This is a genomic window from Thermoactinomyces sp. CICC 23799 (assembly GCF_016055145.1).
GTDB lineage: Bacteria > Bacillota > Bacilli > Thermoactinomycetales > Thermoactinomycetaceae > Thermoactinomyces > Thermoactinomyces intermedius.
Window position 1 is genome coordinate 113067 of sequence record NZ_JAECVV010000004.1, and the last position, 57671, is coordinate 170737.

54 protein-coding genes and 1 other annotated feature (1 of these 55 only partly in view) are annotated in these 57671 nt (G+C 50.1%); of the genes, 49 read left to right on the forward strand and 5 right to left on the reverse strand.

Annotated features, from left to right (window positions below; genetic code table 11):
• Window positions 1-70 precede the first annotated feature (70 nt).
• The 11 genes from spoIIGA to ileS all read left to right on the forward strand — a co-directional run bounded on the left by spoIIGA (window position 71) and on the right by ileS (window position 10180).
• The gene (spoIIGA, locus tag I8U21_RS06695) at window positions 71-979 is read left to right on the forward strand and encodes a sigma-E processing peptidase SpoIIGA (protein WP_181730822.1); all 909 of its coding nucleotides are present in this window, start codon (window positions 71-73) and stop codon (window positions 977-979) included.
• A 17-nt stretch (window positions 980-996) separates the two neighbouring features.
• Window positions 997-1719: an RNA polymerase sporulation sigma factor SigE gene (sigE, locus tag I8U21_RS06700; RefSeq protein ID WP_037994951.1), complete on the forward strand. Its 723-nt coding sequence runs from the start codon at window positions 997-999 to the stop codon at window positions 1717-1719.
• Window positions 1720-1793: 74 nt separating this feature from the next.
• Window positions 1794-2570, forward strand: coding sequence for an RNA polymerase sporulation sigma factor SigG (gene sigG / locus I8U21_RS06705; RefSeq protein WP_181730821.1), 777 nt, complete (start codon window positions 1794-1796; stop codon window positions 2568-2570).
• Window positions 2571-2720: 150 nt separating this feature from the next.
• Window positions 2721-3017, forward strand: coding sequence for a YlmC/YmxH family sporulation protein (locus I8U21_RS06710; protein WP_181730820.1), 297 nt, complete (start codon window positions 2721-2723; stop codon window positions 3015-3017).
• A gap of 53 nt (window positions 3018-3070) precedes the next feature.
• Window positions 3071-3904, forward strand: a complete 834-nt coding sequence (pgeF, locus tag I8U21_RS06715) for a peptidoglycan editing factor PgeF (RefSeq protein ID WP_181730819.1) — start codon at window positions 3071-3073, stop codon at window positions 3902-3904.
• On the forward strand, window positions 3901-4602 hold the full coding sequence (locus tag I8U21_RS06720; protein ID WP_181730818.1) for a YggS family pyridoxal phosphate-dependent enzyme: 702 nt from the start codon (window positions 3901-3903) through the stop codon (window positions 4600-4602). The genes pgeF and I8U21_RS06720 overlap by 4 nt, the downstream gene beginning before the upstream one ends.
• Before the next feature lie 26 nt (window positions 4603-4628).
• A complete protein-coding gene (locus I8U21_RS06725; protein WP_181730817.1) occupies window positions 4629-5039 on the forward strand; it encodes a cell division protein SepF in 411 nt (136 codons plus the stop codon).
• Window positions 5040-5049: 10 nt separating this feature from the next.
• Window positions 5050-5310, forward strand: a complete 261-nt coding sequence (locus tag I8U21_RS06730; RefSeq protein WP_181730816.1) for a YggT family protein — start codon at window positions 5050-5052, stop codon at window positions 5308-5310.
• A gap of 7 nt (window positions 5311-5317) precedes the next feature.
• A complete protein-coding gene (locus tag I8U21_RS06735; RefSeq protein WP_181730815.1) occupies window positions 5318-6097 on the forward strand; it encodes a YlmH family RNA-binding protein in 780 nt (259 codons plus the stop codon).
• 93 nt (window positions 6098-6190) lie between these two features.
• A complete protein-coding gene (locus tag I8U21_RS06740; RefSeq protein ID WP_181730814.1) occupies window positions 6191-7078 on the forward strand; it encodes a DivIVA domain-containing protein in 888 nt (295 codons plus the stop codon).
• 45 nt (window positions 7079-7123) lie between these two features.
• Window positions 7124-7353, forward strand: a binding site (T-box leader).
• A 19-nt stretch (window positions 7354-7372) separates the two neighbouring features.
• Entirely contained in the window at window positions 7373-10180 is a 2808-nt protein-coding gene (gene ileS / locus I8U21_RS06745; protein WP_304650712.1) for an isoleucine--tRNA ligase, read from the forward strand.
• Between the two features lie 74 nt (window positions 10181-10254).
• Here the strand turns inward: ileS and I8U21_RS06750 are convergent, their stop codons facing one another.
• Window positions 10255-11607 carry an amino acid permease gene (locus I8U21_RS06750; RefSeq protein WP_198053557.1) on the reverse strand — a complete coding sequence of 451 codons (1353 nt, stop codon included), beginning with the start codon at window positions 11605-11607 and terminating at the stop codon, window positions 10255-10257.
• Window positions 11608-11789: 182 nt separating this feature from the next.
• On the opposite strand from I8U21_RS06750, the gene I8U21_RS06755 reads away from it, so the two are divergent.
• The 11 genes from I8U21_RS06755 to pyrE all read left to right on the forward strand — a co-directional run bounded on the left by I8U21_RS06755 (window position 11790) and on the right by pyrE (window position 24106).
• Window positions 11790-12485: a TraR/DksA C4-type zinc finger protein gene (locus I8U21_RS06755; protein WP_198053558.1), complete on the forward strand. Its 696-nt coding sequence runs from the start codon at window positions 11790-11792 to the stop codon at window positions 12483-12485.
• Between the two features lie 79 nt (window positions 12486-12564).
• Window positions 12565-13053, forward strand: coding sequence for a signal peptidase II (gene lspA / locus I8U21_RS06760; RefSeq protein WP_181730811.1), 489 nt, complete (start codon window positions 12565-12567; stop codon window positions 13051-13053).
• Entirely contained in the window at window positions 13050-13985 is a 936-nt protein-coding gene (locus tag I8U21_RS06765; protein ID WP_232337558.1) for an RluA family pseudouridine synthase, read from the forward strand. Before lspA ends, I8U21_RS06765 begins: the two co-directional genes overlap by 4 nt.
• 202 nt (window positions 13986-14187) lie before the next feature.
• Entirely contained in the window at window positions 14188-14733 is a 546-nt protein-coding gene (gene pyrR, locus I8U21_RS06770) for a bifunctional pyr operon transcriptional regulator/uracil phosphoribosyltransferase PyrR (RefSeq protein ID WP_198053559.1), read from the forward strand.
• A gap of 138 nt (window positions 14734-14871) precedes the next feature.
• Entirely contained in the window at window positions 14872-16236 is a 1365-nt protein-coding gene (uraA, locus tag I8U21_RS06775; protein WP_181730809.1) for a uracil permease, read from the forward strand.
• An 18-nt stretch (window positions 16237-16254) separates the two neighbouring features.
• Window positions 16255-17184 carry an aspartate carbamoyltransferase catalytic subunit gene (locus I8U21_RS06780; protein WP_232337560.1) on the forward strand — a complete coding sequence of 310 codons (930 nt, stop codon included), beginning with the start codon at window positions 16255-16257 and terminating at the stop codon, window positions 17182-17184.
• A complete protein-coding gene (locus I8U21_RS06785; protein ID WP_181730808.1) occupies window positions 17181-18473 on the forward strand; it encodes a dihydroorotase in 1293 nt (430 codons plus the stop codon). The genes I8U21_RS06780 and I8U21_RS06785 overlap by 4 nt, the downstream gene beginning before the upstream one ends.
• A gap of 19 nt (window positions 18474-18492) precedes the next feature.
• Window positions 18493-19584 carry a glutamine-hydrolyzing carbamoyl-phosphate synthase small subunit gene (gene carA, locus I8U21_RS06790; RefSeq protein ID WP_198053560.1) on the forward strand — a complete coding sequence of 364 codons (1092 nt, stop codon included), beginning with the start codon at window positions 18493-18495 and terminating at the stop codon, window positions 19582-19584.
• Complete coding sequence (gene carB, locus I8U21_RS06795; protein WP_181730806.1) at window positions 19577-22789, forward strand: carbamoyl-phosphate synthase large subunit; 3213 nt, start codon at window positions 19577-19579, stop codon at window positions 22787-22789. Before carA ends, carB begins: the two co-directional genes overlap by 8 nt.
• Before the next feature lie 13 nt (window positions 22790-22802).
• Window positions 22803-23516 (forward strand): orotidine-5'-phosphate decarboxylase, encoded by a 714-nt coding sequence (gene pyrF / locus I8U21_RS06800; protein ID WP_198053561.1) that lies wholly within the window; start codon window positions 22803-22805, stop codon window positions 23514-23516.
• Between the two features lie 17 nt (window positions 23517-23533).
• Window positions 23534-24106 carry an orotate phosphoribosyltransferase gene (gene pyrE, locus I8U21_RS06805; RefSeq protein ID WP_198053562.1) on the forward strand — a complete coding sequence of 191 codons (573 nt, stop codon included), beginning with the start codon at window positions 23534-23536 and terminating at the stop codon, window positions 24104-24106.
• A gap of 91 nt (window positions 24107-24197) precedes the next feature.
• Here pyrE and I8U21_RS06810 read toward each other — a convergent pair whose 3' ends face one another.
• A complete protein-coding gene (locus I8U21_RS06810; RefSeq protein ID WP_181730803.1) occupies window positions 24198-25919 on the reverse strand; it encodes an Rqc2 family fibronectin-binding protein in 1722 nt (573 codons plus the stop codon).
• A gap of 155 nt (window positions 25920-26074) precedes the next feature.
• Between I8U21_RS06810 and I8U21_RS06815 the strand changes: the two genes are divergently transcribed.
• Both I8U21_RS06815 and dapF read left to right on the forward strand, forming a co-directional pair.
• A complete protein-coding gene (locus I8U21_RS06815) occupies window positions 26075-28825 on the forward strand; it encodes a calcium-translocating P-type ATPase, SERCA-type (RefSeq protein ID WP_232337561.1) in 2751 nt (916 codons plus the stop codon).
• Between the two features lie 24 nt (window positions 28826-28849).
• Window positions 28850-29689: a diaminopimelate epimerase gene (gene dapF / locus I8U21_RS06820; protein ID WP_181730801.1), complete on the forward strand. Its 840-nt coding sequence runs from the start codon at window positions 28850-28852 to the stop codon at window positions 29687-29689.
• On the opposite strand, the gene I8U21_RS06825 is transcribed toward dapF, so the two are convergent.
• The gene (locus I8U21_RS06825) at window positions 29690-30439 is read right to left on the reverse strand and encodes a DUF3153 domain-containing protein (protein ID WP_181730800.1); all 750 of its coding nucleotides are present in this window, start codon (window positions 30437-30439) and stop codon (window positions 29690-29692) included.
• 218 nt (window positions 30440-30657) lie between these two features.
• On the opposite strand from I8U21_RS06825, the gene I8U21_RS06830 reads away from it, so the two are divergent.
• The 3 genes from I8U21_RS06830 to bcaP all read left to right on the forward strand — a co-directional run bounded on the left by I8U21_RS06830 (window position 30658) and on the right by bcaP (window position 35134).
• On the forward strand, window positions 30658-32013 hold the full coding sequence (locus I8U21_RS06830; RefSeq protein ID WP_198053564.1) for a glucose-6-phosphate isomerase: 1356 nt from the start codon (window positions 30658-30660) through the stop codon (window positions 32011-32013).
• A 253-nt stretch (window positions 32014-32266) separates the two neighbouring features.
• A complete protein-coding gene (locus tag I8U21_RS06835; protein WP_181730798.1) occupies window positions 32267-33337 on the forward strand; it encodes a M42 family metallopeptidase in 1071 nt (356 codons plus the stop codon).
• 399 nt (window positions 33338-33736) lie between these two features.
• Complete coding sequence (gene bcaP / locus I8U21_RS06840) at window positions 33737-35134, forward strand: branched-chain amino acid transporter BcaP (protein ID WP_370527038.1); 1398 nt, start codon at window positions 33737-33739, stop codon at window positions 35132-35134.
• A 51-nt stretch (window positions 35135-35185) separates the two neighbouring features.
• Here bcaP and I8U21_RS06845 read toward each other — a convergent pair whose 3' ends face one another.
• Window positions 35186-36826: a putative polysaccharide biosynthesis protein gene (locus tag I8U21_RS06845; protein ID WP_181730796.1), complete on the reverse strand. Its 1641-nt coding sequence runs from the start codon at window positions 36824-36826 to the stop codon at window positions 35186-35188.
• Between the two features lie 186 nt (window positions 36827-37012).
• Here I8U21_RS06845 and I8U21_RS06850 point away from each other — a divergent pair, with 186 nt between their 5' ends.
• The 20 genes from I8U21_RS06850 to spoVM all read left to right on the forward strand — a co-directional run bounded on the left by I8U21_RS06850 (window position 37013) and on the right by spoVM (window position 56571).
• Window positions 37013-37906, forward strand: coding sequence for a YicC/YloC family endoribonuclease (locus tag I8U21_RS06850; RefSeq protein WP_181730795.1), 894 nt, complete (start codon window positions 37013-37015; stop codon window positions 37904-37906).
• Window positions 37907-38020: 114 nt separating this feature from the next.
• Window positions 38021-38287, forward strand: a complete 267-nt coding sequence (gene remA / locus I8U21_RS06855; protein WP_037994904.1) for an extracellular matrix/biofilm regulator RemA — start codon at window positions 38021-38023, stop codon at window positions 38285-38287.
• Window positions 38288-38300: 13 nt separating this feature from the next.
• The gene (gmk, locus tag I8U21_RS06860; RefSeq protein ID WP_181730794.1) at window positions 38301-38909 is read left to right on the forward strand and encodes a guanylate kinase; all 609 of its coding nucleotides are present in this window, start codon (window positions 38301-38303) and stop codon (window positions 38907-38909) included.
• 18 nt (window positions 38910-38927) lie between these two features.
• Window positions 38928-39122 (forward strand): DNA-directed RNA polymerase subunit omega, encoded by a 195-nt coding sequence (rpoZ, locus tag I8U21_RS06865; protein WP_037994899.1) that lies wholly within the window; start codon window positions 38928-38930, stop codon window positions 39120-39122.
• Between the two features lie 198 nt (window positions 39123-39320).
• Complete coding sequence (gene coaBC, locus I8U21_RS06870; protein ID WP_181731204.1) at window positions 39321-40526, forward strand: bifunctional phosphopantothenoylcysteine decarboxylase/phosphopantothenate--cysteine ligase CoaBC; 1206 nt, start codon at window positions 39321-39323, stop codon at window positions 40524-40526.
• Window positions 40516-42963, forward strand: a complete 2448-nt coding sequence (gene priA, locus I8U21_RS06875; RefSeq protein ID WP_198053639.1) for a primosomal protein N' — start codon at window positions 40516-40518, stop codon at window positions 42961-42963. Before coaBC ends, priA begins: the two co-directional genes overlap by 11 nt.
• 26 nt (window positions 42964-42989) lie before the next feature.
• Window positions 42990-43460 carry a peptide deformylase gene (gene def / locus I8U21_RS06880; protein WP_198053566.1) on the forward strand — a complete coding sequence of 157 codons (471 nt, stop codon included), beginning with the start codon at window positions 42990-42992 and terminating at the stop codon, window positions 43458-43460.
• 20 nt (window positions 43461-43480) lie between these two features.
• Window positions 43481-44404: a methionyl-tRNA formyltransferase gene (gene fmt, locus I8U21_RS06885; protein ID WP_198053640.1), complete on the forward strand. Its 924-nt coding sequence runs from the start codon at window positions 43481-43483 to the stop codon at window positions 44402-44404.
• Window positions 44397-45764: a 16S rRNA (cytosine(967)-C(5))-methyltransferase RsmB gene (gene rsmB, locus I8U21_RS06890; RefSeq protein ID WP_181730791.1), complete on the forward strand. Its 1368-nt coding sequence runs from the start codon at window positions 44397-44399 to the stop codon at window positions 45762-45764. Before fmt ends, rsmB begins: the two co-directional genes overlap by 8 nt.
• 125 nt (window positions 45765-45889) lie before the next feature.
• Window positions 45890-47470: a spore germination protein gene (locus I8U21_RS06895; RefSeq protein WP_198053567.1), complete on the forward strand. Its 1581-nt coding sequence runs from the start codon at window positions 45890-45892 to the stop codon at window positions 47468-47470.
• Window positions 47460-48605 (forward strand): GerAB/ArcD/ProY family transporter, encoded by a 1146-nt coding sequence (locus I8U21_RS06900; protein ID WP_198053568.1) that lies wholly within the window; start codon window positions 47460-47462, stop codon window positions 48603-48605. The genes I8U21_RS06895 and I8U21_RS06900 overlap by 11 nt, the downstream gene beginning before the upstream one ends.
• Window positions 48595-49743, forward strand: a complete 1149-nt coding sequence (locus tag I8U21_RS06905) for a Ger(x)C family spore germination protein (RefSeq protein ID WP_121874227.1) — start codon at window positions 48595-48597, stop codon at window positions 49741-49743. Before I8U21_RS06900 ends, I8U21_RS06905 begins: the two co-directional genes overlap by 11 nt.
• A gap of 161 nt (window positions 49744-49904) precedes the next feature.
• Complete coding sequence (gene rlmN / locus I8U21_RS06910) at window positions 49905-50945, forward strand: dual-specificity RNA methyltransferase RlmN (protein WP_121874228.1); 1041 nt, start codon at window positions 49905-49907, stop codon at window positions 50943-50945.
• Window positions 50946-51061: 116 nt separating this feature from the next.
• Window positions 51062-51814 (forward strand): Stp1/IreP family PP2C-type Ser/Thr phosphatase, encoded by a 753-nt coding sequence (locus I8U21_RS06915; RefSeq protein WP_121874256.1) that lies wholly within the window; start codon window positions 51062-51064, stop codon window positions 51812-51814.
• A gap of 33 nt (window positions 51815-51847) precedes the next feature.
• Entirely contained in the window at window positions 51848-53500 is a 1653-nt protein-coding gene (gene pknB, locus I8U21_RS06920) for a Stk1 family PASTA domain-containing Ser/Thr kinase (RefSeq protein WP_232333862.1), read from the forward strand.
• A gap of 20 nt (window positions 53501-53520) precedes the next feature.
• Window positions 53521-54414: a ribosome small subunit-dependent GTPase A gene (rsgA, locus tag I8U21_RS06925; RefSeq protein ID WP_181730787.1), complete on the forward strand. Its 894-nt coding sequence runs from the start codon at window positions 53521-53523 to the stop codon at window positions 54412-54414.
• Window positions 54414-55073, forward strand: a complete 660-nt coding sequence (gene rpe / locus I8U21_RS06930; RefSeq protein ID WP_181730786.1) for a ribulose-phosphate 3-epimerase — start codon at window positions 54414-54416, stop codon at window positions 55071-55073. Before rsgA ends, rpe begins: the two co-directional genes overlap by 1 nt.
• Window positions 55074-55090: 17 nt before the next feature.
• Complete coding sequence (gene thiT, locus I8U21_RS06935) at window positions 55091-55639, forward strand: energy-coupled thiamine transporter ThiT (protein ID WP_181730785.1); 549 nt, start codon at window positions 55091-55093, stop codon at window positions 55637-55639.
• Entirely contained in the window at window positions 55640-56302 is a 663-nt protein-coding gene (locus tag I8U21_RS06940) for a thiamine diphosphokinase (protein WP_198053569.1), read from the forward strand.
• Between the two features lie 182 nt (window positions 56303-56484).
• Window positions 56485-56571, forward strand: a complete 87-nt coding sequence (spoVM, locus tag I8U21_RS06945) for a stage V sporulation protein SpoVM (protein WP_181731202.1) — start codon at window positions 56485-56487, stop codon at window positions 56569-56571.
• A 49-nt stretch (window positions 56572-56620) separates the two neighbouring features.
• On the opposite strand, the gene rpmB is transcribed toward spoVM, so the two are convergent.
• Window positions 56621-56809: a 50S ribosomal protein L28 gene (gene rpmB / locus I8U21_RS06950; protein ID WP_181730783.1), complete on the reverse strand. Its 189-nt coding sequence runs from the start codon at window positions 56807-56809 to the stop codon at window positions 56621-56623.
• A 215-nt stretch (window positions 56810-57024) separates the two neighbouring features.
• On the opposite strand from rpmB, the gene I8U21_RS06955 reads away from it, so the two are divergent.
• Window positions 57025-57390: an Asp23/Gls24 family envelope stress response protein gene (locus tag I8U21_RS06955; RefSeq protein WP_181730782.1), complete on the forward strand. Its 366-nt coding sequence runs from the start codon at window positions 57025-57027 to the stop codon at window positions 57388-57390.
• An 11-nt stretch (window positions 57391-57401) separates the two neighbouring features.
• Window positions 57402-57671: the 5' end (the start) of a DAK2 domain-containing protein gene (locus I8U21_RS06960; RefSeq protein ID WP_198053570.1), read on the forward strand. The gene runs 1413 nt beyond the window's last position; 270 of the gene's 1683 nt are visible here — the first part of the coding sequence; the start codon lies at window positions 57402-57404; the stop codon falls past the right edge of the window.

The following is a 57671-nucleotide window of genomic DNA, read 5'->3' on the forward strand; positions in this document are numbered from 1 at the left end:
GCAAGTTTAGACAGACTTTGAAATATAGATTAAGATATACTATTCTCACCTCAATTTGGAGAGAGAGCTTATGACAGTGTATGCGGACGTGGTTTTCTTTCTCAACAGCGCAATTGATTTTTTGCTCCTCTGGCTCACTTCCGGGATCCGGAAGCAAAAGGCCGTCTGGTGGCGGTTATTGCTTTCGGCCCTGCTGGGCGGATTTTACTCAATGTTGCATCTGTGGCCGCAATTTTCCATCGCCTACTTTTTGCCGGTGAAAATCATTGTCTCCTTTTTTATGGTTTGGATTGCTTTCGGTTGGAAGGATCCGCTCGCTTTTTTCAGGAATTTGGGAATGTTTTATCTCATTTGCTTTATTACGGGCGGAGCAATGATTGCTTTTCACTATGTCATGACCGGTGACAGCCAGGTGGCCGGAGGCATTTTTTACACGGAATCCCAACATGGATGGGGATCCCCGGTCTCATGGGGGCTGATCATTTTCGGATTTCCGGTTGTGTGGTTGTACACCCGCTTGTCATTGCGTTCGCTGGATGAGCGGCAAATGTTTCACCAATTCACAGCCGATGTGAAAATCCGCTTGAAGGATCAGGAATTGCGTTGCGTGGGACTGGTGGACACCGGAAATCAATTGCGGGATCCGATCACCCGCGCGCCGGTGATCATGGTGGAATTGGAGCAGTTAAAAACGCTGCTTCCGGAACCCTTATGGAAAATGGCCAAAGAGCCGGGGTTTGAAAAAGACTGGGAAGAGCTGCCGGCGGATTGGATGAATCGCATCCGCCTGATTCCTTACCGGGCGGCCGGAAAAAAGAATAACCTCCTGCTGGCCGTCAAACCCGATTATGTCATCATTTCGCAAGGAGAAAATGAGAATAAAATCAAGAAAATTCTCATAGGTATAGATGTCGGAAGTCTTTCATCCGACGGAACTTACCAGGCGATTATTCATCCATCCTGTGTATCAGCCGTTTAAAAGAGGAGGTAAAAGGGATGTTTGCCAGATGGAAAATGGCGTTTCAATTATTCTGGTATCGTATTTTAATTCATTTCGGGCTGAAAGGAGAAGAAATCTACTATATCGGAGGCAGTGAAGCCCTTCCGCCGCCGCTGAGCAAAGAAGAAGAAGCCCATTTGTTGGAACGGCTTCCAAGCGGGGATTCGGCTGTCCGGGCCATCCTGATCGAAAGAAACCTGCGCTTGGTTGTGTACATCGCAAGGAAGTTTGAAAATACCGGGATCCATATCGAGGATCTGGTTTCAATCGGAACCATCGGTTTGATTAAAGCGGTAAACACCTTTGATCCGGAGAAAAAAATCAAATTGGCCACCTATGCTTCCCGTTGTATTGAAAATGAAATTTTGATGTTTTTGCGCCGCAACAACAAAGTCCGGTCGGAAGTTTCGTTCGACGAGCCCTTAAACACGGATTGGGATGGAAATGAGTTGCTGCTGTCTGATGTGTTGGGGACGGATAATGACATCATTTGCCGCGACATTGAAGAAGAAGTGGATAAAAAAATATTGCGGACGGCTTTGTCGCATCTTTCGGACCGGGAACGGAAAATTATGATTTTGCGTTTTGGTCTGGATGGCGGTGAAGAGAAAACACAGAAGGATGTCGCAGATCTGTTGGGAATTTCGCAGTCCTATATTTCCCGTCTCGAAAAAAGGATTATTAAGAGATTGCGTAAAGAATTCAATAAAATGGTTTAATTTCATTTTCATTATAAATTCTCCTTCGCAGGACATACTGTAATTTAGTTCCATCCTGAGGAGGAGAATTTTTCATGGCACGAAACAAAGTGGAAATCTGCGGTGTGGATACATCAAAACTCCCGGTCCTGAAAAACCAAGAGATGCGTGTATTGTTCCAGAAATATCAAGCCGGAGATCTCAAAGCGAGGGAAAAATTGGTCAATGGGAACTTACGCTTGGTGCTGAGTGTGATTCAACGTTTCAATAACCGTGGAGAATGCGTGGATGATTTATTCCAAGTGGGATGTATCGGATTAATGAAAGCCATTGATAATTTTGATCTCAGCCAAAATGTCAAATTCTCAACCTATGCCGTGCCGATGATCATCGGAGAAATCCGGCGGTATTTGCGGGATAACAATCCGATTCGTGTATCCCGGTCGTTGCGGGATATTGCATACAAAGCACTGCAGGTTCGCGATCAATTGACCAACCGGCATTCCAGGGAACCGACGATCTACGAAATATCGGAAGCATTAAATGTCCCGAAAGAAGATGTTGTGTTTGCACTTGATGCGATTCAAGACCCGGTTTCGTTGTTTGAACCGGTTTATCAGGATGGCGGTGATCCGATTTTTGTCATGGATCAATTAAGTGATGACAAATCCAAAGATGTGCAGTGGATTGAAGAGATTGCACTGAAAGAGGCACTGAACCGGTTAAACGGAAGAGAAAAAATGATTTTGTCCATGCGCTTTTTCGAAGGAAAAACACAAATGGAAGTGGCGGATGAAATCGGCATTTCCCAAGCCCAGGTTTCTCGCTTGGAGAAAGCAGCAATACAACAAATGAATAAATTTATTAATTAAAATATAAACCGGAGCTTGCCAACGGGTGGAAATGGCAAGCTTTTTTTAACGGGAAAAGTTCTGCTTAAAAAAGGGATGTCCTCATTACATTTTCCGGCCTGTTTACATATATATAATAAAAAATCATGGCAAACGGAGGGCATCTTTCCCATGAAAATATCCGAGTTGCAGGAAAAAGATGTTGTGAATATTGCTGACGGGCGCAAGTTGGGACAAATTTATGATTTGGAGCTGGATATGCAAAAAGGCGTGATCCAGGCCATTGTGGTTCCCGGGGAAACGAGATGGTTCGGGTTGGTTTCCGGGGGGCATGAGTGGGTGATTCCATGGCGTCACATTGTAAAAATCGGCTCGGATGTGATTTTGGTCCGGTTGGACAACGGCCGGTCCTCCCCGATGGCACCCCCTTCCCACGCCATGTTACCGGACGGTGACGAGTACCGTTAATCAGTTTGTTCCGTTGTGAAGATATGGTAATATGATTGAAAGGGAGGGTGTATATGGAGCCATTTCGTTATCAACAGAAAAATGGTGTGCCTTATTTTACGGTGGAGGAATGGGAGCGCATGTTCCCTCATCTGACCGTGGGTTTTAGCGCCAAAGATCACAAAGAAGATAAATTCTGTCGAAATTACGCACTACATGTCGGGGATCAACCGGAACAAGTCCTATCCAACCGGAAAGAACTGTCTGATGCGCTTCAGATGCCTTTTTCCGCTTGGACTTGCGGGGAACAGGTTCATGGTGTCCATATCGAAACGGTGGGGGAGAAACACCGGGGATATGGAAAAGATTCGCGGAAAACCGCCTTCCAAGACACCGACGGGATGGTGACAAACGAAACCGGAATCTTATTGGCGGCCTACTTTGCCGATTGTGTTCCGCTTTATTTTTATGCCCCCGATGTCGACTGGATCGGGATTGCGCATGCCGGTTGGAAAGGAACGGTCGGGGGAATCGGTTCAAAAATGGTCGGACGTTTCACATCGCTTGGAGCAGATCCCGGAAAAATCCGTGTCGTGATTGGCCCGTCGATCGGCTCCTGTTGTTATGAAGTGGATGAACGGGTGTACCGGCCGCTGGAAAACATATTATCGGATGAAAAAGCTCTAAATGAAGTCGCCGTAAGCCGGGAACCGGGTCGCTGGCAGCTGGATTTGAAAAAAGCCAATGCCAAAATTTTGGAAAAAGCCGGCGTCCATCCGCGACATATTCTTTTGTCACGGTTTTGTACAAGCTGTGACCAAGATTATTTTTATTCCCATCGTCGCGATCAGGGAGAAACCGGACGAATGGTTGCATACATCGGAAAGAAGGAAAGGGGATCGGAATGAACGAATTTGCTAACCGGTGGGAAAAAGTGAAACAACGAATCGGGCAGGCGTGTCAGCGTTCCGGCCGGGATCCGAAGGAGGTTCATGTGCTTGCGGTCACTAAATATTTAGATACGGAAGCGACCAAAAGCATTTTGGACCTGGGGTTGGAGCATGTCGGCGAAAACCGGGTGCAAAACGCCCTTCCCAAATGGGAGAAGTTAAAAGACCGGGGAACATGGCATTTTATCGGCCATTTGCAACGGCGGAAAGCCAAAGACGTGGTTGGCAGATTTTCCTATATCCACTCACTGGACCGGTTTTCCCTCGCGGAAGAAATCAACAAACGGGTATTGCAAAGCGGATATCCGCCGCAGCGTTGTTTTTTGCAAGTCAATGTCTCGGGAGAAGAATCAAAATATGGAATTTCTCCGCAAGAATTAGAAGAATTTGCCCTTGAAGTGGCGAATTTAAAAACCATTGACATCACCGGCCTGATGACCATGGCACCCATAGCGGACAACCCCGAAGAAGTGAGGCCTGTCTTTCGTGAATTAAAACGATTGCAAGGAAAATTACAACGGTTAAACCATCCCCGTTTGCAAGTACCTCATTTATCCATGGGCATGTCCCAAGATTTTGAAATTGCCATTGAAGAAGGAGCGACTTGGGTGCGGTTGGGCTCTGTTTTGATTGGGGGTGAAAAACGGGGTGGCTAGCCTTTGTGTCAGGAGGCGATTTCCCAATGACATTCATGGACCGGATTATGGGCTTTTTCGGCGTGACCGATGAGGATTTATACCAAGAAACGGAAGAAGAGCAAGGAACTTCCAGCCCGAAGGGGCGAAGCAATGTGGTTTCGCTGCATACACAAAAAAACATTCGTATGGTATTATTTGAACCGCGCGCATATGAAGAGTCGCCGGAAATTGCGGATCACTTGAAAAGCCACCGCCCTGTGGTGGTCAACCTGCAAATGGTCCGCCGCGAGCAAGGGGTGCGGATCATCGACTTTTTAAGCGGTACCGTCTATGCTTTGGGGGGAAACATTCAAAAACTGGGTGAAAATATCTTTATTTGCACACCGGCGAATGTGGATATCCAAGGATCGATCACAGATATCTTCAAAGAGGAAGAGGCAAAAAATTTGAGGTGAAGTGGAAAAAATGATTTACTCCATCGTGAGCCAGTTTTTCAATATCTATTCGATTGTGCTCATCATTTATGTCCTGTCTTCGTGGTTTCCCAATTTCAGGGACACCCCGGTGGGCATTTTTCTCGCGAAAGTTTCCGAACCTTATTTGAGCGTGTTTCGCCGCTTCATTCCACCGATCGGCGGGATGATTGACATCTCCCCCATCGTAGCGCTTTTTGTTTTGCATTTCGTTGAATTAGGCGTATATACAATTATCGATTGGGTGCTATAATTCTGTGATGTCAAAAGAAAATATTTTTATGCATTTTCGTCCGGAAGAACGCCCGTTTGTGGAACGTTCTTTGGACTATGTGCATCGCGCATCCGACAGAAATCAATTGGTTGTCACTCCTTTTTTGGATCCGAGGGAGCAGTTTATTCTGACGTCGGTTGTCAAAAGGGAGCCGGATCTTCTTTTCTGTCTGGATGGCGGGTATCCGGAAGCAGAGCGAAAGCGCGCTTTGATTGTTCCCGATTATTACGGGGAAAATCCGGAATGGACGGATTTGGTTTTTTACAGACTTGAAACAAAAGATTCAAAAGAACTGAAACACCGTGATGTTTTGGGAGCTTTGACGGGTTTGGGAATCAAACGGAACATGCTGGGGGACATCCTGCCACACGGGAAAGGATGCGATATTATCGTTGCCGGCGAGATGGCGGAATATATTTTTCTGGGTATTGGACAAGTCGGACGCCATCGTGTTAGTATAAGGAAGATTAATCGCGCGGAACTGACTCTTCCCGAAAGAAACGGAAAGATCCGGACGGCTTCTGTGGCCTCGATGCGTGTCGATGCAGTAATATCAGAAGGTTATCGGGTCTCTAGAACAAAGGCTGCGTCCATGGTGAAAAGCGGTAAGTGCAAAGTGAATTGGAAATTAGTGGATCAACCGGATTATCCGGTGGCACCGGGCGACTTGATTTCACTAAGAGGATTTGGACGTTTGGCTGTAGAAAGTATTGAGGGACATAGCAAAAAAGGAAGAATATGGATAAAACTGAGTACTTATCATTGATGGGAGCCCGGATGATTTTTGCAGGCTTCCGGAAGGACGTTTTTTCATTTTGCAGAATAAGAATGAGTGCAATTTTTTCAGGAGGTGCGAAAGATGCCATTAACACCTTTAGATATACACAATAAAGAGTTTAAAAGATCTTTCCGTGGATATGATGTTGATGAAGTGAACGATTTTCTTGACCAGATTATTAAAGATTTTGAACTGCTCACACGGGAAAAACTGGAACTGGAACAACAAGTGGAAGAGTTGCAGGCAGAGATTGAACGTTTGATGGAAGACGAATCCATGTTCCAAACCGGACCGCAGCAAATGCAACAGCAGCAACAACAAACCGTACAACCGCCGGCACCCGCGCCGCAACCGATGCAACGTTATCCGGAACCTGTTCAGCATCCGTCGCCTCAAGCATTGAGCTCGATGGAACAAAGCATTCACAAATCGATCCGTGTGGCTCAGGAAGTGGCCGAGGAAGTCCGCTTAAACGCCAAGAAAGAAGCCGAATTGATTGTTCAGGAAGCAGAGAAAAATGCCGACCGGATCATCAACGAAGCATTGCAAAAGGCACGTGCCATCCACAGCGAGCTGCTTGATCTGAAACAAAAAGCAACCGTCTACCGTGCACGTTTCCGCACGCTGGTGCAATCGCATCTGGACATTCTGGAAAACTCCGATTGGGAATCCCTGGAAGAGTTGGAGTCCGGATTGGAAGAACAAGGAAAGAAACTTGAACAATATGCCGAACAGGATCAATCCCGGGAGATGTTGATGGATCAAAACACCCAAGAGTATAAAGACTTCAACACCCAGGAGTTTCAGGATTTCAACACGCAGGAATTCCAAGATTTCAATGGCATGAACAATGTGGAAGATAATTCCGTCATGGACGAAGTCGCCGCTTCTTCCTATTATGAAGAAGAAGAACCACGCCGCGAGTTGCGCAGAACATCCAGAAAACTGAAGAAAAAAGCAATGTTTTAATGGACATGCCGATGTTCTGGGAGATCAGTAAAAAGAGAATCAGGGCTAATGGTAAAGAAAGGGAAGAGTAGATAGGTAAACTCGTGTTTGCAGCGAATTAGGGATGGTGTAAGCCTAATCCGAGTTTCTATCGAAAATCACCCTGGAACTGTCACCTGAAATTGGAGTAAGGTCGACCGCGTCATCCACGTTAAGGATGGTTGAGAGGTTTTGTCTCCAATTCAAGGATACGAAGCCAGTAGGGTGGTACCGCGGGAAACCTTCTCGTCCCTAGAGGATGCAGAAGGTTTTTTTATGTTTTTAGAAAAGGATAAAGGAGTGATTACACACATGCCGGACTACCGTCAAACATTAAATCTGCCGAAAACCAATTTTCCAATGCGCGGGAATTTGCCCAACCGCGAACCGGAAATGCAAAAATGGTGGGATGAGATCGACATTTATCAGCAAGTGCTGGAAAAAAGAAAAGGAGCCGATTCCTTTATTCTTCATGACGGGCCTCCTTATGCCAACGGGGATTTGCACATTGGGCATGCCCTGAACAAAATTCTCAAAGATTTCATCATCCGGTATAAATCGCTGAAAGGATATTATGCTCCTTACATTCCCGGTTGGGATACCCACGGTTTGCCGATTGAGCATGCCATCGTCAGCAAGAAAAAAGTGGACCGGAAAAACGTGGATCCGGTCAAATTCCGGGAAATGTGCAAAGAGTATGCTTTATCCTTTGTCAATAAACAAAAAGAACAATTCAAACGCCTGGGGGTCCGGGGGGACTGGGACAACCCTTATATAACGTTGAAACCGGAATATGAAGCTGAACAGATCCGCGTGTTCGGGGAAATGTTGAAAAAGGGTTATATTTATCGCGGGCAAAAAGCCATTTACTGGTCCCCGTCTTCCGAAACGGCACTGGCCGAAGCGGAAATTGAATACCGTGATAAACGCTCGCCGTCCATTTATGTTTTGTTTCCGGTGAAACAGGGCAATGCTGTGCTTTCGGCAGACAATACCTATGTGGTGATCTGGACCACCACACCTTGGACGATTCCCGCCAACCTGGCCGTTGCCCTGCATGAGGATTTTGAATACAACCTGGTTGAGGCGAACGGACGCAAAATGGTGATGGCCAAAGCTTTGTCGGCGAAAGTGATGGAAGAGGCCGGCATTTCCGATTACCGGGTGCTGTCAGCGTTCAAAGGAAAACAACTGGAAGGCGTCATTTGCCGGCATCCGCTGTATGACCGGGAAAGCCCCGTCATTTTTGGTGATCATGTCACTTTGGATGCAGGAACCGGTTGTGTTCACACGGCTCCGGGACATGGGGAAGAAGACTTTTATGTTGGACAGAAATACAACTTGGGCGTGCTTTGCCCGGTGGATGAGAAAGGGCGCATGACGGAGCAGGCTCCCGGTTTTGAAGGATTGTTCTATGACGATGCCAACAAAAAAGTGACAGAAAAGCTGGAGGAAGCCGGCTACTTGTTAAATTTGGGCTTTATCACCCACCAATATCCTCATGACTGGCGGACCAAAAAACCGGTCATTTTCCGGGCGACGGAACAATGGTTTGCGTCGATTGACGGATTCCGTGAAAAAATGCTGGAAGAGATCCGGAAAGTCAAATGGACACCGTCCTGGGGAGAGATCCGCCTTCACAACATGATTGCCGACCGTGGTGATTGGTGTATCTCGCGGCAGCGGATTTGGGGCGTTCCTTTGCCGATCTTTTATTGCACGAAATGCGGCCATCCCCATGTAACCGATGAAACCATTGATTTTGTTGCCAATCTGTTTAAAGAACGAGGTTCTTCAGTTTGGTATGAAAAACCGGTTGAAGAATTGATGCCGCCCGGTTCCACCTGCTCCGAATGCGGCCATGACAAGTTCCGCAAAGAAACCGATACGATGGATGTGTGGTTTGATTCCGGCAGCAGCCACCGTGCGGTGTTGGAAGGACGGGAAAACTTGCAATGGCCGGCGGACATGTATTTGGAAGGATCGGACCAATATCGCGGCTGGTTTAACTCTTCCCTGTCCACCGCCGTGGCAACCAAAGGACAAGCTCCTTATAAAGAGGTGCTGAGCCACGGATTTACCTTGGACGGAGAAGGGCGGAAGATGTCCAAGTCCTTGGGGAACGTGATTGCCCCGGCCAAAGTGATCCAACAATATGGTGCGGATATTTTGCGCTTGTGGGTGGCTTCTTCAGATTATCGGGCAGATGTGCGAATTTCGGATGCCATCTTGAAACAAACGGCCGAAGCTTACCGGAAAATCCGGAACACTTTCCGCTTTTTGCTGGGCAACTTAAACGGATTTGATCCCGGTTCGGACCGCTTGGCTCTGAATGAACTGACCGAATTGGACCGTTATGCGCTTATCAAGCTGAATCGTCTGGTCGAGCGGGTGAGCAAGTCTTATGATGACTATGATTTCCACCAGGTTTACTATGACATCCACCATTTCTGCACGGTGTTTTTAAGCCAGTTCTACCTGGATGTGTTAAAAGACCGGCTCTATGTATTGCCCACGGATTCGGAAGTGCGCCGTTCGGCACAAACCGTGTTGTATGAAGTCTTGCTGACGCTGGTGAAAATCACCAACCCCTTCCTGCCGCATACGACGGAGGAAGTCTGGAAATATATTCCGGGCGATCATGAAATCAGTGTGCAACTTTGTGATTTCCCGGTTGCAAGGGAAGATTGGTATGATGAAGCTCTGGAGAAAAAATGGGATGAATTGTTGACCATCCGCGATGTGGTCTTAAAAGCGCTGGAAGAAGCGCGGGCCGAAAAATTAATCGGAAACTCGCTGGGAGCGGCTGTCGAAATCACGCCGAATCCGGAAGCCGGGGAGTTGCTCAAGTCCACGGATCATTTGGATCAACTGTTTATTGTCTCCGGTGTTGTCCTGAACGAAGCTTCTTCTGACGTGACGGCGGAGGAGAAGGTGAAAGTGACGGTTCGTACGGCAGAAGGAGAAAAATGCGAACGCTGCTGGGTGATTTCCCCGACCGTGGGCCAAGATGCCGACCATCCGCATCTGTGCTCGCGTTGTGCCACCATTGTGAAAAAATTGGGTGTCGATTTGAGCGAATAAAACAGATAACGCAACAAATCCAAAGCCCCCTTCTCAACGAAGAGAAGGGGGCTTTGGATTTGTCATGCACAAAATCAAGAAGAAGAATCGGGCAACGGCTGATCCGCAAGGCCTGATTTGAACCGGGCTGCGCAAAACAGAACGATCATCATGGACAGGAAGACCAAGCTGTTAATGATGTTATCCGGATTCAGCAACAGTGTGATGAAAATAACCGACAAAACAGCCAGGGTGAATCCCGTCAAATACGGGTATAAAGGAATTTGGAAAAAAGGTTTTTCCTTGTATTGTTTCCGCAGTTTCAACTGAGAAAGGCAAATGATGATCCAGAGCATGATGGTGGTGTAACCCGGAATTCCCATCAGGTATTGAAACACGCTTTCTTCAGCCACCATGGCGACAACTGACCCCAGAAGCAAGCTGCCGGCGCATAGAATGAGGCTGTAAATGGGCACACCGTTTTTGTTCAACCGGCTGAAAATCGCAGGTGCCTCTTTTTGTTTCGAAAGCGAATACAGCACCCGGGAGCTGGAGTAAATTCCGGTGTTGGCTGCGGAGGTTACGGCAATCAGCAGGATAAAATTCATGATGTGCGCCACGCCTTTTAATTCCAAAGCGGAAAAGACAGTGACAAACGGGCTTCCCGCCTCGCCGACCTGATTCCAGGGCACCAGTCCCATAATAATAAACAAGGGCAGTACATAGAACAGGCAAATCCGGATTATGATATCTTTAATCACTTTGGGCAAGGATTTTTCCGGATCTTTCATTTCAGTGATGGTGAGCCCGATCATTTCGGTTCCGCCATAGGAGAAGATCACAATCAAGAGGGAGGAAATTACGCCTTTCCATCCGAGAGGCAAGAAACCGCCGTGTGCCGTCAGATGGGTGAGATACGGCGGATTTTCCGTCGGAATCCATCCAAACATCAATCCGGAACCCAAAATGACAAAAGCCATCAGTGTAAACACTTTGATGCCGGTCAACCAAAATTCCACTTCTCCGAACAGACCGACACTCAACAGGTTTAAACCGACCAGCACCAAAGCGACCAAAAAGCTGAGCAGCCAGACCGGAAGACCGGTAAACCAGTAATGCAAAAAGGTTCCGGCGGCCACGATTTCCACGGCCATCACCAAAATCCACATGATGAAATAAATCCAACCGACCACAAATGAAACCTGGTATCCCAATGCTTTATAAATGAGTCCCCTTATATCCAATCCTTTGTTGGCAAGCGCCATTTCCGCAAGCGATCCCATTACAATAAACAACAAAACTCCGGCGATCAAATAAGCGATCAGAACCCCGGGACCGGCGGATTGAATCGTTTCTGCACTGCCCTGAAAAATCCCCGCTCCGATTGCGCCTCCCAGGGCAATCATTTGAACGTGGCGAGGGCGTAATTTTCTTTGCAATTGGCTCATTCGTTGTCTTCACCCCTCACTTTATTACCCAAAAGCATAACAGCATAAAAGTGAAAAAGAAAGGGGTTTAATAAATTTATGTTTATTCGAAATTATCGGATCGCCAACGAATGGGATACATGAAAAGGGGGTCAGGCGGAGAAGATATTGCTGACTCCATCAAACAGGAGGTGAAATGTAAAGTGGCAAATCCGGTTGTCCGGCAAAGGCTGCGCCAGAAATTGGAACAGGAAAAAAGCCAAATTGAAAAACGGTTGAAACAAAACGATTCTTACGGCATGGATCAAAGCATGAACGGATCGATCGGTGAATTGTCCGGTTATGATAACCACCCGGCCGATTTGGGGACGGAGATTTTCGAGCGGGGCAAAGATTTGGCCTTGAATGAAAATGATGAGCGCCGGTTGAAGGAAATTGACAAGGCCCTGGAGAGGATGGATCAGGGAACCTACGGGATTTGCAAAGTTTGCGGCCAAGAGATCGCGGAAGACCGGCTGGAAGCGGTGCCGACTGCGGAGTATTGTGTCCATCATCATCCGGAGCAACATTCCTCCATCCGGCGTCCGGCGGAAGAAAAAGTCATGGATCCCGGCGGCCACAATCAGGACCAAAGTGACAAGAACTTTTACGATGGAGAAGATGCCTGGCAGGATGTGGAACAGTATGGCACTTCCAATCCCCCGGATTTTTTTGTGGAAGGAAGGAATTATAATGAGTTGACGGTTGATTCGCATGAACACCGGGGGTATGTGGACTTGACAGAAGGGTTTTCGATTACGGATTTATCCGGGGAAACGGATGAGATCACCGAAATCACCCACAATGATGCCTACGCTCAAAAAGAGCGGGAAGAACGGAAGAACGACCCGTTGTCGTAAGCTTGTGAGAAGACTCCGGCCTGTGCTACAATCGGAGGGATAAAAGGATTACCGACGGTGGGGGACAGGAGGAGGACTCTTGAGATATTATTTGATTGCGTTACTCATTCTTTTATCGGATCAAACCACAAAATGGCTCGTTGAACATAAAATGAATCTGTATGAATCCATTCCGGTGATTGACGGTTTTTTCTATCTGACCTCGCACCGGAACCGGGGAGCCGCATTTGGCATTTTGCAGGATAAAATTTGGCTGTTTGTCTCCATCACGATGATTGTCATTGGATTTGTGGTTTATTACTTATGGCAGGTCAAAGATGAAAAAAAACCCTGGATGCCGACGGCGTTTTCCCTGATTTTGGGCGGGGCCGCCGGCAATTTGATCGACCGGATCCGGTTGGGAGAAGTGGTGGATTTCCTGCATTTCCAATTCGGCGCCTATCAATTTCCGATCTTTAATCTTGCGGATTCATCGATCGTGGTCGGCGTTTTTCTGCTCGTCTTGTTGACTTTTGCCAGTCCCGCGGCGGAAAAAGAGCCTTTGACCAAAGCGAGGGACACGCAATGAACGAGTCATGGGAAAACATGGAGTATTATGAGTGGACCGTCGATGATTCGGCAGACGGGGAACGGTTGGACAAATTCCTTCCCCAAAAAAATGAAGAATGGTCGCGCGCACGGGTTCAAGAATGGATCCGTGCCCAATTGGCTTGGGTGAACGGAAAAAATAAAAAAGGAAATTACCGTTTGAAGCAAGGGGATGTGGTCACCCTCAAAGTCCCGCCGGTCACAGAGGCCGAAATCCGCCCGGAACCGATTCCCCTGGACATCCGATATGAAGACCAGGATGTCATTGTGGTGAATAAACCCCGGGGGATGGTGGTCCATCCGGGGCCGGGAAACGGCTCGGGAACGTTGGTTCATGCGCTTTTGGCCCATTGCGGGGATGAACTGTCGGGGATCGGAGGGGTTGCCCGGCCCGGAATCGTTCATCGCATTGACAAGGACACCTCCGGCTTGTTGATGGTGGCCAAAAATGATCTGGCACACCAGTCGTTGGCGGCACAATTAAAGGAGCATTCGGTTGAGCGGGTGTATGTTGCCTTTTGCCATGGTGTGATTCCACACGATCACGGCACGGTGGATGCACCCATCGGCAGGGATCCCAAACACCGCCAGCGAATGACCGTGATCTCGCAAAACAGCAAACCGGCGGTCACGCATTTTTTTGTGCGGGAACGGTTTGATAAGGCGACATGGGTGGAGTGCCGGCTGGAGACGGGCCGGACGCACCAGATTCGGGTACATATGAAATATATCGGTCATCCGCTTATCGGGGACCCGGTCTACGGTCCGAAGAAAAATGCCTATGCGATCGAGGGGCAAGCCCTGCATGCCCAAGTGCTCGGTTTTACGCACCCGAGAACGGGCCGGCGCATCCGCTTGGAAGCGGAGTGGCCGGAGGATATGGAGAAAATTTACAAGGCATTAAAGCAGTAGGTTTGTTGACAAGCACAGAGCCAACCGTTATGATACAGATAAGTGAAAAGGAACCTTTAAATCCAGTCCAGTGAGGCTGGCAAGGGCACGGAAATGTAAAAAAGGGTTGGTATGCCCTTTTTCAGGAGGTCTTTGTCTGCCGTCTGGCAAGGCAAAGACTTTTTTTGTGCCACCGAAATTAAAGAAGGGAGTTCTTTAGAGCATGGGAAAGGAAAAAGTGATCTTGGATGAAGCAGCGATTCGCCGGGCGTTAACCCGAATTGCACATGAAATTTTGGAGCGGAACAAGGGCGTGGATGACTGTGTTCTGATCGGGATTAAAACCAGAGGGATTTATCTGGCTGACCGGCTGAAAGAGCGGATCCATCAGATTGAAGAAAAATCCCTTCCTTGCGGTGAGTTGGACATCACGCTTTATCGCGACGATTTGACGGAAAAAAATGACCAACCCGAAGTGCGGGAAACCAACATCCCGGACATCAGCGGAAAAAAAGTGATTTTGGTCGACGATGTCTTGTTTACGGGAAGAACGGTTCGGGCCGCCATGGATGCTTTGATCGACCGGGGACGCCCGCAGATGATTCAACTGGCTGTCCTCGTTGACCGCGGGCATCGCGAACTGCCGATCCGTCCCGACTATGTCGGCAAAAATGTTCCCACCTCCCGGGCGGAAGTGGTTTCGGTTTATCTCTCGGAAGTAGATGAAGGAGAAGAACGGGTCAGTATCCGACAACAAAATCAAGGATAAGCATCAATCCCTTTTAAATCGGTCCAGTGAGTCCGGCAAAGGGATGCGGTTGACAAACAAGCGCTGTATTGTTTTACTGCGTCTCTTTGCGTGTGGGCAAAGAGACGTTTTTTTATCCCAACAAAGGAGTTAAGGCCAATGAGTTCACAAAAAATTGTCATGGACGTGCATGAAAAACCCAAAGCTTTGTCATGGCTCTTTCTCAGCTTTCAACATTTGTTCGCCATGTTTGGCGCCACGATGCTGGTGCCGTTGTTGACGGGAATGAATCCGGCCGTCGCGCTGTTATCCAGCGGAATCGGGACGCTGGCCTATTTGATTGTGACACGGGGCAAAATCCCGGCATATCTGGGATCTTCGTTTGCCTTCATTGTTCCGGTGATCACCCTCTCCCAAGGAGGGAAGCATCTGGGGGAAGCGTTATTCGGATGTTTCCTGGTCGGGATTGCCTACGGAGTGGTGGCCCTGATTGTATACCGGTTTGGCGTGAAATGGCTGGATCATTTGCTGCCCCCGGTCGTGATCGGTTCGGTGGTGATAGTCATCGGTCTTTCGCTGGCAGGTACGGCGGTGGACATGGCCAGCAAAAAAGAAGTGATCGTGGACATGCCGCAAACCGCAAGCGGATGGGCGGCGTTGGACGGAACCATTCAATCCGTCGATCCGGAAAACGGGAAGGTTCAATTGCAAGTTTATTCTTTGGAGAACTTCACCGTGGCACTGGTCACCTTGGGAATCGCCATCACGGCCAATTTGGCATTCAGCGGATTCCTTCGCTTCATCCCGGTGTTGCTCGGGTTGATTGGCGGATACCTGACGGCTTTGATGATGGGGATGGTGGATTTTACTGCGGTGAGGGAAGCCAAATGGTTTGCCGTTCCTGAGTTGACGGCACCGGTTGTTTCGTGGCATGCGGCCGTGGTGATGTTGCCGGTGGTGTTGGTGGTGTTGGCCGAACACATCGGACACCTGGTGGTACAAGGGAACATCATGGGAAGAGATTTGGTGAAAGATCCCGGATTGCACCGTTCTTTACTGGGGGATGGGCTTGCCACCAGCATCGCTGCCTTGATCGGCGGCCCTCCGGCCACCACTTACGGGGAAAACATCGGGGTGATGGCCATGACCCGCATTTTCAGTGTCTGGGTGATCGGAGGAACGGCTGTCCTGGCCATCTTGTTCAGTTTCGTGGGAAAAATATCGGCACTCATTCAAACCATTCCCACTCCGGTGATGGGCGGCGTTTCGATCCTGTTGTTTGGTGTCATCGCCTCCAGCGGGTTGCGGATGCTGATTGAAAACCAAGTGAACTTGGATAACCGGCGCAACCTGGTAATTGCTTCGGTCATTCTGGTGATCGGGGTCGGAGGAGCGTTGCTGAAATTGGCCGACATCCATCTGGAATTGGAAGGCATGGCGTTGGCAACCGTCACCGGCATTCTGCTCAATCTGGTCTTGCCTGAAAAAGATTCGCGGCAAAAAGAGTTGGCGGAAGCAGCCTGACAGACAGGAGGGATTCATTTGACTGCGACGAAACGAAGGTTCGCCCCTAACCATTTGTTTGATACCGGGCATTTATCCAAACATGAAATACAATCGCTTTTGGACCGGGCACAGTATTGGGAGGAGCATTGGCAACCGGGACAAGCGCCGTATCAAGGACGGTTTGCGGCTAATCTGTTCTTCGAGCCGAGCACCCGGACCCGCTTCTCCTTTGAAGTGGCCGAAAAAAAGTTGGGGATGGAAGTGCTTCATTTCTCCCCGGAAGTTTCCAGCACAGCCAAAGGAGAATCGCTGTATGACACGGTCAAAACCTTGTCTTCGCTCGGAGTCCGTGTCGTGGTGATCCGGCACGCGGACCCCCTTGTTTTTCAGGAATTGGCCGACCGGCTGCCGGAATGCGCGCTCGTCAATGCCGGGGCCGGATCCCTGGCACACCCGACGCAAGCCTTGTTGGATTTGTACACCATGAGAAAGCATTTCAAAGAGTTGGAAGGAAAGAAAGTGGCGATGATCGGCGATATCAAGCACAGCCGGGTGGTGCGTTCCAATCTCTGGGCGTTGTCCCGGTTTGGCATGGAGATCATGGTGAGCGGTCCGGAAGAGATGCGGGATGAAGAGATTGAAAAACTGGCGCCTTATGTGCCGTTTGAAGATGCTCTCCGGGAAGCTGACGTGGTGATGATGCTGCGGGTGCAGTTGGAACGGCATGACCAAACGCTGTTTTCTTCCGCACGAGCCTATTTCAGGCAATTCGGGCTGACCTGTGAGCGGGCCCGGCTCATGAAGCCGGATGCCATCATCATGCATCCGGGACCGGTGAACCGGGGCGTGGAAATAGCGGATGATATGGTTGAAGATGCACGTTCGAAAATTTTCGAACAAATGAAAAACGGAGTTTGGGTGCGGATGGCAGCCGTGGAAAGAGCGATGGGAGGGGATTTTCGTTGAGTATCCTGCTGAAAAACGGGAATTTGTTGGATCCGGAAAGCAAAGAATTGGTGCAAAGGGACTTGTGGATTGACGGGCAAAAGATCCGGGCGATTGCCCCGGAGATCCGGCCGGATGAAGAAGTGACGGTGATTTGGGCCGACGGAAAACTGGTTTGCCCCGGTTTGATCGATATGCATGTTCATTTGCGCGAGCCCGGATTTGAGCAAAAAGAGACGATCGAGTCGGGATGCCGGGCGGCGGCACGCGGCGGATTCACAACGATTGCGCCGATGCCGAACACCAACCCCGTCACCGATTCGCCGGACAAAATCAAAGAAGTCATCGACCGTGCAAAGAAAACCGGTTTGGCCCGGGTTTTGCCTTATGGTGCCATCACCGTCGGACAACGGGGGGAAGAATTGACCGATATGGCCGGCATGAAGAAAGCCGGGGCGATCGGTGTCACCGATGACGGGGTCGGCGTGCAAAGTGCCAAGATGATGAAAGAAGCGATGAAAAAAGCCGTGGCGGAAGACCTTCCGGTGGTGGCCCACTGTGAGGATGACACGCTTGCCAAAGGCGGATGCGTCCATGAAGGCGTGTTTGCAAAAAAGCACGGCCTGACGGGAATCCCTTCGTCTGCAGAAGCAATCCATGTGGGGCGGGACATTTTGCTGGCGGAAGAGACCGGAGCGCATTACCATGTTTGCCACATCAGTACCCAAGCGTCCGTCCGGCTGGTTCGGGAGGCCAAAGCCCGCGGGCAAAAAGTGACGGCCGAAGTGACGCCGCACCATCTGCTGTTGTGTGATGAAGATATTCCGGGGCCCGATCCCAATTGGAAAATGAACCCGCCCCTCCGTTCCAAAGAGGACCGGCAAGCATTGATCGAGGGATTGAAAGACGGTTCAATCGATTTCATTGCAACGGATCATGCCCCGCATACGGTAGAAGAAAAGCAGGCGGGCATCGAACAGGCCCCGTTTGGCATTGTGGGTTTGGAAACGGCATTTCCGCTGCTTTATACGCATCTGGTCATAAAAGGTGTGCTCACGTTGCACGAATTGGTCGACAAGATGACCTTAAAACCGGCGCAAGTTTTCCGGTTGCCTTACGGCCGCCTGGTGGAAGGGGGACCGGCCGATATCACGGTCATTGATCTGGACCGGGAAAAAGTGATTGATCCAAAGAACTTTGCTTCCAAAGGCCGCAACACCCCGTTTGCCGGTTGGAAATTAAAAGGGTGGCCGGTTCTGACCATCTTGGACGGAAAAGTGACATGGCAAGATGACGATTGTCTGATGTAGTTGAAAAGGAGGAGCGTCCGTGAAAGCAAGATTGCTGTTGGAAGACGGTACGTTATTGGTTGGCGAATCATTCGGGGCAGAAGGGTTCAAAAGGGGAGAAGTGGTGTTTACCACCAGCATGACCGGTTATCAGGAGATTCTGACCGACCCTTCTTATTGCGGGCAAATTGTGGTTATGACATACCCGCTGATCGGCAACTACGGGATCTCGCGCGATGATAACGAATCCCTGCGCCCTTATGCGCACGGTTTGATCGTGCGCGAGTATGCCGAATATGCCAGCAACTGGCGCAACGAATTGCCGCTGGGAACGTTTCTGAAGGAATACGGATTGATCGGAATTTCCGGAATCGACACCCGGATGCTGACCCGCAAAATCCGCATGCACGGAACGATGAAGGGAATCATCACCACCGGCGAAGAGAGTTTGGCGGAATTGAATGAACAAATGAAGTTTCCGTTGATGCGGGACCAAGTGGCGCGCGTCAGCACCAAAAGCATTCATATTTCCCCGAATAAAGGGAAACGGGTGGTTTTGATGGATTTCGGAGCCAAACACAACATTGTGCGGGAGTTGGTGAATCGCAATTGCGAGGTGATTACCGTTCCCTACAGTACCTCAGCCGAAGAAATCCTGCGCTTCCGGCCGGACGGGGTGATGTTGTCCAACGGTCCCGGGAACCCCAAGGATGTGCCGGAGGGAATCCGCACCATCCGACAATTGATGGGGAAAATGCCGCTGTTTGGCATTTGCATGGGACATCAGCTGGTCGCGCTGGCCGCCGGAGCCGACACGGAAAAAATGAAATTCGGGCATCGCGGAGGAAACCATCCGGTGAAGGAGCTGGCAACCGGACGGACCGTGATCACTTCGCAAAATCATGGCTATGCCGTCACTTCCGACTCGGTGAAAAACACCGGATTGGAAATCACGCACATCGCGTTGAACGACGGGACGGTCGAAGGGCTCCGGCACAAAACCCTGCCGGTGTTCACCGTCCAATATCATCCGGAATCGGCACCGGGCCCGCTTGACTCGGGTTATCTGTTTGACCGTTTTCTTGAGATGATGGAGTCTTTTGCACGGAAGGGAGAGACCGTCAATGCCTAAAGATCCGACCTTGAAAAAAATCTTGGTGATTGGTTCCGGGCCGATCGTGATCGGGCAGGCCGCGGAATTCGACTACGCCGGGACGCAAGCGTGCCAGGCGCTGAAAGAAGAAGGATTGGAAGTGGTTTTGGTCAACAGCAATCCGGCCACGATCATGACCGATACCAACATGGCAGATCGCGTCTATATTGAACCGCTGACCGCCGAATTTATCACGCAAGTGATTCGCAAAGAGCGTCCCGATGGCCTTTTGCCCACCCTGGGAGGGCAAACAGGCTTAAACTTGGCGGTGGAATTGGCCAAACAAGGGGTTTTGGAACGGGAAGGCGTCCGTCTTCTGGGAACCGATCTGCAAGCGATCATCCGTGCAGAGGATCGCGATTCGTTCCGGGCATTGATGCAGGAGCTGGGAGAGCCGGTTCCGGAAAGCGCGATTGTGCACACGGTCGACGAAGCACTCCGGTTTGCCGGCGAAACCGGCTATCCCGTGATCGTCCGGCCTGCTTACACACTGGGCGGAACCGGAGGGGGCATCGCCAAAGACGAAAAAGAATTGCGGGAGATTGTTGAAAACGGGCTCCGTTACAGCCCGATCACCCAATGCCTGATCGAAAAGAGCATCGCCGGATTCAAAGAAATCGAATATGAAGTGATGCGCGATGCCGCGGATAACGCCATCGTGGTGTGCAACATGGAAAACTTTGATCCGGTGGGCGTGCACACCGGCGACAGCATCGTGTTTGCCCCGAGTCAAACCTTGACGGACCGGGAACACCAGATGCTCCGGAAAGCGGCGCTGAAAATCATCCGGGCCTTGGACATTCGTGGCGGATGCAATATCCAGTTTGCACTCGATCCGCACAGCTTCCAATACTATGTCATTGAAGTGAATCCGCGGGTGAGCCGTTCCAGTGCGCTGGCTTCCAAAGCGACGGGATATCCGATTGCCCGGGTGGCCGCCAAAATTGCGCTGGGGTACACGCTGGACGAATTAAAAAATCCGGTGACCGGGCAAACCAGTGCTTGTTTTGAACCGGCCATCGATTATGTGGTCTGCAAAATTCCCCGCTGGCCGTTTGATAAATTCGTCTCGGCAAACCGGGAACTTGGAACCCAGATGAAAGCGACGGGAGAAGTGATGGCCATCGGGCGGACATTGGAAGAATCGCTTTTAAAAGCAGTGCGTTCGCTGGAAATCGGGCAGGATGATTTGAACCTGCCGGGAACCGGGGAAATTCCCGGTGACAAGTTGAAAAAACGGCTGCAAAAACCGGATGATGAGCGGCTGTTTTTGCTGGCGGAATGGTTCCGGCGCGGATACAGCCTGGAAGAAGCGCATCAACTCACCCAAATCGACCGTTTTTTCCTGTATAAAATCGGGCGCATCATCCAACTGGAAAAAGAATTGCAAGCATCCAGTTCCCTTGCCCCGGAGTTGCTCAGAAAGGCCAAGCAATTCGGGATGACGGACCGGGCGATCGGCCGTCTCACAAACCGGACGGAAAAAGAGGTTCGCACGTTGCGGAAACAGCACCACATTGTCCCGGTTTATAAAATGGTGGACACCTGTGCCGCGGAATTTGCCGCAAATACCCCGTACTATTATTCATCTTATGAATCCGAAGACGAAGTGGCGGTAAGCAAAGCAAAAAGCATTGTGGTCCTCGGTTCGGGACCGATCCGGATCGGTCAGGGGGTCGAGTTTGATTATGCGACCGTGCATGCGATCATGGCCATCCAAAAAGCCGGCTATGAAGCGGTGATCATCAATAACAATCCGGAGACGGTCTCGACGGATTTCAATATCTCTGACCGCCTGTACTTTGAACCCCTCTTTAAAGAGGATGTTCTCAACATCATTGAAAAAGAAAAGCCGCTCGGGGTGATCGTGCAATTCGGAGGGCAAACCGCTCTGAATCTGGCGCGGGACTTGCGGGATGAAGGCATCCGGTTGTTGGGCACCTCTTTGGAAGAAATTGACCGTGCAGAAGACCGGAAAAAATTTGAACAGTTGATGAGCGACCTTCAAATTCCACAGCCTCCGGGAACGGCGGTCACTTCGGCGGATGAAGCGGTGGAAGCCGCCCGGCGCCTGGGATATCCGGTGTTGGTCCGCCCGTCCTATGTGCTGGGAGGGCGTGCCATGGAAATCGTCCATAACGAAATGGAACTGCGCTCTTACATGGAGCAAGCGGTCAAAGTGAATCCGGAACATCCTGTCCTGATCGACCGTTACCTGTTGGGCAAAGAGGTCGAAGTGGATGCGATTTGCGACGGGGAACGAGTTCTCATTCCCGGCATCATGGAACACATCGAACGGGCAGGGGTCCATTCCGGGGATTCGATTGCCGTTTATCCCCCGCAAACCCTGACCGGGGAGCAAAAAGAGCAGGTTGCCCGGATCACGGAAAAAATCGCCAAAGCGCTTCACATCAAGGGAATCATCAACATTCAATTTGTCTTGTATCAAAATGAATTGTACACCCTGGAAGTCAACCCGCGGTCATCGAGAACGGTTCCCTTCTTAAGCAAAGTCACGGGGATTCCCATGGCGCAAGTGGCCACCAAAATCATGCTCGGAATCAATTTGCGGGAGCAAGGATATGATGAGACCGGATTGTGGCCGGAAAGTGAGTTCATTTCCGTGAAAGTGCCGGTCTTCTCCTTTGACAAGCTGACGAAAGTGGACATCGCCCTGGGGCCGGAGATGAAATCCACCGGGGAAGTGATGGGAAAAGACCGGGATTATGCCCGGGCGGTGTACAAAGGCCTGATGGCTGCCGGCATCCAGATGCCGCGCTTCGGCACGGTGGTGGCAACCATCGGGGACAAAGAAAAAGAAGAAGCCCTTCCCTTGATGAAACGATTCTATGATTTGGGTTACCACATTGTCGCCACCCAAGGCACGGCGGAAATCTTGGAGAAAGCCGGCCTGCCCGTGAAGCGGCTGAACAAGCTGAAGGAAGGATCGCCCAACATTCTGGATTGGATCCGCCAGGGAAAAGCCGATTTGGTTGTAAACACTTGGACGCGGGGAAGAACGCCCGAACGGGACGGTTTCCGGATCCGCCGGGAAGCGGTGGAACACGGCGTTGCTTGTTTGACCTCGTTGGACACGGTGCAAGCTCTGTTGGAAACCCTGGAATCGATTCAATTCCATGCGGAACCGCTCAAAAAGCCGGAGCCTGCCCGGATGCTGGTGTAAAGGAGGAGGAACCATGGAAAATCCGCAAAACCGAATCTTTCTTGCGTTGGACGTTCCGGATGAGAAGCAAGCAGACCGCTTGCTTTCTCTTTGGGATCCGGGCGAACGGCCGTTGATCAAAGTGGGGTATCAGCTGTTTTTCGCCGCGGGACCACAATGGGTGGAGAAGCGGAAAAACGCCGGCGATACCATCTTTTTGGATTTGAAACTGCACGACATCCCCAATACGGTGGCCAAAGGGATCGAATCGCTCAGCCGGTTGGGGGTGGATTTTGTCACCATCCATGCCTCCGGCGGCAGAAAAATGATGGAGAAAGCGCGGGAGACTGCCGATAAGCATGCTGACGGATCCCGCCGGTTGAAATTGCTGGCGGTGACCCAGCTGACAAGCACGGATCAGAAGATGTTAAACCAAGAACTCGGTATCCCGGGGGATGTCCGTGAGTCGGTGCAGAAATTGACGTCGCTGGCCTGCGGTGCCGGGATGGACGGGGTGATCTGCTCAGGGTTGGAAGCACGGTGGGTCAAACAAGTGACCGGGACGGGATTTTTGGCAGTGACCCCCGGCATCCGCCCCCAAGGTTTTTCAAGTGACGACCAAAAACGAATCGTCACTCCCCGGGAGGCCGTGTTGAACGGAGCCGATTACCTGGTGGTCGGCCGTCCGGTGACACAAGCGCCGGATCCGAAAAAAGCCTTTCAGTCCCTGGTGGAAGAGATACGTTAAAAAAAGGAGTGGAACAGATGGCTTGGACTTTGGATGAAGCGATAAAACGCAGAGGGGTGCTGAAAGAAGGGCATTTCCTTTTGTCCTCGGGGCGCCACAGCGCCCGGTATATGCAATGTGCACAGCTTTTGATGCATCCGGCTGATGCCGAAAAAACGGGACAAGCGTTGGCCCAAAAATTTGCAGGCATCTCCGTGGATCTGGTGGCCGGACCGGCCCTCGGCGGAGTCATCATCGCCCATGAGGTGGCCCGTGCCCTGAATGTGCCGTGTATTTTCGCCGAGCGAAAAGACGGGGTGATGCAACTTCGGCGCGGTTTTGAAGTTGCTCCGGGCCAAAAAGTATTGGTGGTGGAAGACGTGGTGACCACCGGGGGATCGGTCAAAGAAGTGATCGGGCTCTTGGAAGAAAGAAAAGCAGACGTGGTGGGCGTCGGTTCCATTGTGGACCGGACCGGCGGGCAAAATCCGTTCCGTCAGCCTTACCTGTCTTTGAAAAAGGTGGAGATCGAAAGTTTTGCCCCCGAAGCTTGTCCCTTGTGCAAAGAAGGGATCCCCGTCACCAAACCGGGAAGCCGCGGAAACCGGTGAGGATCGCGGCTCCCGAAGGCTTCGCCATGGCGGGGCCTTTTTGTTTTGCAAAATTGAAGGAGTCAGATTTCCTCTGACTCCTTTTTTGCCGTCATTTTTGGGTTTGATTGTTTAAAAGCCGCATGATCACTTCTTTTTCCGGTGTGACATAGATCGTTTGTTGATGATCGTAAGTGACAAATCCGGGGCGGGCGCCGGCCGGTTTTTTGACATGTTTGATCCGGGTGTAATCGACCGGCACTTGGGCGGAATCGCGTGCTTTGCTGAAATAGGCGGCCAACATGGCGGCCTCCAGAAGCGTTTCTTCCCGGACCTCGCTGGCACGAATGACGACATGCGAACCGGGAATGTCTTTGGTGTGCAGCCAGATATGGGAGGAAGCGGCCAGCTTGTGGGTTAAGTAGTCATTTTGTTTGTTGTTTTTCCCGATCAGAATCGGGGTCCCGTCGCTTGCCGTCGCCTCGTAAGGAACGGGAGCTTCTTTTTTGCGCGGCTTGTTTTGCCGGGAAGTTTTTTTCAGCCAGCCTTCTTCCGCCAATTCTTCCTGAATCTGTTCAATATCGTTCAACCCGGCATTTTCGATTTGGGTGAGCACCGATTCAAGATATTCGATGTCGGCACGGGCTTTTTCGATCTGTTCTTGGTTCCATTTTCGGGACGCTTTTAATTTGTTGTATTTTTTAAAGTATCGTTGCGCGTTTTCCGCCGGGCTTAAGGTGGGATCAAGTTCAATGGTCAGGGACGGGGCGTCCGGGTCGTAAAAATTGATCACCTCAACCGTTTTTTCCCCCCGTTTGATTTGGTGCAGGTTGGCTGTGACCAGTTCTCCCAGCATGCGGTAATGATCCGCTTTTTCCGCTTGTTTCAATTCTTTTTGCAAGATCTTGATCTTTTTCTTGTTTTTATCCACTTCGTTTTTTAGCTTGCGCATCAGCTGGGAGGTTTGCTGGCGGATCCGGTCGCGTTCGGCTTTGCCGTAATAAAAATGGTCCAAAAGTTCGCTGATGGAATCGGTGCGATGGACGATTTCTTCAATGTGGGAAAGCGGCCACACGGAAAATACGGTTTTTTCCCCTGTTTGCATGATCGCAGGGGCATATTCGTGATGTTTGGCCTTCTCCATCAAGCGGGAGAAAGATTCCCACAGCTGGTCGCGGCTGCCCAATCCGGCCCGGTGAATGATTTCTTTGGCAATGAGCGGGCTGATTCCGGTGAACCGCTGAACGATTTGTTTGTCCAAACGGCCCTGGTTGTAATCAAACCCGGCAATAAACCGCTCTTTTGTCACTTCCAGCGGATTTTCCTTGTTTTGCGATGGAGGTTCCGTGTAGGAAGCGCCCGGATAGATTTGCCGGTATTGGCTCATGGCATGGCTGACCCGGCGAATTCCGTCAAGGACGGTGCCGGTGGCAGGATCCACCAAAATAATATTGCTGTGCCGGCCCATGATTTCAATGATCAGCTTGCGCGAAACGAAGTCGCCCAATTCATTTTTGGCGCGAAGGTGGAAGTGGACGATTCGTTCCAATCCGATTTGTTCCACGCTTTCGATGATTCCGCCGTCCAGATGTTTCCGGAGCAAACGGCAAAACATCGGAGGCTCTTTGGGATTTTCGTAAGCAGACCGGGTCAGTTGGGCACGGGGGTATGCCGGATGTGCCGAAAGCAAACATTTATGATTTTTTCCTTGCGAGCGAATCACCAGAAGCAATTCAAATTCACCCGGTTGATAGATTTTGGTAATTCTCCCGCCGGCAAGTGCCTGATCGAGTTCCTTCACCACAGCCCGGGTGACCAATCCGTCATATGACATATGTTTCATCCTTTATTCCAGTTTCAAAAGTCATCACACTTTTCCATTTTACAACATCTTGGTTCCGGCGGAAATCCGATAGTCCGGTTCAGGTATGTTTGACAGCTCGTCTGAATACATTGAAAGTAATCGTTCCGGAAAAAGGAGGAAGAATCTTGGCAGAGCAAGGACGTTGGATTGACTGGGAGACAGAGGAAGTTGCTTCTCACTTTCAGGTGAATCCATCCGTTGGACTCCGTGAAAAAGAGGCGCAAGAACGACTCAAGCAGACCGGACCTAATCAGTTGTCGGAAGGGGAAAAATCTTCCCTTTTCGCTTTGTTTATTGATCAATTCAAAGATTTCATGGTTTTGGTTTTGTTGGCGGCGACGTTGATTTCGGGATTGCTGGGCGAATACACCGATGCCGTCGCCATCATTGCGATTATCATCCTAAACGCGGGACTGGGATTTTTTCAGGAGATGCGTGCGGAAAAGTCCCTGCAGGCATTGAAAAAATTATCGGCGCCGGCTGCCAAAGTCAAACGCGACGGGGAGTGGAAAAAAATCGAAGCTTCCCGGCTGGTTCCCGGGGATATCGTGTCGGTGGAAAGCGGGGACCGGATCCCGGCTGATGTGCGCTGGATCCATACGGAAAGCTTATACGTTGAAGAATCAGCCCTGACCGGGGAATCGGTTCCGGTCAAAAAACAAAGCGAAGCGCTCTTGCGGCAGGATGTGGCCATCGGCGACAGGAAAAACATGGGATACATGGGGACCATGGCCGTGCGGGGAAGTGGAACAGGCATTGTCGTTTCCACGGGAATGGCCACGGAGATGGGAAGAATCGCCCATTTAATCGAAACGGCCGAAGGGGCGGACACTCCGTTGAAGCGCCGGTTGGAACAACTGGGGAAAGTGTTGATTGTTGTGTCCCTGATTTTGACCGCGATGGTGGTCGTGACCGGAATCATTCACGGGCATGATGTGTATCAGATGTTCCTTGCCGGGGTTTCTTTGGCGGTTGCCGCCATTCCCGAAGGGTTACCGGCAATTGTGACGATCGCGTTGGCCCTGGGGGTACAACGGATGATCAAACGGCAGGCCATCGTCCGCAAACTCCCGTCGGTGGAAACCCTGGGCTGTGCAACGGTGATTTGCTCGGATAAAACCGGAACATTGACGCAAAACAAAATGATGGTGACCCACATTTGGGCGGACCAGGTGCTGTTTCAAGTGACCGGGAACGGGTATGACCCCGAGGGAGACATTTTGTTGGAAAAGACAAAAGTGAATGTCCAAAAGTGGGATTCCTTGAAAAGGCTGATGGAGATTGCGGCCTTATGCAATAATGCGGCTTTTATCCAAAAAAGCAAAAAAGGGTTATTAAACAAAAAGAACCAATGGGAATTGGACGGCGATCCCACGGAAGGAGCGCTGCTGGTTGTTGCGAAAAAAGCGGGATTGGACCGGAATCATTTGGACAAAACGTGGGAACGGGTGAAAGAATATCCTTTTGATTCCGAGCGCAAAATGATGTCGGTATGGGTGAAACAGGCAGGAAAACATTTTCTTTTTTCCAAAGGGGCGCCGGATGTCCTGTTGAATAAATGCACCCATCTTCTGGTGGATGGGAAAGTGGTGCCTTTGACGGAAACCAAGCGCAAAAAAATCATGCAAATGAATGAGCAATTGGCAGCCAAAGCTTTGCGGAATCTCGCCTTTGCCTACCGGGAAATCAAACCGAAACCGGTAAATACGGACTTAAAGGATTGGCAAATGGAACAGCGCTTGATTTTTGTCGGCCTGACGGGCATGATGGATCCGCCCCGTCCCGGCGTGAAAGAAGCCATCCAGCAGAGCCGGCAGGCCGGGATCAAGACGGTCATGATTACCGGGGATCATCAGGCGACGGCCGAAGCCATCGCCTCCGAGCTGAAGATCAAGCGGCCCGGCGGTTTGACACTGACCGGACAAGATCTTTACAATATGAAGGATGAAGAGTTTATCCGGATTGTCAATGATGTGGATGTGTATGCACGCGTCTCGCCCGAACATAAACTGCGGATTGTCAAAGCATTGCAGAAAAAAGGACATGTTGTCGCGATGACGGGCGACGGAGTGAATGATGCCCCGGCGATTAAAGCGGCAGATATCGGGATTGCCATGGGTGGCATGGGGACGGATGTGTCCAAGGAAGCCTCTTCGCTCATCCTGGCCGATGACAATTTTGCCACCATCGTTGCAGCTGTGGAAGAGGGCCGGAATATTTATGAAAATATCCGGAAATTCATCAGTTATTTGTTGGCAAGCAATGTCGGGGAGATTTTGATCATGTTTTTGGCGATGTTGGCAAGTTTGCCTTTGCCGCTTGTACCGATCCAGATCTTATGGGTGAATCTGGTGACGGACGGATTGCCGGCCATGGCCCTCGGTGTGGATCCGGCGGAGGAAAATGCGATGCAGCGGCCGCCGCGCGACAGCCGGGAAAGCATTTTTGCCCGCGGCGTCGGATGGAAAATTGTGACCCGTGGTCTGTTTATCGGGGTTTGTTCTTTGGCTGCTTTTTGGATTTCTTATATCGAAACACCGGAAAATCTGGTGCGGGCACAAACGGTTGCCTTTGCCACGCTGGTCCTTTCCCAGTTGATTTATGTGTTTGATTGCCGTTCGCAAGGAACGATTTTCCAACGCACGCCGCTGGATAATCCCATGTTGGTGTTGGCGGTGTTGTCGTCGGTTGTTCTCTTGCTGGGTGTGATTTATTATCCGCCGCTCGGGCCGGTCTTCCACACGGTTCCGCTCGGTCTCAGGGAATGGATCCTTGTGACGGTGACTTCCACGATGCCCGTCATTCTGGCCGGATTGTTCGATGTCCTGCGCACGTTTTTTTTCCGCAGACCGGTGAAAACCGTCGTACAGCGATGAGGGGAAGGAGAAAAAAACGACATCATGAAGTTCACAAAAATGCACGGACTTGGAAACGACTTTATTCTCATCCACCAGACGCAAAAGCCGTCTTTTGAGGAATGTTCGGCGTTGGCACGGAAGATGTGTGACCGCCACAAGGGAGCCGGTGCGGACGGCCTGGTGGTGATGTACCCGTCCGAACAGGCGGATTTTTCCATGCGGATCTTTAATTCGGACGGATCAATGGCGGAACAATGCGGCAATGCCATGCGCTGTGTGGCCAAGTACTATTATGAAAAGATTTCAAGCCGGAAAAATACGTTTACGATCGAAACCAAAGTGGGGGTGCAACCGGTTTGGACGGACGGGAAAAACGTGAGGGTGGATATGGGCAAACCCGTTTTGACACCAGCGGAGATTCCCGTCCGGTTGAGCGGGGAACAAGCGGTGAACCAAACGATCGAAGCGAACGGGGGTTCGTTTCGGTTTACGGCCGTGTCCATGGGAAATCCTCATGCGGTGATTGAAGTGGGGGATTTAGACAAGTTTCCGGTCGAAAAGTGGGGACCCGTTCTGGAAAAACATGATCTGTTCCCGCAAAAAGCAAACATCGAATTTGTCACATTCCATTCGCCGCAAGAGGCATGGATGCGGGTTTGGGAGCGGGGCGTCGGACAAACCATGGCTTGCGGTTCCGGCGCTTGTGCGACGGTCGTGGCCGGGGTGCTTGCCGGCCGCCTTGATCGGAAAGCCCGGGTGAAGCTTCTGGGGGGCGAATTGCTCATCGAATGGGATGAACAAGATCAACATGTTTATATGACGGGGCCCGCTGAATTTGTTTATGAAGGGGTATGGCTGGACCATCGCCATACCCGTGGCTGATTACTTGCGGGAGTCCCAGCGGAAGGAAACGGGAGGTTCGGTGGAATCTCCCGTTCTTTTTTTGCGCCGGCGCACGCGGATCCCCCAAATGATTCCGGCAGCCAAACCGATGACGGCAAGGAGCAAAATAACACTCCAAGTGTAAGGGTTGGGAATCACATAAACGACATAAACCGGATTGGGCTTGGTTGGATCAATCTTCCATGTCAATGTTTTTCCACCTTGTTCCACGGAGGTTGCGTTATGTTCTTCCGCTTGAAGCGGGGTGGTGAGATGGAACCGGAAATTCATTTGTTTCAGAATCCATTCGGCCAGGTCTTGCCGGGGCATTTCCTCCGATAAGTTGATCACATCTTGATAAATGATCCTGGAGGTGAAAAATTGATGTTCCACGTTTAAACCGCCGTCCTTTTTTGGCCCCGTTGCCGGTGCAGAACCGGTCGGTTTAAGCGATTCAAAGGTTTTTCCGGGCGGTTCCTTGATCACGCTTCGGACCTTTTTTTCGGCCACAAAGCCTTTCTGGGATCCTTCTGAAATCTCCCGCAGCTGAAATCCTTGTTGCTTCAGCCGGGCTTTTACGTTGCCCAGATTGGGCAAGATCAAATCATTGGTGAGAACTTTCACTTGGTAGGTTCCGGATCCGTCGCGATGGATGTCCACATGAATGTCGGCTTGGACACATCCGGTGGTGAATAACAGAAAAAAAGACAGACAGATCAGTGTCAAAATCCGATGATTTCGTCTGTGCATATAAATCCCCTTTGACTTTTTTCAGGATTATACACGGAATCATCATTTGCTTCAAATGAACCGGAACAAATCGGGGAAAGGTAGAAATGGGAACGCTTTCGTTCGAACATGCTCATGGATTGTTTTTTGAAATGACTGATCGGTTCCATTAAAATGAAGATTGGTTTGTTCATGGAAAAACCGTAATACCAGGAATCGGAGAATGAGGGTGAAAAAACATGAAAAACGTGATTACGTTTGATTACACCAAAGCCAACGCTTTTTTCAGCGAGCGGGAAATCCATCAGATGGCTCCGGCGGTCAAAATGGCGCACGAATTGTTACATACGGGGACCGGGGCCGGATCTGATTTTCTCGGTTGGCTGGAACTGCCGGAAAAATATGACCGCGATGAGTGTGAGCGGATTAAAAAGGCGGCTCAAAAAATTCAATCGGACTCGGACGCCCTGGTGGTGATCGGGATCGGCGGTTCCTACTTGGGAGCGCGCGCGGCGATTGAAATGCTGACCCACACGTTTCATAACCAATTGGCGAAATCCGAGCGAAAAGTACCGGAAATCTATTTTGTGGGCCATCACATTGCTTCCACATATGTGGCGGATCTGTTGGAGTTGCTGGAAGGAAAAGAAGTCAGTGTCAATGTGATTTCCAAATCCGGAACCACGACGGAACCGGCCATTGCTTTCCGGATTTTCCGCGAATACATGGAAAAACGCTACGGAAAAGAAGAAGCCCGTCGCCGGATTTATGCCACCACCGACCGGAAAAAAGGCGCTTTGAAAAAACTGGCCGATGAAGAAGGATATGAAACGTTTGTCATTCCCGACGATGTGGGCGGACGTTACTCGGTGTTGACCGCTGTCGGCCTTTTGCCGATTGCCACGGCCGGAATCGATATTGATGAAATGATGGCGGGAGCCCGGGCCGGGATGAAGCGGTACGGGAATCCGGAGTTGGCGGAAAACGAGAGCTACCAATATGCTTTGGTGCGAAATGCGTTGTACCGCAAAGGAAAAACCACGGAGATTCTTGTCAACTATGATCCGTCCTTGCAATATTTCAGTGAGTGGTGGAAACAGCTCTACGGGGAGAGTGAAGGAAAAGACCAAAAAGGGATTTTCCCGGCATCGGTCAATTTCACCACTGATCTTCATTCCATGGGACAATACATTCAGGAAGGTTTGCGCAACATTTTCGAAACTGTGGTGTTTGTGGAAAAATCCCGCAAATCCGTCACCCTTCCGGAAGATGCCGGTGACTTGGACGGGCTCAACTACCTGGCGGGAAAAGAACTGGATTTTGTCAATCGCAAAGCTTTTGAAGGAACCATGCTGGCCCATTCGGACGGCCAAGTGCCCAACCTGGTGGTCTCCGTGAGCGAGCACAGTCCGTATGCCTTCGGGCAACTGGTGTATTTCTTTGAAAAAGCTTGTGGAATCAGCGGATATTTGTCAGGAGTCAATCCGTTTGACCAACCCGGGGTGGAAGCTTACAAAAAGAACATGTTTGCCTTGCTCGGAAAACCAGGGTTCGAAAAAGAAAAAGAAGCATTACTCAAACGGTTGAATTTCTGAAACTTTGCCTTTTGGTTGGATCCATCCGGTTTCATCCTTCCGATGAGCCGGATTTTTTTTATTTGCAGTTTTTAAAGCCTGAAAACACGAGCGGGATGGAGAACCATCCGGAAGTTGATGGACAAATCCGTTTGCAGGCGTCCGGAGCGAATCGCTTCGTTATTGCATATATTATAAATTTTATGTGATAATGAAAAAATAAGTCATTTTTATCGATTCATTACAGAAGCTGTAAAGGCAGGGGGACAGAATTATGGATGCTTTGCAAAATTTGATGGAGGAACTGGTCAATGCCAAAGGGGTTCCAGGAAATGAACGAGGAGTCAGGCAAGTGTTCCAAAAACATTTGGAACCGTTGTCGGAGGAGATCCTGACTGATCGTCTCGGGGGATTGGCCGGAAAAAAAACGGGAGATCCCGACGGGCCCAAAATCTTGCTTGCCGGGCATCTTGATGAAATCGGTTTCATGGTTACATACATTACCGAGAAAGGCTTTTTAAAGTTTCAACCATTGGGCGGTTGGTGGGCGCACAATATGTTATCCCACCGGGTGGTGGTCCAATCCCGCAAAGGCGAATACTTGGGAGTGATCGGCTCCAAACCGCCTCACGCCTTAAAAGTGGAAGAACGGAAAAAAGTCATGGACATCAAGGATATGTTCATTGATATCGGTGCGAAAAGCCGGGCGGAAGTGGAAGAAATGGGGATTCGTCCGGGAGACAGCGTGGTTCCGGTATCCGATTTTTTCACCATGCAAGACGGAAAGATTTGGGGAGGAAAAGCGCTGGATAATCGAGCGGGTTGTGCTTTGGTCCTTGAGGTGTTGCGGCAATTGAAAGATGAGGAGCATCCCAATGTTGTCTACGGCGGAGCCACCGTGCAGGAAGAGGTCGGCGTGCGGGGAGCGGGAACGCTCGCGGAATTGGTGAAACCCGACATTGCCTTTGCGTTGGATGTCGGGATGGCCTACGACATACCGGGCTTTGAAGGACATCCCGGGGAAGCGGCGATGGGGGAAGGCCCGTTGATGTTTATCTTGGATTATACCATGATCCCGCATACCGGTTTGCGAAATCTGGTGATGGATACCGCTGAAGAGCTGGAGATTCCATTGCAGGTGGATGCCTTGATGGGCGGCGGGACCGACGGGGCAAAATTCCATTTGCACGGAATTGGATGCCCGACGGTGGTGATCGGGTTTCCCACCCGGTACGTGCACAGTCATAATTCATTGATGTCCAGGCATGATTTTGAGCAGGCTGCCCGGTTGTTGACGGCCGTCATCAAAAAATTGGACCAGAATACGCTGGACAGCTGGATATAATTACCGGTGGAACTTGGCCGGATGCCGTTCATCCGGCCAAACCCCGCTGAATCCGCTTACAAAACGAATCCCGTTTGGGAAGCCAATTCCTCCAAGTTATACCAAAAATATTTTTTATTAGTTGAAAATAACAAGTAAATTAATTAATATATAAATAGTTTTATTTGAAATCATATTAAGGTTTTTGTTCCAAAAAGGATGAATTGTTGGAAAAATGGATAAAGTCGAGCAACGAAAGGGGTGGCTTATTTTTATTTCACCAGTGTATTTTGAAATATTCAAATAAAAAAACAATGACGTTTTTGTGATGGTTGACGGATTTCGGGACAAAATGAGAAAAGCTGTGACGACTGATTGATTTGATCGAAATGGATGCCCTATATACAGGAGGAGAGACAGGTGAATTTATTCCGAAAAAAAGATATTTCCAATGCACTTGCAGAGTCACAAAAAGGAGGAAAATTAAAGCGGGATTTAGGGGCCTTTGATTTAACCATGCTTGGGATCGGGGCGGTCATCGGCACAGGCATCTTCGTGCTGACGGGGGCCGGTGCACTCAAAGCGGGTCCGGCCCTTGCCGTTTCTTTTGTCATTGCCGCCATCGCCTGTGCGTTTTCGGCACTGGCTTATGCTGAATTCGCATCGATGGCTCCGGTTTCAGGATCTGCTTATACGTACAGCTATGCAACCTTGGGAGAAATTATCGCATGGATTATCGGTTGGGATTTGGTCTTGGAATATTTGTTTGCAGTCAGTTCGGTTTCGGTGGGTTGGTCTGGTTATTTTCAATCCTTGCTGGGTGGTTTTGGCATTCATTTTCCGGATGCACTGACCGCGGCACCCGGAGCGGTGGAAGGAGTCACGACCTATTTTAATTTGCCGGCATTTTTGATTGTCATGATCATTACGTTTTTGCTCTCGCGCGGAATCACGGAGTCTAAAAGGGCCAATAATATCATGGTGATCATTAAAGTGGCCGTGGTTTTGCTCTTTATCATCGTGGGGGCATTTTATGTGAAGCCGTCCAACTGGGAGCCGTTTGCCCCGTTTGGATTTGATGGGATTTTTTCCGCAGCCGCTCTGGTCTTCTTTGCTTTTATCGGGTTTGATGCGGTGGCTGCAGCTGCAGAAGAAACACGGAATCCCAAACGGGATTTGCCGATCGGTTTGTTGACCTCGCTTGGGATTTGCGCCTTGCTGTATGTGATTGTCACGCTGGTGATGACGGGGATCGTTCCGTATCAGGAGTTTGCCAAAGACCTTTCCCATCCGATTTCGCTGGCCTTGCAGAAAGCGGAGCAAGATTGGTTTGCCGGTGTGATCGATCTGGGGGCCATCATGGGGATGACCACCGTGATTTTGGTGATGCTTTACGGGCAAACCCGGATTTTCTTCTCCATGTCCCGGGACGGTTTGTTGCCAAAAGCGTTTTCCTGGGTTCATCCCAAATATAAAACACCGTACACCAGCACTTGGATTATCGGAACCATTGCGGCTTTTGTCGGAGCGCTTCTGCCTCTGGATAAATTGGCGGAACTGGTGAACATCGGAACGCTCTTTGCATTTACGGTCGTTTCGCTCGGCGTGATTATCCTGCGCTATACCCAGCCCGATTTGCCGCGCCCGTTCCGTTGCCCGGGAGTTCCGGTGATTCCGGCCATTGCCATTTTTGCCTGTTTGTTCTTGATTTCCAATCTGGCGGTCTTTACCTGGATTGCCTTTGCCGTCTGGTTTGTCATCGGACTTATCATTTACTTCACCTATTCCCGGAAGCATTCTTTGCTAAATCAACAATAAACCAAAATAAAAAAGGCATCTTCGGTTTGCGAAGATGCCTTTTTGTATTTTTTATGCAGTGATCCCCGGTTTTTCCGGTCTCAACAGCCCGGTTTTTTTCAGGAAGGACAAAATCAGATGGCCTTTGGGGAGAAGGCGGATTTCATTTTCGCCGATGGTTCGCGTCATCAATAAGAAAATGCCGTAGATGAGAATGCCCAAAATCCCCAAAACAACGCTCAGCAAGGCGTTGGATATGCGCGAAATGTGCAATGGATCAATCCATTCGGTTGTCAAGGTATACAAGCCGATTAAAAAGATCCCCATCAATCCGCTGCACAGGGCCGGTTTGACAAACTGACGCGTGACATCGACTTGAATGCCGGTTTTTTTGACCACCATCCAAGTGTTTAAAAAGCAGACGACGATATAGGCCAAAACCATGGAGACGGCGGAGCCGGTAATGCCAAACCACGGCACGAAGACGAAATTTCCGGCCATTTTGCAAACCGCTCCGATCATCAGATGGCGAACCGGCAATTTGTTGTATCCCATTCCCTGAAGGATGCCGGAACTGGTGACCGCCAGGGTGCTGAAAATGGAGGAGAAAGCCAGAACGGACAAGGTCAAGGTTCCACTGTCGTTTTGATACATCATGATATTTAACGGCCGGGCCAAAATGACGAGGCTGATGACGGACGGCAAGCTGACAATCAAGGTCATCAACCAGGCTTGTTTGACTTTGTGCTCAACCGCTTTCATCTCCTGTTTGGCAATATGAGCGGAGATGGTGGGAATGAGCGCCAACGTCAATGAAGAGGAAAAGGTCGAAATCACATTGACAAAAGGTTCCCCGCGTCCGTAAATCCCGAACAGGGTGTTGGACATGCTTTCCGAATATCCCATATTCATCAGTAACCTCGGGACCGTGAAGGAATCAATCAAACCGATCAACGGCAGGACCAGCGAGCCGAGTGAGATCGGCAAAGCATAAAGCACGATTTGTTTGGCCAACCGGCCCAAGGGCTCTTTCGGTTGGGTGTCTGACACCGTGGTGACGGGTTCCTTTTTGAGTTTTTTTACATCCCGGAAGTTATACCAGAGCACGACGGCCAGTCCGCCCAGCGCCCCGGCAAAAGCTCCGGAAGTGGCTCCGGCGGCGACCAGTTCCTGCGAAAATTGCGCTTCCACCATCCAGTATGTAAGGCCGATTACCACACCCACGCGAATGATTTGTTCCACAACCTGTGAAATGCCGGTCGGCATCATTTGTTGGTGTCCTTGGAAATATCCGCGGTAAACCGCCATCACCGGAACAATCAAAATGGCCAGGGCCAAAACTTTCAAGGAAGATTCGGTCGGCGGGTTGTCAAGCAGCACATGGGATATGAATCGGGCTCCGAAGAATAAAATGCAAAAGGCGACCAATCCGGTCAGGCTCAAAATGATGGAAGCCGCTTTAAGAACCCGCCGGGCACCCGGATGATCCCCTTTGGCCAGCCGTTCCGCGACAAATTTGGAAACGGTGATCGGGATTCCGGCGGAGGCGATCATGAGCAAGATCGTGTAAAATGGGAAGGATATGCGATAAAGACCAACGGTTTCGTCCCCGGCAATGTTTTGAAACGGGGCCCAGAACAAAGCACCGATAATTTTGGTGAACAACGTTGCAATGCTTAATATGACGGTTCCTTTGACGAGTTTATTTGCCATTTTCCTTCTTCCTTTAATTTTAAAATTTATATGGATTTATTCTATCAGGAATCCGTCCGGAAGCATACAATTGATTGGGCAAGAATCGTAAAATAAAATGAAATTCTGCGCCCATCCTCCGTTTGATTTCACCGTGGCAAGTTCATTATCATTAAGATGAACAATGAGATGGAGAGGGCTGGATAGATGGGTACGATAACGAATGCAGTCAGTATGACGGGATATGGACGCGGCGAAATCGAAAGGGACGGAGTCCGGATTGTCACCGAGATTCGCACGATGAACCATCGTTTCCTCGATATGGTGATCCGCATGCCAAACGGGTGGATGGTGCTGGAAGATCTGATCCGGAAAAAAGTCCAGCAAGCGATCCGCAGAGGCAGAGCGGATATTTTTGTCACCATCGAAGGGATGAAGCCCCCCGAACGAAAAGCGGAAGTGGATTGGAACCTGTTGGAGAGTTTTATTTCTGCCGGCAAAACTTTAAAAGAAAAATGGGGGATCGCTCCCGGATTGACCATGGCGGATTTGATCAACAAGCCGGAGCTGTGGCTGATTGAGGAAGTGAAGCCGTCGGTGGAGGAGTATGAAGAGTCCGTATTGGCTTCGGTGGAGATGGCTTTGACGTCTTTGAAAAAAATGCGGAGACAAGAAGGCATCCATTTGAGCCGGGATCTGATGAAGAGAGTGGACCGCCTGGATGAATATGTGGGGGAAATGGAAAAACTCGCTCCGGAGGTGAGCCGGCATGTCGGAACCAAATTGCGGAAGCGGCTTGAGGAATGGCTGGGACATTCCGACATCGATCCCGACCGGATCTTGACAGAAGCGGCAATTTGGGCGGAAAAAGCGGATATCACCGAAGAGTTGACCCGCTTGAAAAGCCATCTTGACCAATTCCGGCACACGCTGGAAATCGAAGAGCCGATCGGGAGGAAACTGGATTTTTTGATCCAGGAAATGAACCGGGAAGTCAACACCGTCGGCTCCAAAGCCAACTTAAAGGCGATCAGCAAGTATGTCGTTGAATGCAAAAGTGAACTGGAAAAAATGAAAGAACAGGTGCAAAATATTGAGTAATACATTGATTATTAAGGGGAAACGGTCTAAAATAGCGTAGTAGGTAATCAATGGTTTCAGAAATTCAGGCTCTTTCTCAACGAATATTGACCATGGGTGAGGAGGCACTTTGATTTGGGTATTAAATTAATCAACATTGGATTTGGAAATATTGTATCTGCCAACCGTATTGTCTCGATTGTCAGTCCGGATTCGGCACCGATCAAACGGATCATTCAGGAAGCGAGGGAACGCGGAGTCCTGATTGATGCAACATACGGACGCCGGACCCGGGCGGTCATCATCACGGACAGCGACCATGTCATTTTATCCGCGGTTCAGCCGGAAACGGTGGCTCACCGTTTGGCAAACAAAGAGCAACATGAAGAAATTGTGGAGTAGGAAGGGCTTTGAGATGAAAGCAAATTATGTCAATGAAGGGCTTTTGGTTGTGATTTCCGGACCTTCCGGTGTCGGGAAAGGAACGGTTTGCAAAGCATTGCGCGAAATGATGCCCGAACTGACGTATTCGATTTCCGCAACCACCCGTTCCCCCCGTGAAGGCGAAGTGGATGGAGTCAACTATTTTTTCAAGTCCGTCCAAGAGTTTGAAAAAATGATCGAAGAAGATGAGCTGATTGAATGGGCGCAATATGTGGGAAACTATTATGGCACGCCCCGGCGTTTCGTGGAGGAGATGCTGGCAAAAGGTCAGGATGTCGTTTTGGAAATTGAAGTGCAAGGCGCCATGCAGGTGAAGGAAAAATATCCGCAAGGCATTTTTATCTTTTTGGTTCCCCCTTCGTTTGAAGAGTTGCGCCAACGGATCATCCACCGGGGAACCGAAAGCGAATCGGTGTTGAACCTCCGGCTTGAAGCGGCAAGCGATGAATTGAAACAAATCGATCAATACGATTATGTCGTCATCAACGATGAAGTGGACAAAGCTTGCGAACGAATCCGCGCCATTGTGATGGCGGAACATTGCCGGACGGACCGGTTGAAAATCAGTGAAGATGCGTAGTGGATGGAGGGTTTGATCATGTTATATCCATCAATCGATTTATTGATGCAAAAAGCGGACAGCAAATATTCTTTGGTGGTGTTGGCGGCCAAACGGGCCCGGAGCCTGTTGGAAGGTGAAAGCACGCAATTGGAGCCCAAATCCCAAAAATATGTGGGAATGGCTTTGGAAGAGATTGCAGCGGATATTCTCGTCCCGACATCACGCGAATGAAAAATAACAACCTGTACAGGTTGTTATTTTTCTATGTGGCACTCATCCTTCAGTTCGGATTCATTTACAGCGGTTGTGGACGGGAGCCTGTGGTGGTGACAGAGGGCAAAACAGTGCGTTTGGATCCGGTGCACCGTGTCACGCGGTGCCCGGCGTTTGGCCCCGATTGCGAACGGATCGAAGAGGGGAGGAAACATCATCGTGAAGGGAAAACGAATTGGATTGGGCATCACCGGAGGCATTGCAGCTTACAAAGCGGCGACAGTGGCAAGTCAGTTGACCCAGCGCGGAGCGGATGTCCGTGTCATCATGACCGGGTCAGCGACAAAGTTTATCACTCCTCTCACCCTGCAGGTGTTATCGCGGAACCATGTAACGGTGGACATGTTTGACGAGCACCGGCCGGAAGTGGTGAATCATATTGATCTGGCGGATCATGCCGATTTGTTTGTGATTGCCCCGGCCACGGCCAATATCATTGCCAAGCTGGCTCACGGGTTGGCCGATGACATGTTGTCCACCACATTACTTGCGACCCGGGCGCCCGTTGTTTTGGCACCGGCGATGAACGTCAATATGTATGAAAACCAAGCAGTGCAAGAAAATATCGCGATCCTGAGAAAAAGGGGCTTTTCGTTCATTGAACCGGGTGAAGGACAACTGGCATGCGGTTACGTCGGTAAAGGGCGCATGGCGGAACCGGAACAAATTGTGGAGTGGGTGGAGCACTTTTTCTCCAACCGCCGACTTTTGGCGGGAAAAAAGGTTTTGATTACGGCCGGCCCCACATTGGAACCGATTGATCCGGTCCGCTATATCTCCAACCATTCTTCGGGAAAAATGGGATTCGCCTTGGCGGAAGCGGCCCGTGAGGCAGGAGCGGAAGTGATTTTGGTCACCGGCCCTGTCTCCTTGAAAACGCCTCCCGGGGTCCAACGGGTGGATGTCCGGCGAACGAGCGAAATGAAAGAAGCTGTCCGGAAGCACTTGCCGGAGGTGGATGTGATTTTCAAGGCGGCCGCCGTTTCGGATTACCGCCCCAAAGAATTCATGGAACAAAAAATGAAAAAAACCAAAGATGAGATGACGTTAAACCTGGTCAAAACGGAAGACATCGCCAAATGGGTCGGAGCGCACAAAAAACCGCATCAACTGTTTGTGGGATTTGCCGCCGAAACCGAAAATCTGGAAGCTTATGCAAGTGACAAATTAAAACGAAAAGGGATGGATTACATTGTGGCCAATAATGTAACCATGCCCGGAGCCGGATTTGGCAGCGACACCAATATTGTCACGGTGTATGACCGGCACGGAAAAGTTTTTTCCCTGCCCCGGATGAGTAAATTGGAGGTGGCACGGAAGTTGATGACCTTGGTTGGGGACTGGTTTGCAAATGATTGCTGAAGTGATCGTGGATGTGCCGGCTCAGGCCTTGGACCGCCCGTTTGATTATTTGATTCCGGAAGAGCTGGAACCGGACATCCGTGTGGGCAGCCGGGTCCATGTTCCTTTCGGGAACCGCAAACTGATCGGATATGTTGTGAAAATCAAAGAGAAGGCGGAAGCCAAGCGGGTGAAACCAATTATTGAGGTGATGGATTTCATTCCGCCTCTTACGCCCGAACTGGTTGAACTGGCCGCCATGATGGCGGAAGAATATATGTGTCACACGATTACCGCTTTGCAATCCATGGTGCCGGCGGTTTTGAAGGGGAAGTACCAAAAAGTGGTTCGCTATGCGGATCCTGCGGACGAGCCGGCCGGCGATCTGTCTCTGATTGATTGCGAACCCTTTTTGACCCGGTTGAAAGAGAAAGGCGAGTGCACTTGGGATGAGGCGTTATCACTTGGCATGAGTGCCTCCCGTCTGCGGAAACTTGCCGCCGGCGGGCGGATCATTCTGGAAGAAAGAGTGGGGGACCGGGTGACCCGGAACAAGGTGACCTGGGTGTTTCCCAAAAGCAGGGGAGTGCTGCACCAAGCTTTGGAGGGATTGAGCAAAAGGGCAACACGCCAGCGGGAAGTGCTCCGGTATTTTCTGAATCAAGAAAGCGGGATTCCGCTTCCCCGGTTGCTCAGTGAGCTTCAAGTATCCCGTTCGACGGTGCAAAGCCTTGTCCAAAAAGGAATATTAGTGGAAGAGGAGCGGGAAGAATTCCGGGATCCTTACCAGCATCAACAATTTCAAAAAACCCAGCCGCTTCCTTTAACCGGTGAGCAGCAGAAGGCTTATAATACCATGATGGAATCCATCCATGACCAAAAGCCCCGTACCATCTTGTTGCAAGGGGTGACCGGAAGTGGAAAAACCGAAGTTTATCTTCAGGTGATTGCGGAAGTTTTGCGGCGGGGGCGGGAAGCGATTGTGCTGGTTCCGGAGATTTCCCTCACCCCGCAGATGGTGGAACGGTTCAAAGGCCGCTTCGGAGATCAGGTGGCGGTTTTGCACAGCCGTCTGTCCGGCGGCGAACGGTATGATGAATGGCGAAAAATCCGCCGCGGGGAAGTGAAAGTGGCCATCGGTGCCCGGTCCGCCATTTTCGCACCGTTTCAACAGCTGGGATTGATCATTATTGATGAAGAACATGAGTCTTCCTATAAACAAGAGGAAAATCCCAAATATCACGCGCGGCATGTTGCAGAGTGGCGGATTCAAAAACATGGGGCGACTTTGGTGTTGGGTTCGGCCACGCCGTCGTTGGAGAGTTACAAACAAGCTTGTGAAGGGCGTTTTCACCGGGTGGAGTTAAAAGAACGGGTTCACGGACGCCCGTTTCCGGAGATGAAAGTGGTGGATATGCGAAAGGAGCTGGCCGACGGCAACCGGTCGATGTTCAGTGCATGTTTGCGTCAGGAACTGACCCGGTGCCTGGAGCAAAATGAGCAGGCGGTGTTGTTTTTAAACCGGCGCGGCTTTTCCACCTTTCTCATGTGCCGGGAATGCGGTGAATCGGTGATGTGTCCCCATTGTGACATTTCGTTGACTTATCACCAGACCAACCGGACGGTGCGTTGCCATTATTGCGGATATGCGGAGCGTGTGCCGGAAGTCTGTCCGTCATGCGGCAGCAAATATATCCGTCATTTCGGTGTCGGAACGCAAAAAGTGGAGCAGGAATTGGTCCGCCATTTTCCCGGCATCCGCGTGATCCGGATGGATGTGGACACCACCAGTCGCAAAGGGGCGCACGAACAGCTCTTGAGTCAATTCGGGAGAAAGCAGGCGGATGTTTTGCTTGGAACCCAGATGATTGCCAAAGGGCTGGATTTTCCGGATGTGACCTTGGTGGGAGTCATTGCGGCAGATTCGATGCTTCATTTGCCCGATTTCCGCTCGGCGGAACGCACCTTTCAATTATTGACCCAGGTCAGCGGCCGGGCCGGAAGGCATGAGAAGCCGGGAAAAGTGGTGATCCAAACCTACAGTGCCGATCACTACAGCATCCGGATGGCGGTCAACCGGGAGACGGAACGTTTTTACCGGCAGGAAGCGGAAGTCCGCAAAAAACATTTTTATCCTCCTTATTGCGGATTGTTTTCTTTTTTGATCAGTCATCCGGACCGGGTGAAAGTGATGCGTGCGGGGCAAGAGCTGGCTTTTCACCTCAAAAAGGATTTTCCGTCCGACTGTGAGCTTTTGGGACCGGTACCGGCTCCCATTCCGCGGATCAAAGACCGTTACCGCATGCAAATGTTGATTAAATATCCGCCCGGCAGCCCATCCATCCGGTGGTTGAAACACCGGGTACGGGAAATGCTTTATTCGATGGAGGATCCCCAACTGAAAATCAGTTTGGACCGGGATGGAATGGAATCATTGATTCCGGTCACTGCTTTATAAAGAAAAGACAGGAAAGGAGCTTGATGATGGCGATTCGCAACATTGTTCAATACCCGGATCCGGTCTTGAAGAAAAAAGCCCGTCCGGTTCAGAAATTCAACGCACGGCTTCACAAACTGCTCGATGACATGGCAGAAACCATGTATGATGCAAAAGGTGTCGGATTGGCGGCCCCGCAAGTCGGGATATTAAAAAGAGTGATTGTGGTTGATGTCGGGGAAGGGTTGATTGAAATCGTCAATCCCGAAATCGTCGAAAAGAAAGGGGAACAACTCGCCTCGCCGGAAGGGTGCTTGAGCATTCCAAACCTGTTGGGGGAAGTGCGGCGGGCACAATGGGTGAAAGTCACCGGGCAGGACCGGGACGGAAATCCGCTCGAACTCGAAGCGGAAGGCTATTTGGCCCGGGCCTTGCAACATGAAGTGGATCATTTAAACGGTGTATTGTTTATCGATATTGCTGACCGCGTATTCCGTCCGGAGGAGGAATTGGATTGAGCAAAGCCAGAGTGTTATTTATGGGCACGCCGGATTTTGCCGTGCCCTCTTTGCGTGTGTTGCTGGAAGAGAAAGAGCAGGTGGAAGTGATCGGGGTGGTGACCCAGCCGGATCGCCCCAAAGGAAGAAAAAAAGTATTGACGCCGCCCCCGGTCAAGGTGGAAGCCTTAAATCATGATCTGCCGGTATTCCAGCCGCAAAAATTGAGATCGGGGGAAGGCATCCGTCAGGTTTTGGAACTGCAGCCGGATTTGATTGTGACCGCGGCATACGGTCAAATTTTGCCGGAACCTGTTTTAGAAGCCCCCAAATACGGATGTATCAATGTTCATGCCTCGTTGTTGCCCAAATACCGGGGAGGCGCTCCGATCCACCATGCCATCATCAACGGGGAAAAGGAAACCGGAGTGACGATCATGTACATGGTCAAAGCGTTGGATGCCGGAGACATGCTCTTGCAACGGGCGATTCCGATCACTTCTGAGGATAATGTGGGGACCATGCATGATAAATTGGCAAATCTTGGCGCAGAATTATTAAAAGAAGTTCTTCCTTCCATTCTCGACGGCACGGTGCAGGCCGTTCCGCAAGATGATGAGCAGGCGACGTTTGCCCCCAATATCACCCGCGAAGATGAAAAAATCGACTGGAAACGTTCCGCCCGGGAACTGGATTGTCAAATCCGCGGCTTGTGCCCGTGGCCGGTTGCCTATACCATGTGGAAGGGAAAACCGTTTAAAATTTGGAAGGCTTCGGTGGTGAATGAAGAAACGCAAGACGAGCCCGGCACGGTGATCCGGTTGGATGCCGACGGCATTGTGGTGGCCACCGGCAACGGAATGTTGCGATTGACGGAAGTACAGCCTTCCGGAAAAAAAACGATGTCGGCCAAGCAATTTATCAACGGCCGGCAGATGAAGGCAGGAGATCGGTTCGGTGACTAAACAAAGGGAGGGCAATGCCCGGGAAACCGCTCTTTCCATTTTGGAGAAATGGGAAGAAAGACAAGCATACAGCAATTTGCTTTTGAATCAGGTGCTGCAAGCGTCCCCGTTGAATGAAAAGGACAAGCGCCTGGTGACCGAACTGGTTTACGGAACGATCCAACGAAAAAACACACTGGATTGGATATTGAACCAGTTGGTGAAAAAAGGCGTCGGCTCTTTGGAGCTCTGGGTCCGCCAACTGCTCAGGCTCGGTATTTATCAATTGCTTTATCTGGATAAGATTCCGGAGCGGGCGGCGATTTACGAAACGGTGCAAATCAGCAAAAAGAGGGGGCACCGGGGCATCAGCGGACTGGTCAACGGGGTGTTGCGTTCTTTTTTAAGGAACCGGCGCCGCCTGACACCGAAAAAAAATCCGCAAACCCTGGCGGAAAAAGCGGTTTCGTATTCTCATCCCGGGTGGATGATCGAACGGATGGAACAGGCATACGGGGAGGAAGAGACAAAAGCGGCATTGCTTTCCAATCATCATCCTCCCCGGGTGAGTGTCCGGGTGAACCGGCTGAAGATGGATCGGGATGTTTTCATCAAAGAGTGGAATGCAACCGGAAACGGCCGGGCGGAGGCATCCGGGATCGCACCGGAAGGCGTGGCGATTTCAGGCGGTGGAAACCCGGCGTTCACCCCGTGGTTCCGGGAAGGGTATTGCACCATTCAAGATGAAAGTTCGATGCTGGTGGCGCGTGTTTTGGCACCGGCCCCCGGCATGAAAGTGTTGGATGTCTGCGCGGCTCCCGGGGGGAAAACGACGCATCTGGCGGAATTGATGAAGAATCAGGGACACATTGTGGCCTGTGATGTCCATGACCACAAACTTTCCCTGATCCGGTCCAATGCTTCGCGACTGGGAATAGATATCATTTCCGTCCGCCAATTGGATGGGCGGAACCTGCCCGGATCATTTCAACCGCATTCGTTTGATGCCGTTTTGCTGGATGCCCCCTGTTCCGGATTGGGGGTGATCCGGCGCAAACCGGATTTAAAATGGGGCAAAGAAGCGGAGAATATTGAGGCATTGGCACAGTTGCAAAAAGAGTTGCTGGATGCGGCTGCCCCGCTGCTGAAACCGGGCGGGGTTCTTGTGTACAGCACCTGCACTTGGGAACCGCGTGAAAACCGGGAGCAGGTGGAGTCCTTTCTAAAAAGGCATCCGGATTTTTCCGGTGACAACACCTGGAAGGAAGAATTGCCGGATCCGGTGAAAAGCCGGGTTCGTTCAGGGGACGGTTGGATTCAAATCCTGCCGCACGATTTTCTGAGTGACGGTTTTTTTATTTCACGGATGATCAAACATTGAAAGGTTCAGGGCGATGCGCCCATGTGCCGGAAATCAGCGGGAACAACATCCCGCTGATTTTTTTATTCCATCCCCCGATGCATGATTTCCCGGGCTTGGTGGGAAGTTATGGATGGTGATGTTTAATGAGAAGACCCAATCGTGTTTTAAACAGGGAACGCAAAAAGAAAAAGAAATTGGAAGAACATAATGAACAACAATTAAATAAAGCGGTGAAAGAGGAAACACCCGTCTATCCGGATTTGGATCAGAATCTGGAGTTTATCAAAAATGTTCTGGGTGATTCCTCGGATCTGGTGATACGTGAGTTCACGATTGACCAACCCCGGAAAAAAGCGGCCGTGATTTATTTTGATGAGTTGATCAATAAAGAGTTGGCCCATAATTTTTTAATCCGGCCGCTGATCAAGCTGGAAAAAACAGGAGAAGAGCTGTCGGATCCGTGGGAAACGATTGTCAACGAAGTGGAGGCCGGAGAGACGGAAGAAGTCGATCAGATGAGAAAAGTCTTGGAAGGCGTGTTGGGAGGGGACACCGTTTTATTGGTGGATGGTTCCGAAAAAGGGTTGATTGTCGGCTCGAAAGGTTGGGCTACCCGGGGTGTTGATGAACCACGGGCAGAACAAGTGGTGCGAGGGCCCCGTGAAGGATTGAGTGAAACCCTGAATTTCAGTTTGTCCATGATCCGCCATCGTCTGCGGGATCCATCCCTGCGTGTGAAGTATATCGCGGTGGGAAAAAGGACCAAGACGACGGTTGCCGTCTTGTATATTGAAGAGATCAGCGAAAAACAAATCGTGCAAGAAGTGGAAGAGCGGATCAAACGGATCAAAATCGACGGGATTCTGGAAGCCGGTTATATTGAAGAGATGATCCAGGATCAAATGTGGACGCCGTTTCCGCTGTTACAAAACACGGAACGGCCGGACACGGTGGTCTCGCATTTGTTGGAGGGGAAAGTGGCCGTGATGGTGGACGGGGCTCCCCAAGCGTTGATTGCCCCGGCGGTGTTCAGCCAGTTTTACAACAGTCCGGAGGATTATTACGAGCGTTATTTGATTTCGACGTTCCTGAGGTTTATCCGTTTGCTCAGTTTGTTTATCGCCTTATTGTTGCCGGCACTTTACATCGCTTTCATTTCGTTTCATCCTGAAATGATCCCTTCCGACTTGATGCTTGCGATGGCTGCGGGACGGGCCACCGTGCCGTTTTCGGCAATTGTGGAGGCATTGATCATGGAGATCAGTGTGGAAATTTTGCGGGAAGCCAGCATTCGCCTTCCGGGACCGATCGGGCCGACCATCGGGATTGTCGGGGCGCTGGTCATTGGGAACGCGGCGGTGACCGCCGGACTGGTTTCCCCCGCCTTTGTGATTGTTGTCGGTTTGACGACGATCAGCTCGTACGCCAATCCCAATTACAATGCAGCCATTTCGGTCCGTCTGCTGTGCTTTCCGTTCATGATCGTCGCAGCGATGTTCGGGTTGTTTGGCATCATGATCGGATTGATGCTTTTGCTTTTGCATCTGGTTCAGCTCCGGTCTTTTGGCGTGCCGTACATGGCTCCGTTTGCCCCCTTGAATTTGCGGGATCTCAGAGACTCCCTGATCCGCATCCCGTGGCCGTGGATGAAAAAACGACCGACCATCTATCAGACACATAATAAAATCCGCTTGAAAAAGGGAGGAACCAAAGATGGATCGTAAAACCGCATCCAAACAAGTCATCACTTCCTATCAGGCTTTCACGCTTCTTTATTCCACCATTTTTGGAGCCGGTGTCCTGAGTTTGCCGAGGTCGGTCGGGGAATCGGCCGGAAACGATATGATTTGGGTGATTCTTTTGTCCGGGGTGGTCGTGGCGATCCTGGTGTATTTGATGACCTGGCTTTGTCAGCGGTTTCCCGGGATGACACTGGTGCAGTTTGCCCCTTACATTTTGGGTTCCAGAAAAAGAAAGTGGGTCGGATATGTCATTAGTTTTCCCTTTTTGTTGATGGTGGCGCTTTTTTTTGTCATGGGGACGGCATCAGTCGTGCGCATTTTTGGGGAAACCGTGGTGACGACCATGTTGCCGCGCACCCCTGTGGAAGCCGTGATGCTTATTTTTCTTTTGGCGGCGGCTTTTGGTGCGGGAAGTGATCTCGGAGTGATTGCCAAATTGAACGAGTTTTTGTTCCCGATCACGTTGATCCCTTTCTTGTCCATGATATATGCCTTGTTTCAAAGCGGGGAAATCACCAACATTCTGCCGCTCTTTCAACTGGATCCGATGGTCTTGCCGAAAGCGTTGATGGGAGGCGCTTTTGCTTTTGCCGGATTTCAAGTGGTGATGATTTTTTCCGGGTTTTATCAACAACCGGAGAAAATGAAAAAAGCAAATATGATTTCCATCCTCGCCATCACCATTTCGTATTGGTACTTGTGTGCCATTTCCTTGAGTGTTTTTGGGATCGACGAAGTGAAAAATTTGATGTTTCCTGTTTTGGAAGTGGCCAAAGTGGTCAAGATGGAAGACATTTTGTTTGAGCGGATCGAATCGGCCATTTTATCAATTTGGCTGGTTGCGGGTTATACATCGGTGGTCAATTTGTTTTCGGCTTTGGTTCAAATCATCATCGAGTATTTTCGCCTTTCCGAAAGGTACCGCCGCTTGATTGCTTTTCTCGCCGTCCCGGTTTTTTTGTACTTGGCATTGATCCCGGAGAATACACAGGAAGTGGGGATTTATGCCGATCGGATCGGGCTTTATGACGGCGTCATTTCTGTCATCATTCCCGTGGTTCTGTTGCTGGTTGCCGTGATTCGCAAGAAGAAAGGAGAAGTTCGCGATGAAATTTAATCTTCTCCAAAGAAAAAGATGGGTCATCATACTTTCGGTGTTGTCCCTGATGTTGACCAGTGGATGTTGGGATGCGATCGAAATTGAAAAACGGGCGGTTGTCGTGGCATTGGCGGTGGACCAAAGCCCGTTGGGGCATAAAGTGTCAATCCAAGTCCCGAACCCCCGCAAAACCGTCGGCGGCGGTGAAGAAGGTGGGGGAGGAGGCGGAGGTGCCGGAGCTGTCGAATTATTTTCGGAGGAAGGACGCACCCTCCAGGAAGCATTCATGCAAATCGAGAATGAAACCAATTATCCTTTGTTTACGGGACACACTCAAATTTTGTTGATCGGTGAGGAGTTGGCGAAAAACGGGACCAGAGATTTGATGGAAGGATTGAGGCGAAATCAACAAATCCGGCGCCATTTGTGGCCGGTGATCATTCAAGGCGAGGCGAAGGATGCCTTGGACGTTCAGGTTCGTCTCGAAGAAATTCCCATCGATTATTTGCGGGAAACGATCGATACCGGAATCAAAAATGGGCGTTTTCCGTCGATGGTTTTGGGGGAGTATTTTGAGGAATTGTCCAACCCGGCCAAACGGGCCCCGATTTTGAATGTTTTCCGCGTCTCTGACAACCGCTATGTTTGGAACGGAATCGGCATTTTTAAAAATGACCGCCTGCTCGGGGTTTTGAAACCGCCTTTGGTCAATGCATTGCTGCATGTCCGGGAACACAAACCCGGATGGCCGGTGATGATCGATTGCCCCCAACAACAGAAAGGGCAAATCGTGTTTTTTCCAAAATCATCCTCCAGCAACATTCACATTTCGGACAAGGAACCGGCGATCGACGTGAACGTGAGCATGGAAGGGGAAATCACGGTCAAAGAATGTACTTCGTATAAGCTGGATCAACCGCAAAAATACCAGATGCTCAGTAATATGGTCCAACATGAATATGATAAATCTGCGAAAAAGCTGATTGATCTGGCCCAAAAAGAGTACAATACAGATATCTTTGCCCTTGGCAAATTTGTAAAGGCTTATTACCCGAAACTGTATCACCGGTTGAACTGGGAAAAAGACTTTTCCCAAATACCGATCCGCATTCATTATGACGTGGATGTGCGAAGAGCCGGTTTGGAGTCGAAGTGACACAGGGGGGAGGAGAAGCCGCAATATCTGTCAGAAAGGACACAAAAATCTTCACGAGCTGTCCCTTTTCTTTCATTGGGACTATGATATAATAAGAAAAGTTTTGAACAGGCGTTCCCTGTTCAAGATGGATGGCTAGTTAGGAATTGGTGAGATCATTTATGAAACCTTTTGCATACGATTTGACTTATGAAATGTGGATGGAATGGATGAAAGAAAGGAATCAACCGGCATTCCGGGCCAAACAGGTGATGGATTGGCTTTATGTGAAACGCGTTGATTCATTCCGGGAGATGACGAATCTTCCCAAAACGTTGAGGGAAACCTTGGAGGAGCATTTTCAACTGGCACCGCTTCAAATCATCACCCGCCAGGTTTCCAAAGACGGTACGGTGAAATTCTTGTTTGGTTTGCATGACCAACATGCCATTGAGACCGTGGTCATGCGGCACAATTACGGAATCAGCGTTTGTGTGACCACCCAAGTGGGATGCCGGTTGGGATGTACATTTTGTGCATCCACACTGGGCGGATTGAAACGGAACCTTTCCAGTGGAGAAATTGTCGCGCAAGTGATGATGGCTCAAAAATATTTGGACCAAACGAATGAAAGAGTGAAATCGGTTGTTGTCATGGGTTCCGGTGAGCCTTTTGAAAACTACGATGCCACCATGCGTTTTGTTCGCACGATCAATGATTCGCATGGTTTAAATATCGGGCAAAGACATATTACCGTTTCCACCAGTGGAGTGGTGCCGAATATTTATCGGTTTGCTGATGAAAATTGGCAAGTGGGTTTGGCCATTTCTCTGCATGCGCCCAATCAGGAATTGCGCAAGAAATTGATGCCCATCAGCCGGAAGTACCCGCTCGCTGAACTTTTGGAAGCGTGTTGGTACTACATCAATGAGACCGGACGCCGGCTCACTTTTGAATATGCCTTGATCGGCGGGAAAAACGACCAGGATGAACATGCCCACGAACTGGGGCAACTGCTGCAAGGAAAAAATTGTCTGGTCAATTTGATTCCGGTCAACTACGTTCCGGAACGCAATTACACCCGGACGCCGCGGGAACAAATTTTTGAGTTTAAACGGATTTTGGACTCATATCATATCAATACAACCATCCGCAGAGAACAAGGACATGACATTGATGCGGCATGCGGACAATTGCGGGCCAAACACAACCAGTCAAAATGAGAATTTTTCGGGCGGCATGCAATCGATTCCCGAGGAAAACGCGAAGGTTGAGAAACGTCATTTCCTCTATATTGCATTTCAACCAAGGGAAACTGAAAGGGAAAGGGGTAACCGGAATGGAGCTAGCTCGGCGCACAGACATCGGACGTGTGCGTGATCTGAACGAAGACAGCACAGGTCTGATTGTGACCAAATCCGGGGCTGTGATTGCCATTGTTGCGGATGGAATGGGCGGGCATCAGGCTGGAGACGTAGCCAGTAGCAAGACCGTGGAAACCATTGAACAGGTGGTCTCAGCCCAACCCTTGGATATATCTACGGATGAAAAAAGTGACTTACTTCTTCATGCAGTAGGGAAAGCGAATGAAACCGTATATAATATGGCAGCTGAGAATAACCAATATAAAGGGATGGGTACAACGGTGATCGCATCCATTGTAGACACCAAAGAAGTTGTCTTGGCCCATGTGGGAGACAGCCGGGCATATATGCTGCATAATGGCGGACTCTATCAATTGACCGAAGATCATTCCTATGTCAATCTTTTGAAAAAACATGGGCAAATCACTGAAGAAGAAGCGGCAAATCATCCGCAACGCAATATGATCGTCCGGGCAGTCGGAACAAGTGAAGAAGTGGAAGTGGATTTGATCAATACACCATGGAGTCAGGGAGACACGTTGCTCCTTTGCTCAGACGGACTGACTACAATGGTTAGCGAGAGGGAAATCGGGCTTGTTTTATCTTCCAAAACCATGTCCTTGGATGAGAAAGCGGATCAGCTGATAAAAATGGCGTTGGACGCCGGCGGAACAGATAATATTTCCCTTATCTTACTAAGGCATACAGGAAGGTCAGCGACATCTTAATCGGGTGCAAGGAGGAACGAGGTGACCATGCAGATGGAAGGGAAGAAGCTGGGGGGACGTTACGAAATCGTCAGCCGCGTCGGCGGCGGAGGGATGGCCGTTGTATATAAAGCAAAAGATGTGCTTTTAAACAGATATGTCGCCATCAAGGTCCTGAGTGAATCCCTCAGTAATGATTCGGAATTTATACGTCGATTCAGCCGGGAAGCCCAGGCTGCTGCAAGTTTGTCTCACCCCAATATTGTCAATGTTTATGATGTGGGGCGCGATCACTTTACGCATTACATTGTGATGGAATTGGTGGAAGGTCCGACCTTGAAGCAGTACATTCAGGAGCGCGGTCCCCTGCCCGTTCAGGAAGCGGCGACGATTGCCGTTCAGATTTGTGACGGATTGGCCCATGCCCACGAGAATCAGATTGTGCACCGGGACATCAAGCCCCACAATATTTTGCTCGGTCCCAACGGGCGCGCCAAAGTGACAGACTTCGGAATTGCCCGTGCCGCCAGCTCATCCACGATTACCCAACAAGGATCAGTGATGGGGTCGGTTCATTACTTTTCACCGGAACAAGCCCGGGGCGGAGTGATTGGCGAGAAATCGGATTTATATTCGTTGGGAATTGTATTGTATGAGATGTTAACCGGAAGAATTCCGTTTGACGGGGATTCAGCCATCAGCATTGCATTGAAACATTTACAGGAAACACCTGAAGATCCCCGGAAATATAACTCGAATATTCCGGATAATGTTGCGGAAATCGTCATGAAGGCCTTGAGCAAAAATCCGGAAGACCGGTTCGAATCGGCCCGGGACATGATGAAAAGCATCCAGTATGCGGTCCAATTGACGCCTCATATGGAAGCCAATTGGGTGAATCACCAACGGAATCAAGGACAGGAAATGTTCCAGACGATTCCGTTGAATGAAGAATCGTCGAACAATGACGAACAATATGAGTCGCCGGTACAGCGTCCGGAGATTCGCTCCGGCAAAAAAGAACCGTCCCCGCAAAAGGGACAAACGCAAGGGCTCGGGGAGCGCACGCTGACCAATCTGGAGCGGCTGAAAAATGTTTCCGGTGACAAAGAAAAAACGGTCCTGCAACGAACGGTTGTCTGGCTTGAAAATGTGCAAGCCAAATTGCCCTGGTGGCAAAAGCTGTTGTTTGGCCTCTTTACCATTGCAGTCATCGTCATGTTGAGCATCTGGGGCTTTACCACCGTTTGGGGACTGTTTACCGGGGATGGAAGTGATTCTGAACAGCAACAAGCGCAGGAAAATGTGATTCCAACCTTTGCAACGGAAGAAGATGCCGTGAAGTTTGCAGAGAGCCACGGTTTGGGAAAACCGGAAATCAGCTATGTCGAGGGAGATCCGGGAAAAGTGGTGGAACAATCCCCGAAACCGGGAACAGAATTTTCATCGGATACAAAAATTAAACTCAAAGTCGGAATTGACGGGGTCATGGTAAAAGATTACAGGGGCGAGTTTGAATCCAATCTGCCGACCCATGATAATGGATATAAAATTCAAGCCTTTTGGTGTTCAAATGGTACTGGTCCGGAAAACACAGTTTTTAAACAAAAACCTGCACCAGGTACTACCATTAAGGAAGGCGAAACCGTCGAGGTATATCTCAATACACCGAAAGTTAAAGGGTCTGGTTGTTTCCCGAAACACTAATCAACTAAAGGAGGTCTCCGATGCCCTTTGGTCAAATCGTAAAAGCAATCAGCGGGTTTTACTACGTGCGCACGGATGAAGGGAAAGTGATTCAATGCCGGGCGCGTGGTGTTTTTAAATTTGAAAAGAAAAAGCTGACTCCGCTGGTTGGCGATTTGGTGGAAATCGAACAAACGGGGTTGGACGAAGGCGTGGTGACCTCCGTTCAACCCCGTTCTTCTGAATTAATCCGTCCGCCGATTGCCAACGTGGATCAAGCGATTGTGGTGGGTTCCCTCAAACGTCCCCGTTTTCAGCCCATGCCGCTGGACCGTTTCCTGGTTCACGGGGAACGCGAGGGTTTGGAGATGGTTATTGTTTTGACCAAAAAAGACTTGGTCAAAAATGAACAGGAAATTGAAAAAATCCGGTCGGTCTATGAACCGGCAGGTTATCCCGTTATTGAGACGAGCATCAAAACCGGAGAAGGAATCGATGAACTGAAACGACATCTCAAAGGAAAAGTCTCCGTTTTCGCCGGTCAATCCGGTGTCGGAAAGAGTTCTCTGTTAAATGAATTGCTGCCCGGGCAAAAGCTTGAAACCGGGAAGGTGAGTGACAAAATCGGGCGTGGGCGCCATACCACCCGGCAAGTGGAGCTGCTTATTTTGCCGGAAGGAGGACAAGTGGCGGATACGCCCGGTTTTAGCCAACTCCATTTCAAAGGCATGGAACCGGTTGAGCTGGGGGATTGTTTTCCGGAGATCCGCCGGCGCGCTCCGGAATGCCGGTTTCGTGGTTGCCTGCACATCAATGAACCGGATTGTGCGGTCAAAGAGGCGCTCCGTCAGGGAGAGATGGACGAAAAGCGGTATCAGCACTACACACAGTTTTTGACAGAGATTAAAGAGGCGTTGGAAAGGAGATATACCTGATGATTAAGATTGCTCCCTCGATATTGTCCGCGGACTTTGCCAATTTGAAAAAGGAGATTCAGGAAGTGGAAAAAGGCGGAGCCGACTGGATCCATGTGGATGTGATGGATGGGCATTTTGTGCCGAATATCACGATGGGGCCGCTGGTTGTCGAAGCAATCCGTCCCCATACCGGATTACCCTTGGATGTTCATTTAATGATTGAAGAGCCCGACCGGTATATTGACGATTTTGTCAAAGCCGGGGCCGATTTGATCTCCGTTCATCAAGAGACCTGTCCGCATTTGCACCGGACGGTTTCTTATGTGAAAGAACGGGGCGTGAAGGCCGGCGTGGTGATTAATCCGGCAACGCCCGTGCAAATGCTGGAACCGATTTTGCCGGAAGTGGATCTCGTTTTGTTGATGACGGTAAATCCGGGGTTCGGCGGACAACGGTTTATTCAAAATGTGTTGCCGAAAATCCGGGAGGTCCGGCAAATGTTGGACGAGCAGGGACGGATGCATGTGGATATCGAAGTGGATGGCGGCATTCAGCCGGAAACGGCCCGCTTGGCGGTGGAGTACGGAGCCAATGTGTTGGTGGCCGGTTCGGCGATCTTCGGACAGAAGAAGCGGGCGGAAGCGATCAAAGCCATCCGGCAGGCGGCTGAAAAATAAACAAAAAGGTGGAGAAAATGGCGGGCAAAAAACTGGTCACAATGATAGAAATCGCAATGATGGCTGCAATCGCCGTGGTACTTCATAAGCTGATGATTCCGTTTCATTTATGGCCCAACGGCGGTTCGGTGACCTTTTCCATGGTTCCGATTGCGGCAGTGGCTTTGCGTCGCGGGGCCAAAGCAGGGGTCCTTTGCGGCGGAATCACCGGGCTGTTGCTGTGGATATTGGGAGGCACGGTGATTCATCCGGCTCAGGCTGTTCTGGACTATCCGCTTGCTTTCGGGGCCTTGGGGGTTGCCGGATGGATCCGGATTGGTGAAGATACGAAAAAGCCATTGCTCTTCCTTTCTTTGGGGCTTCTCTTGTCCGGCGGATTGCGGCTGACGGCCCATTTCCTGTCCGGGGTTATTTTTTTCAAAGCATTCACTCCCGCCGGCCAATCCGTCTATCTGTATTCGCTGGTGTATAACTTGTCCTACATTTTGCCGGAAGTGATCCTGACCTTCCTCATCATGGCGGGAATTTGCCGGTCGGCGCCGCAACTGATCAGAAGACAGGGATAGATGGTGAGAAGATTGGAAAAAAACAGGGTGGTTGTGATTGCCGGCGGTGATTTCTCCCGTTTTGAGGCGGAACTCATTCGACCGGAAACGGATTTGATTATTACGGCGGATGCCGGGGCGGTGAGCCTGGAAGCGCACGGATTGGTTCCGGATATTGCCGTGGGGGATTTTGACACCACAGGCATTGACTATATTGAAACGTTAAAACAAAAGGGAGTGCGGGTCATCCCGCTTCCTGCCGAAAAAGAAGTGACCGACTTGCATTTTGCCCTCCTCTGTGCCACGCGGCAAAAACCGGACGAAATTTTGATCCTGGGAGCGCTGGGCGGAGACCGGGCGGACCATATGCTGGCCAACATCGGCTTGTTGGAATGGTTAAAGGAAGAGGGCAAAAATGCGACCATGCTTCATCCTGCAAACCGGTTGCGCTTGCTTTCGGGACCGGGAAAAATGAAGTTTGACTCCAAAGAGTTTCAATATGTTTCGTTGCTTCCGGTTTCGCGGAAAGTGACCGGGATCGAGACGGACGGATTGAAATATCCGCTCAAAAAGGAAACGTTGTACCGGGGAGGAACCCGGGGAATCAGCAATGAGTTGGTGAAAGTGCCGGCTTTTGTTTCGGTTGAAGAAGGAATTTGTTTGGTGATCGAAAGCCGGGAATAACAAAACCTGCGGTGTTCCGCAGGTTTTTCTTGTTTCGGGAAGAAAAATTCGGGCTCGTCTTTCAGGATTTTTCCGGGTGTTCTAGGTACACATTCTCATTTATAGAATATAAATAAGTTGAAAAATAGGGTCTTCTTCCTTTTGTCGATCCTGGTGAATTGTTGAAATAAGGGGTGATCCTGGTGAAATTTTACACGTTTAAATTGCCGAAGTTTTTGGGCGGGGTGGTGAAAGCGATCCTGGCCGCTTTTAAAAAAGATCCGCAATAAAAAAGAAACCACAAAAAAAGCACCTCTTCACGGTGCTTTTTTCCTGGCATTATACACGGGTAACCTTGCCGGATTTCAGTGCGCGGGTGCTTACATACACGCGCTTTGGTTTTCCGTCGACAAGAATGCGGACTTTTTGGACATTGGCGCCCCATTTTCTCCGCGTTTTGCGGTTCGAATGGCTTACTTTATTTCCAGCATGCCCTTGTTTTCCGGTTACAAAACAACGACGAGCCATGTTGACACCTCCTGTTTCTCACTCGTTCCAACCGATGAAACGTTACCATCCGGTAACTTTATGGACTAAACACCTGGTCATTTTAGCATACCTCCCCGCTGCTTGCAAGGAGTTGACAGGTTCAGTATGATGAATATTATTGCTCTTTTATTCGTTATGTTAATATTGTACAATTGACCTAGCTGGAATAAGTACCTCACTTGGGAGGAATCAAAATGAGCGTTGAAATAGCCACACAACTTGGACAGATTGAAGTGACCAATGATGTGATTGCCACGGTTGCCGGGATCGCGGCAATGGATTGTTACGGATTGGTCGGCATGGCATCACGCAGTCAATTGAAAGACGGGATTACGGAATTATTGCGAAAAGAGAACTTGAGCAAGGGAATTGAAGTCCGAGAAGAAAACGGCGAAATTGTGATCGATCTGTACATCATTGTCGGCTACGGCACCAAAATTTCGGAAGTGGCGAGTAATGTGCAGTCAAAAGTGAAATACACGCTCAGTGAAATTATTGGAGTCAAAGTTAATAAAGTGAACATCTTTGTGCAAGGTGTTCGACTGGTGAATGAAGAGTAAGGAGGAGCATTGTGACAAAGCAACAAATCCATACATCACAGTTTTTACAGATGATGCGGGCGGGTGCCAAGACACTCAACAAAAACGCGGAAAAAGTGAATGCTTTAAACGTTTTCCCCGTGCCGGACGGTGATACGGGAACCAACATGAGCTTAACCATCAGTTCTGGTGTCAAAGAGATGGAAAAAGCTTCTGCAACCGCCGGGACCGTGGGGGAATTGGCGCAAGCGCTCGCAAAAGGTTTGTTAATGGGAGCACGAGGAAACTCCGGCGTCATTCTT

Bases quoted from the DNA above. Each gene is read 5' to 3' on its own strand.
- carB (WP_181730806.1), top strand. From the start codon at position 19,577: ATGCCTAAAGATCCGACCTTGAAAAAAATCTTGGTGATTGGTTCCGGG.
- I8U21_RS06765 (WP_232337558.1), top strand. From the start codon at position 13,050: ATGAACGAGTCATGGGAAAACATGGAGTATTATGAGTGGACCGTCGAT.
- I8U21_RS06825 (WP_181730800.1), bottom strand. From the start codon at position 30,439: ATGCACAGACGAAATCATCGGATTTTGACACTGATCTGTCTGTCTTTT.
- I8U21_RS06740 (WP_181730814.1), top strand. From the start codon at position 6,191: ATGCCATTAACACCTTTAGATATACACAATAAAGAGTTTAAAAGATCT.
- I8U21_RS06725 (WP_181730817.1), top strand. From the start codon at position 4,629: ATGACATTCATGGACCGGATTATGGGCTTTTTCGGCGTGACCGATGAG.
- priA (WP_198053639.1), top strand. From the start codon at position 40,516: ATGATTGCTGAAGTGATCGTGGATGTGCCGGCTCAGGCCTTGGACCGC.
- I8U21_RS06895 (WP_198053567.1), top strand. From the start codon at position 45,890: ATGAGAAGACCCAATCGTGTTTTAAACAGGGAACGCAAAAAGAAAAAG.
- I8U21_RS06835 (WP_181730798.1), top strand. From the start codon at position 32,267: ATGGATGCTTTGCAAAATTTGATGGAGGAACTGGTCAATGCCAAAGGG.
- I8U21_RS06750 (WP_198053557.1), bottom strand. From the start codon at position 11,607: ATGAGCCAATTGCAAAGAAAATTACGCCCTCGCCACGTTCAAATGATT.
- rlmN (WP_121874228.1), top strand. From the start codon at position 49,905: ATGAAACCTTTTGCATACGATTTGACTTATGAAATGTGGATGGAATGG.
- rpoZ (WP_037994899.1), top strand. From the start codon at position 38,928: ATGTTATATCCATCAATCGATTTATTGATGCAAAAAGCGGACAGCAAA.
- I8U21_RS06955 (WP_181730782.1), top strand. From the start codon at position 57,025: ATGAGCGTTGAAATAGCCACACAACTTGGACAGATTGAAGTGACCAAT.
- I8U21_RS06730 (WP_181730816.1), top strand. From the start codon at position 5,050: ATGATTTACTCCATCGTGAGCCAGTTTTTCAATATCTATTCGATTGTG.
- I8U21_RS06850 (WP_181730795.1), top strand. From the start codon at position 37,013: ATGGGTACGATAACGAATGCAGTCAGTATGACGGGATATGGACGCGGC.
- spoIIGA (WP_181730822.1), top strand. From the start codon at position 71: ATGACAGTGTATGCGGACGTGGTTTTCTTTCTCAACAGCGCAATTGAT.
- ileS (WP_304650712.1), top strand. From the start codon at position 7,373: ATGTTTTTAGAAAAGGATAAAGGAGTGATTACACACATGCCGGACTAC.
- pyrR (WP_198053559.1), top strand. From the start codon at position 14,188: ATGGGAAAGGAAAAAGTGATCTTGGATGAAGCAGCGATTCGCCGGGCG.
- I8U21_RS06720 (WP_181730818.1), top strand. From the start codon at position 3,901: ATGAACGAATTTGCTAACCGGTGGGAAAAAGTGAAACAACGAATCGGG.
- fmt (WP_198053640.1), top strand. From the start codon at position 43,481: ATGGGCACGCCGGATTTTGCCGTGCCCTCTTTGCGTGTGTTGCTGGAA.
- def (WP_198053566.1), top strand. From the start codon at position 42,990: ATGGCGATTCGCAACATTGTTCAATACCCGGATCCGGTCTTGAAGAAA.
- I8U21_RS06915 (WP_121874256.1), top strand. From the start codon at position 51,062: ATGGAGCTAGCTCGGCGCACAGACATCGGACGTGTGCGTGATCTGAAC.
- gmk (WP_181730794.1), top strand. From the start codon at position 38,301: ATGAAAGCAAATTATGTCAATGAAGGGCTTTTGGTTGTGATTTCCGGA.
- pyrF (WP_198053561.1), top strand. From the start codon at position 22,803: ATGGAAAATCCGCAAAACCGAATCTTTCTTGCGTTGGACGTTCCGGAT.
- pgeF (WP_181730819.1), top strand. From the start codon at position 3,071: ATGGAGCCATTTCGTTATCAACAGAAAAATGGTGTGCCTTATTTTACG.
- I8U21_RS06940 (WP_198053569.1), top strand. From the start codon at position 55,640: ATGGTGAGAAGATTGGAAAAAAACAGGGTGGTTGTGATTGCCGGCGGT.
- sigG (WP_181730821.1), top strand. From the start codon at position 1,794: ATGGCACGAAACAAAGTGGAAATCTGCGGTGTGGATACATCAAAACTC.
- rpmB (WP_181730783.1), bottom strand. From the start codon at position 56,809: ATGGCTCGTCGTTGTTTTGTAACCGGAAAACAAGGGCATGCTGGAAAT.
- pknB (WP_232333862.1), top strand. From the start codon at position 51,848: ATGGAAGGGAAGAAGCTGGGGGGACGTTACGAAATCGTCAGCCGCGTC.
- I8U21_RS06735 (WP_181730815.1), top strand. From the start codon at position 5,318: ATGTCAAAAGAAAATATTTTTATGCATTTTCGTCCGGAAGAACGCCCG.
- rsgA (WP_181730787.1), top strand. From the start codon at position 53,521: ATGCCCTTTGGTCAAATCGTAAAAGCAATCAGCGGGTTTTACTACGTG.
- dapF (WP_181730801.1), top strand. From the start codon at position 28,850: ATGAAGTTCACAAAAATGCACGGACTTGGAAACGACTTTATTCTCATC.
- I8U21_RS06710 (WP_181730820.1), top strand. From the start codon at position 2,721: ATGAAAATATCCGAGTTGCAGGAAAAAGATGTTGTGAATATTGCTGAC.
- I8U21_RS06900 (WP_198053568.1), top strand. From the start codon at position 47,460: ATGGATCGTAAAACCGCATCCAAACAAGTCATCACTTCCTATCAGGCT.
- I8U21_RS06905 (WP_121874227.1), top strand. From the start codon at position 48,595: ATGAAATTTAATCTTCTCCAAAGAAAAAGATGGGTCATCATACTTTCG.
- I8U21_RS06845 (WP_181730796.1), bottom strand. From the start codon at position 36,826: ATGGCAAATAAACTCGTCAAAGGAACCGTCATATTAAGCATTGCAACG.
- I8U21_RS06830 (WP_198053564.1), top strand. From the start codon at position 30,658: ATGAAAAACGTGATTACGTTTGATTACACCAAAGCCAACGCTTTTTTC.
- pyrE (WP_198053562.1), top strand. From the start codon at position 23,534: ATGGCTTGGACTTTGGATGAAGCGATAAAACGCAGAGGGGTGCTGAAA.
- thiT (WP_181730785.1), top strand. From the start codon at position 55,091: ATGGCGGGCAAAAAACTGGTCACAATGATAGAAATCGCAATGATGGCT.
- uraA (WP_181730809.1), top strand. From the start codon at position 14,872: ATGAGTTCACAAAAAATTGTCATGGACGTGCATGAAAAACCCAAAGCT.
- I8U21_RS06810 (WP_181730803.1), bottom strand. From the start codon at position 25,919: ATGTCATATGACGGATTGGTCACCCGGGCTGTGGTGAAGGAACTCGAT.
- rpe (WP_181730786.1), top strand. From the start codon at position 54,414: ATGATTAAGATTGCTCCCTCGATATTGTCCGCGGACTTTGCCAATTTG.
- sigE (WP_037994951.1), top strand. From the start codon at position 997: ATGTTTGCCAGATGGAAAATGGCGTTTCAATTATTCTGGTATCGTATT.